At 62.5% G+C, this 56,649-nt stretch carries 49 protein-coding genes and 5 pseudogenes; 24 read left to right on the top strand and 30 right to left on the bottom strand.

Annotated elements, in window-relative coordinates; all coding sequences use genetic code 11:
* From E4Q08_RS11480 to E4Q08_RS11490, 3 genes are all read left to right on the top strand, one after another.
* A partial coding sequence (locus E4Q08_RS11480) for an IS66 family transposase (protein WP_169070493.1) occupies positions 1-318 on the top strand: 318 nt, incomplete at its 5' end.
* Positions 319-442: 124 nt separating this feature from the next.
* Entirely contained in the window at positions 443-616 is a 174-nt protein-coding gene (locus E4Q08_RS11485) for a hypothetical protein (RefSeq protein ID WP_169070494.1), read from the top strand.
* Positions 617-1,030: 414 nt separating this feature from the next.
* Positions 1,031-2,008, top strand: coding sequence for an alpha/beta hydrolase (locus E4Q08_RS11490; protein WP_169070495.1), 978 nt, complete (start codon positions 1,031-1,033; stop codon positions 2,006-2,008).
* A gap of 32 nt (positions 2,009-2,040) precedes the next feature.
* On the opposite strand, the gene E4Q08_RS24735 is transcribed toward E4Q08_RS11490, so the two are convergent.
* Positions 2,041-2,373 (bottom strand): hypothetical protein, encoded by a 333-nt coding sequence (locus E4Q08_RS24735; protein ID WP_248594857.1) that lies wholly within the window; start codon positions 2,371-2,373, stop codon positions 2,041-2,043.
* Between the two features lie 103 nt (positions 2,374-2,476).
* Here E4Q08_RS24735 and flgA point away from each other — a divergent pair, with 103 nt between their 5' ends.
* The 4 genes from flgA to E4Q08_RS11510 all read left to right on the top strand — a co-directional run bounded on the left by flgA (position 2,477) and on the right by E4Q08_RS11510 (position 4,433).
* Positions 2,477-2,884 carry a flagellar basal body P-ring formation chaperone FlgA gene (flgA, locus tag E4Q08_RS11495; protein WP_308240121.1) on the top strand — a complete coding sequence of 136 codons (408 nt, stop codon included), beginning with the start codon at positions 2,477-2,479 and terminating at the stop codon, positions 2,882-2,884.
* Positions 2,885-3,031: 147 nt separating this feature from the next.
* Entirely contained in the window at positions 3,032-3,313 is a 282-nt protein-coding gene (gene flgM / locus E4Q08_RS11500; protein ID WP_034916317.1) for a flagellar biosynthesis anti-sigma factor FlgM, read from the top strand.
* A gap of 14 nt (positions 3,314-3,327) precedes the next feature.
* Entirely contained in the window at positions 3,328-3,801 is a 474-nt protein-coding gene (locus E4Q08_RS11505; RefSeq protein ID WP_169070496.1) for a flagella synthesis protein FlgN, read from the top strand.
* A 20-nt stretch (positions 3,802-3,821) separates the two neighbouring features.
* The gene (locus E4Q08_RS11510; RefSeq protein ID WP_034916321.1) at positions 3,822-4,433 is read left to right on the top strand and encodes an NUDIX domain-containing protein; all 612 of its coding nucleotides are present in this window, start codon (positions 3,822-3,824) and stop codon (positions 4,431-4,433) included.
* Positions 4,434-4,531: 98 nt separating this feature from the next.
* Here E4Q08_RS11510 and E4Q08_RS11515 read toward each other — a convergent pair whose 3' ends face one another.
* The 7 genes from E4Q08_RS11515 to smc all read right to left on the bottom strand — a co-directional run bounded on the left by E4Q08_RS11515 (position 4,532) and on the right by smc (position 13,708).
* A complete protein-coding gene (locus E4Q08_RS11515) occupies positions 4,532-5,023 on the bottom strand; it encodes a low molecular weight protein-tyrosine-phosphatase (RefSeq protein WP_034916323.1) in 492 nt (163 codons plus the stop codon).
* Positions 5,024-5,074: 51 nt separating this feature from the next.
* Positions 5,075-5,608 (bottom strand): peptide deformylase, encoded by a 534-nt coding sequence (locus E4Q08_RS11520; RefSeq protein WP_034916325.1) that lies wholly within the window; start codon positions 5,606-5,608, stop codon positions 5,075-5,077.
* Positions 5,601-6,344, bottom strand: coding sequence for an S-methyl-5'-thioinosine phosphorylase (locus tag E4Q08_RS11525; protein ID WP_034916327.1), 744 nt, complete (start codon positions 6,342-6,344; stop codon positions 5,601-5,603). The genes E4Q08_RS11520 and E4Q08_RS11525 overlap by 8 nt, the downstream gene beginning before the upstream one ends.
* Before the next feature lies 1 nt (position 6,345).
* Positions 6,346-6,894: a hypoxanthine-guanine phosphoribosyltransferase gene (locus tag E4Q08_RS11530; protein ID WP_034916329.1), complete on the bottom strand. Its 549-nt coding sequence runs from the start codon at positions 6,892-6,894 to the stop codon at positions 6,346-6,348.
* A 76-nt stretch (positions 6,895-6,970) separates the two neighbouring features.
* Positions 6,971-8,992, bottom strand: coding sequence for an NAD-dependent DNA ligase LigA (ligA, locus tag E4Q08_RS11535; RefSeq protein ID WP_034916334.1), 2,022 nt, complete (start codon positions 8,990-8,992; stop codon positions 6,971-6,973).
* 16 nt (positions 8,993-9,008) lie between these two features.
* Positions 9,009-10,193: a cell division protein ZipA C-terminal FtsZ-binding domain-containing protein gene (locus E4Q08_RS11540; protein WP_169070497.1), complete on the bottom strand. Its 1,185-nt coding sequence runs from the start codon at positions 10,191-10,193 to the stop codon at positions 9,009-9,011.
* A gap of 8 nt (positions 10,194-10,201) precedes the next feature.
* Complete coding sequence (smc, locus tag E4Q08_RS11545; protein WP_169070530.1) at positions 10,202-13,708, bottom strand: chromosome segregation protein SMC; 3,507 nt, start codon at positions 13,706-13,708, stop codon at positions 10,202-10,204.
* Between the two features lie 189 nt (positions 13,709-13,897).
* On the opposite strand from smc, the gene queF reads away from it, so the two are divergent.
* Both queF and E4Q08_RS11555 read left to right on the top strand, forming a co-directional pair.
* Positions 13,898-14,317 (top strand): preQ(1) synthase, encoded by a 420-nt coding sequence (gene queF / locus E4Q08_RS11550; protein WP_034916797.1) that lies wholly within the window; start codon positions 13,898-13,900, stop codon positions 14,315-14,317.
* Positions 14,318-14,321: 4 nt separating this feature from the next.
* Entirely contained in the window at positions 14,322-15,032 is a 711-nt protein-coding gene (locus E4Q08_RS11555; protein ID WP_034916799.1) for a UPF0149 family protein, read from the top strand.
* Positions 15,033-15,188: 156 nt separating this feature from the next.
* Here E4Q08_RS11555 and katG read toward each other — a convergent pair whose 3' ends face one another.
* From katG to E4Q08_RS11570, 3 genes are all read right to left on the bottom strand, one after another.
* Positions 15,189-17,384 (bottom strand): catalase/peroxidase HPI, encoded by a 2,196-nt coding sequence (gene katG, locus E4Q08_RS11560; protein ID WP_034916795.1) that lies wholly within the window; start codon positions 17,382-17,384, stop codon positions 15,189-15,191.
* Between the two features lie 144 nt (positions 17,385-17,528).
* The gene (locus E4Q08_RS11565; protein ID WP_034916793.1) at positions 17,529-18,923 is read right to left on the bottom strand and encodes a heavy metal sensor histidine kinase; all 1,395 of its coding nucleotides are present in this window, start codon (positions 18,921-18,923) and stop codon (positions 17,529-17,531) included.
* Complete coding sequence (locus tag E4Q08_RS11570; protein ID WP_034916791.1) at positions 18,920-19,597, bottom strand: heavy metal response regulator transcription factor; 678 nt, start codon at positions 19,595-19,597, stop codon at positions 18,920-18,922. The genes E4Q08_RS11565 and E4Q08_RS11570 overlap by 4 nt, the downstream gene beginning before the upstream one ends.
* A 301-nt stretch (positions 19,598-19,898) precedes the next feature.
* On the opposite strand from E4Q08_RS11570, the gene E4Q08_RS11575 reads away from it, so the two are divergent.
* The 9 genes from E4Q08_RS11575 to E4Q08_RS11615 all read left to right on the top strand — a co-directional run bounded on the left by E4Q08_RS11575 (position 19,899) and on the right by E4Q08_RS11615 (position 31,591).
* Complete coding sequence (locus tag E4Q08_RS11575) at positions 19,899-21,128, top strand: TolC family protein (RefSeq protein ID WP_308240118.1); 1,230 nt, start codon at positions 19,899-19,901, stop codon at positions 21,126-21,128.
* Positions 21,125-22,561 (top strand): efflux RND transporter periplasmic adaptor subunit, encoded by a 1,437-nt coding sequence (locus E4Q08_RS11580; RefSeq protein ID WP_169070499.1) that lies wholly within the window; start codon positions 21,125-21,127, stop codon positions 22,559-22,561. Before E4Q08_RS11575 ends, E4Q08_RS11580 begins: the two co-directional genes overlap by 4 nt.
* Positions 22,562-22,585: 24 nt before the next feature.
* On the top strand, positions 22,586-25,717 hold the full coding sequence (locus E4Q08_RS11585; protein WP_169070500.1) for an efflux RND transporter permease subunit: 3,132 nt from the start codon (positions 22,586-22,588) through the stop codon (positions 25,715-25,717).
* A gap of 706 nt (positions 25,718-26,423) precedes the next feature.
* On the top strand, positions 26,424-26,666 hold the full coding sequence (locus E4Q08_RS11590; protein WP_169070501.1) for a hypothetical protein: 243 nt from the start codon (positions 26,424-26,426) through the stop codon (positions 26,664-26,666).
* A gap of 240 nt (positions 26,667-26,906) precedes the next feature.
* A complete protein-coding gene (locus E4Q08_RS11595) occupies positions 26,907-28,355 on the top strand; it encodes an ATP-dependent nuclease (protein WP_034914501.1) in 1,449 nt (482 codons plus the stop codon).
* 133 nt (positions 28,356-28,488) lie between these two features.
* Entirely contained in the window at positions 28,489-29,280 is a 792-nt protein-coding gene (locus tag E4Q08_RS11600; protein WP_169070502.1) for a hypothetical protein, read from the top strand.
* 106 nt (positions 29,281-29,386) lie between these two features.
* The gene (locus tag E4Q08_RS11605; protein ID WP_034919268.1) at positions 29,387-29,860 is read left to right on the top strand and encodes a hypothetical protein; all 474 of its coding nucleotides are present in this window, start codon (positions 29,387-29,389) and stop codon (positions 29,858-29,860) included.
* Positions 29,861-29,935: 75 nt separating this feature from the next.
* Positions 29,936-30,583, top strand: a complete 648-nt coding sequence (locus E4Q08_RS11610; RefSeq protein ID WP_034919265.1) for a hypothetical protein — start codon at positions 29,936-29,938, stop codon at positions 30,581-30,583.
* 153 nt (positions 30,584-30,736) lie between these two features.
* Positions 30,737-31,591, top strand: coding sequence for a transposase (locus tag E4Q08_RS11615; RefSeq protein WP_169070503.1), 855 nt, complete (start codon positions 30,737-30,739; stop codon positions 31,589-31,591).
* 359 nt (positions 31,592-31,950) lie between these two features.
* On the opposite strand, the pseudogene E4Q08_RS24740 reads toward E4Q08_RS11615, so the two are convergent.
* From E4Q08_RS24740 to E4Q08_RS11640, 5 genes and pseudogenes are all read right to left on the bottom strand, one after another.
* Positions 31,951-32,166, bottom strand: a pseudogene (locus E4Q08_RS24740) (type II toxin-antitoxin system VapC family toxin); the annotation flags it as partial.
* Between the two features lie 96 nt (positions 32,167-32,262).
* Positions 32,263-32,478, bottom strand: coding sequence for a type II toxin-antitoxin system VapC family toxin (locus E4Q08_RS11625; RefSeq protein ID WP_169070504.1), 216 nt, complete (start codon positions 32,476-32,478; stop codon positions 32,263-32,265).
* Positions 32,478-32,705, bottom strand: a complete 228-nt coding sequence (locus E4Q08_RS11630; RefSeq protein ID WP_034914363.1) for an AbrB/MazE/SpoVT family DNA-binding domain-containing protein — start codon at positions 32,703-32,705, stop codon at positions 32,478-32,480. The genes E4Q08_RS11625 and E4Q08_RS11630 overlap by 1 nt, the downstream gene beginning before the upstream one ends.
* A 414-nt stretch (positions 32,706-33,119) precedes the next feature.
* The gene (locus tag E4Q08_RS11635) at positions 33,120-33,290 is read right to left on the bottom strand and encodes a PIN domain-containing protein (RefSeq protein ID WP_169070505.1); all 171 of its coding nucleotides are present in this window, start codon (positions 33,288-33,290) and stop codon (positions 33,120-33,122) included.
* Complete coding sequence (locus E4Q08_RS11640; RefSeq protein ID WP_169070506.1) at positions 33,275-33,601, bottom strand: PIN domain-containing protein; 327 nt, start codon at positions 33,599-33,601, stop codon at positions 33,275-33,277. Before E4Q08_RS11640 ends, E4Q08_RS11635 begins: the two co-directional genes overlap by 16 nt.
* A gap of 62 nt (positions 33,602-33,663) precedes the next feature.
* Here E4Q08_RS11640 and E4Q08_RS11645 point away from each other — a divergent pair.
* Positions 33,664-33,993 (top strand): annotated as a pseudogene (locus E4Q08_RS11645) (efflux RND transporter permease subunit); the annotation flags it as partial.
* Positions 33,994-34,257: 264 nt separating this feature from the next.
* Positions 34,258-34,842, top strand: coding sequence for a Uma2 family endonuclease (locus tag E4Q08_RS11650; RefSeq protein WP_169070507.1), 585 nt, complete (start codon positions 34,258-34,260; stop codon positions 34,840-34,842).
* A gap of 350 nt (positions 34,843-35,192) precedes the next feature.
* On the opposite strand, the pseudogene E4Q08_RS26125 reads toward E4Q08_RS11650, so the two are convergent.
* From E4Q08_RS26125 to typA, 6 genes and pseudogenes are all read right to left on the bottom strand, one after another.
* Positions 35,193-35,827, bottom strand: a pseudogene (locus E4Q08_RS26125) (transposase); the annotation flags it as partial.
* A gap of 534 nt (positions 35,828-36,361) precedes the next feature.
* Positions 36,362-36,535, bottom strand: a pseudogene (locus E4Q08_RS26130) (transposase); the annotation flags it as partial.
* Positions 36,536-37,137: 602 nt separating this feature from the next.
* Positions 37,138-39,801 carry a bifunctional acetate--CoA ligase family protein/GNAT family N-acetyltransferase gene (locus tag E4Q08_RS11670; protein ID WP_169070510.1) on the bottom strand — a complete coding sequence of 888 codons (2,664 nt, stop codon included), beginning with the start codon at positions 39,799-39,801 and terminating at the stop codon, positions 37,138-37,140.
* 252 nt (positions 39,802-40,053) lie between these two features.
* The gene (locus E4Q08_RS11675; protein ID WP_169070511.1) at positions 40,054-40,953 is read right to left on the bottom strand and encodes a SphA family protein; all 900 of its coding nucleotides are present in this window, start codon (positions 40,951-40,953) and stop codon (positions 40,054-40,056) included.
* 100 nt (positions 40,954-41,053) lie between these two features.
* Positions 41,054-42,661 carry a 4-hydroxyphenylacetate 3-hydroxylase family protein gene (locus E4Q08_RS11680; protein ID WP_248594855.1) on the bottom strand — a complete coding sequence of 536 codons (1,608 nt, stop codon included), beginning with the start codon at positions 42,659-42,661 and terminating at the stop codon, positions 41,054-41,056.
* Positions 42,662-42,809: 148 nt separating this feature from the next.
* Positions 42,810-44,647: pseudogene (typA, locus tag E4Q08_RS11685) on the bottom strand (translational GTPase TypA).
* Between the two features lie 241 nt (positions 44,648-44,888).
* On the opposite strand from typA, the gene E4Q08_RS11690 reads away from it, so the two are divergent.
* Together E4Q08_RS11690 and E4Q08_RS11695 are read left to right on the top strand one after the other, a co-directional pair.
* On the top strand, positions 44,889-45,392 hold the full coding sequence (locus E4Q08_RS11690; protein WP_169070512.1) for a phasin family protein: 504 nt from the start codon (positions 44,889-44,891) through the stop codon (positions 45,390-45,392).
* A gap of 314 nt (positions 45,393-45,706) precedes the next feature.
* Entirely contained in the window at positions 45,707-45,982 is a 276-nt protein-coding gene (locus E4Q08_RS11695) for a hypothetical protein (protein ID WP_034915618.1), read from the top strand.
* A 214-nt stretch (positions 45,983-46,196) separates the two neighbouring features.
* Here E4Q08_RS11695 and E4Q08_RS11700 read toward each other — a convergent pair whose 3' ends face one another.
* The 7 genes from E4Q08_RS11700 to E4Q08_RS11730 form a co-directional block, all read right to left on the bottom strand.
* Complete coding sequence (locus tag E4Q08_RS11700; RefSeq protein WP_169070513.1) at positions 46,197-47,636, bottom strand: DUF294 nucleotidyltransferase-like domain-containing protein; 1,440 nt, start codon at positions 47,634-47,636, stop codon at positions 46,197-46,199.
* 155 nt (positions 47,637-47,791) lie between these two features.
* Entirely contained in the window at positions 47,792-48,136 is a 345-nt protein-coding gene (locus tag E4Q08_RS11705; RefSeq protein WP_034919533.1) for a Na+/H+ antiporter subunit G, read from the bottom strand.
* Positions 48,133-48,402, bottom strand: coding sequence for a K+/H+ antiporter subunit F (locus E4Q08_RS11710; protein WP_034919535.1), 270 nt, complete (start codon positions 48,400-48,402; stop codon positions 48,133-48,135). Before E4Q08_RS11710 ends, E4Q08_RS11705 begins: the two co-directional genes overlap by 4 nt.
* Positions 48,396-48,887 (bottom strand): Na+/H+ antiporter subunit E, encoded by a 492-nt coding sequence (locus tag E4Q08_RS11715; protein ID WP_169070514.1) that lies wholly within the window; start codon positions 48,885-48,887, stop codon positions 48,396-48,398. Before E4Q08_RS11715 ends, E4Q08_RS11710 begins: the two co-directional genes overlap by 7 nt.
* Positions 48,884-50,404: a monovalent cation/H+ antiporter subunit D gene (locus E4Q08_RS11720; RefSeq protein ID WP_169070515.1), complete on the bottom strand. Its 1,521-nt coding sequence runs from the start codon at positions 50,402-50,404 to the stop codon at positions 48,884-48,886. The genes E4Q08_RS11715 and E4Q08_RS11720 overlap by 4 nt, the downstream gene beginning before the upstream one ends.
* Positions 50,401-50,727: a Na+/H+ antiporter subunit C gene (locus E4Q08_RS11725; protein ID WP_034919543.1), complete on the bottom strand. Its 327-nt coding sequence runs from the start codon at positions 50,725-50,727 to the stop codon at positions 50,401-50,403. The genes E4Q08_RS11720 and E4Q08_RS11725 overlap by 4 nt, the downstream gene beginning before the upstream one ends.
* Positions 50,727-53,519 carry a monovalent cation/H+ antiporter subunit A gene (locus tag E4Q08_RS11730; RefSeq protein ID WP_372703642.1) on the bottom strand — a complete coding sequence of 931 codons (2,793 nt, stop codon included), beginning with the start codon at positions 53,517-53,519 and terminating at the stop codon, positions 50,727-50,729. Before E4Q08_RS11730 ends, E4Q08_RS11725 begins: the two co-directional genes overlap by 1 nt.
* A 210-nt stretch (positions 53,520-53,729) precedes the next feature.
* Between E4Q08_RS11730 and E4Q08_RS11735 the strand changes: the two genes are divergently transcribed.
* Positions 53,730-54,569, top strand: coding sequence for an alpha/beta hydrolase (locus tag E4Q08_RS11735; protein ID WP_169070516.1), 840 nt, complete (start codon positions 53,730-53,732; stop codon positions 54,567-54,569).
* Here the strand turns inward: E4Q08_RS11735 and E4Q08_RS11740 are convergent.
* Positions 54,558-56,087, bottom strand: a complete 1,530-nt coding sequence (locus E4Q08_RS11740; RefSeq protein ID WP_169070517.1) for an aminoacyl-histidine dipeptidase — start codon at positions 56,085-56,087, stop codon at positions 54,558-54,560. The genes E4Q08_RS11735 and E4Q08_RS11740 overlap by 12 nt on opposite strands.
* A gap of 248 nt (positions 56,088-56,335) precedes the next feature.
* Here E4Q08_RS11740 and rpsO point away from each other — a divergent pair, with 248 nt between their 5' ends.
* Positions 56,336-56,605, top strand: coding sequence for a 30S ribosomal protein S15 (rpsO, locus tag E4Q08_RS11745; RefSeq protein ID WP_169070518.1), 270 nt, complete (start codon positions 56,336-56,338; stop codon positions 56,603-56,605).
* Positions 56,606-56,649 lie beyond the last annotated feature (44 nt).

A 56,649-nucleotide genomic window follows, 5' to 3' on the forward strand; every position in this document is an offset into this window, starting at 1 on the left:
CCACCCTCGGGCAAACGCGGGCGTCCCCGGCAAAGCAAGGCGACGAACCTCCTCCTGCGCTTGCGCACCTACACCGACGATGTCTGGCGCTTTGCCACGGATCCCGGCGTTCCGTTCACCAACAACCTGGCCGAGCAAGCCGTGCGCATGTCCAAGGTCAAACAGAAAGTCTCCGGCGGCTTCCGGACCAAGAAGGGGGCCGATGCCTACTGCATCATTCACTCGTATCTCGCAACCATGCACAAGCAGGGCGCCAATCTCTTCCACGCCCTGATCCTCACTTTCCAGGGCCAGCCCCCTCAGCCTCGCCTCGCTTGAGCTTCGGCGTGGTCGCCCTGAGTAGTTACCATCACCGAACGTATACTCAAAAAAGGCCATTCTGCATCGGAAGAACGCGCTCTTCTATCGCACGTTGAACGGCGCGCGCGTCGGTGATCTGTTCATGACCCTGATCCATACCGCCGAACTCCACAAGATCGAGCCGTTCCACTACCTCGTTTCCCTGCTGCGCCACTCGGGCAAGGTGGCGCTCGATCCGGCGGCCTGGATGCCCTGGAACTATAGCGAAGCCCTCGCACACGCCGAGGCGGAGAGTACCGAACCTCCGCCGGACTAACCCGGCAGCGCAACGATCTCCAACGTTCCGAACGGAAGCGAACGCCGGGTTGCCGCTGGGGCTTGCCTGCGCACGGCCGCGGGGCCGCGCGCCACCCGTGGCGGTCACCGCGGATCAGCCACCGCGCGGCTGAGGCCCGCGCGACCGGGGTTTCGCAGCGTTGCCGAAAGGACACGTTGGGTCAGCCTGCGTGATCGGCGGATTGATCGGTCGGCTGGCACAACCGCCGAGCAGGAACACAACAGCCAGCAGACAGCGGGTGGGCAATGAAGTCATCGTTTGGCCAAGTAGATCATGGAAGATGTGATTCTATCCTGTCTGGCCTCAGCCGAATCTTTTGCGATCAGGGCGCCGCGATGTCTCCACAACCCCGCAATTTCGCGTAGCCTGTACCCACGACAGGACAGCCATGCCATGCACAGCGAACCGACCTACCTCCACACGATCGAAATTGGCCCCAGTTGGCGGACGCGCGCGCTGAACGGCCTGCTGCGGCTGACGATGCGCCGGCGGCTGACCCAGGAATCCGATGTCGCCGCCTTGCGGTGTGAATACGAGGAGATCGACACCCGCTATTTTCGCCTCGCGCCCGACGTGCTGCGCACGCCGGTCGACTGCAGCGGTGTTTCGGCCGAGTGGATCACAGTCCCCGGTAGCCGCGACGAGCGGGTCATCCTCTACCTGCACGGCGGGTCATTCGCGTTCCGCTTCCCCAACGCGCACGCGGCGTTGGTGTCGCGCCTGTGCCGGCGCCTCGGCGCGCGCGCCCTCCTCCCCGATTACCGGCTGGCGCCGGAGCACCCGTTTCCGGCAGCGCCGGACGATTGCCATCGCGCTTACCGAGCGCTCCTTGCACAGGGGTTGAATCCCCAAAGCATCGTGCTCGCCGGCGATTCCGCGGGCGGAAATCTGGCTCTGGTAACGATCCACCGAGCAAGAGCGGCCGGCGAACCCTTGCCGAGCTGCACCGTCCTGCTCTCACCAGCGCTCGACTGCACGCTCACCAGCCCCAGCATGGCTGATTACGACGGCGAGGACCCGATGCTCCAGCTGAGCACCCTGCTGGTCCTGCGTCGGTGTTATGTGCAATCGCCTCAGCAGTACATCGACCCCGAAGTGTCGCCACTGTTCGCAGATTTTCACGGCTTTCCGCCGCTGTTCCTGCAAGCTGGCAGCAGCGAAATGCTGCGCGATGAAGCGATTCGCGCCGCCGAAAGGGCGCACGCAGCGGGTGTGGACGTCGAGCTCGAGATCTGGCCCGGCGTGCCGCACGCATTCCAGATGGCGGATTTTCTTCCCGAGGCAACCCTGGCGATCGATCACATCGCGCACTTCGTGCAGATGCACACTGGATGGAGCGAGGCGAATGCGCGGCCCGTTCCGGCTGACTGAACCCTGATCAGGCTGCCCATAGTCCCAAGCAGTTACTTCGCAAAGTGGTCGCTCCAGCGGTGAAAGCAGGGGCTTCCAGCAAACGGCTCCGATTCGACCGGGTCATGCGTCAGGGCTGCCCAAGGACACGCATCCTTCGCCGGCCAGGCAGATTCAGGCAGAATGGCGGGATGCGTATTTCTCCCGTTTTCCAGTCCCTCGGCAGATTGCCGAAGCAACTCCTCATGCTGCTCGCCTTCGCGAGTAATGGCGTGCTTGGCCAAGCCTCCTTGTCGACTGCCCTCGATGAGTTTCTGCGTATCCAGACGCAAGGATTGCCGGGCAAAGTCAGTTATAGCGTCGGGCAACTTGATCAACACGCCCAAAAAAACGCCATGCATCGCCTTCGAGCCCTTCCTGCAACCGGGAAGTCGGTTGTGGGGCAATGCAATGGTTGGCATACGCTGCCTTGCCCCGAAAGCATGGACCGTGTATGTACCCGTACAGGTCAGGATCGCGGGTAACTATCTGGTCACGGCACGCCAGCTAACACCCGGCCAGGTCGTAAACAGCGCCGACCTGCGCGCGCAAAGTGGTGATCTCGGTGCGCTGCCGGCCAGCGTCGTGACCGACCCAGCGCAGGCCATCGGCAAAACCGTCAGGAACGGCATTGCGGCAGGTCAGCCGCTGCGCAGCGATCTGTTGAGCGCGCCATGGCTTGTTCAGCAAGGGCAAAGCGTCAAGCTGCTGTCGAGAGGGGCAGGGTTCACGGTCAGCAACGAGGGGAAGGCGCTGAACAACGCCACGGAAGGCCAGATTGCGCAGGTTCGAACAGCTTCCGGACAGGTCGTCAGTGGCGTCGCCCGTAGCCCTGGCGTCGTCGAGGTGTCGTATTGAGGTGTCGTATTGATATGCAGACTTCTTCCCGCCGGATAGTACGCGGGGACGCGGAGTGTATTTTTCTGTATTTTGAAAAAGAATGTTAAAGTTCAGCCGCTATCCGCCGATACCTGGGTTGAGTACAACCGTCTAAAAGGCACGACCGTGAAGATCGACCGCACAAGCAGCACCGCCATCACTGCCACCGAGATGCGTCCTCGCACCAGCGGCAGCCAGCCCGCAACACGCTCTGCCACGGAAGTTCACCTCAGTGAACTCGCCGGACAGCTGCAGTCCCCCGGTGAGGCATCGACCTTCGATGCTGCTCGGGTTTCTGAAATCAAGCAGGCAATCGCCGAAGGCCGCTTCACGATCAATTCCGGGGCGATTGCCGACCGGCTGATCGCGTCTGCCAGCGAACTCGTCGCTTCCTCCAGGCAGGCCTGATTCCCTGAGCCTTGATGGCGACGACGACGGGTTTCCTGCCTACGGTTGAGGCGGAAGTCGCCGCGGCAAGGCGCTTTGTCAGCCTGCTCGAACTTGAGCAGGAGATGCTCACCAAAGGTGAGGTTGATCATCTGCTGGCCCTGGTACAGCAGAAGAACGAGCTTGCCCTGACCCTGGCGACGCTCGCCGAGCAGCGCCACCAGGCGCTTGCCGCAGAGGGCCTGAAAGCGGATCGCCTTGGCGTGTCCGCCTGGTTTGCCGCTCATCCGACAGCAAGCCGTGCTCGCGCCGCCTGGTCCTCGCTGCTGTCCATTGCCAGCCAGGCCCGTGAACTGAATCGCCTGAATGGCGAATTGATCCAGATGCGCATGCAACACAACGCGCAGGCACTCGAAGCACTCCTGGGAACCCACAATGCCCTCGGCCTGTATGGCCCGGATGGGCAGAACACCCTGCCCAGCGGCCCACGCATCAGCGACAGCGCGTAGCGCGCGTTGGGGAGGCAGACATGCGCGAGCAGGATGTTGAGATTCTCGAACAGGAAATTTGCTATCAGGGCTTCTACCGGCTGGAGCGCTGGCGGCTGCGCCACCGCTTGTTCGCCGGCGGCATGAGCCCGGCGATCGTTCGCGAGACCATCGAGAAGGGAGACGTCGCGGCAGTCCTGCTCTACGACCCGCAGCGCGATGAAGTGGTGATGATCGAGCAGTTTCGCATTGGCGCCCGTGCTGACCCGCGCGGGCCCTGGCTGCTGGAGATCGTCGCCGGTCTGATCGAAGATGGCGAAACTCCGGCCGAGGTGGCACGCCGCGAGGCGATGGAAGAAACTGGCTGCATGCTGATCGATCTATTGCCAATCAGCACTTTCTATACCAGCCCGGCCAAGACCTCGCAGCGCACCCATCTCTACCTGGGACGCGTCGACAGCAGCAGTGCCGGCGGCATTCACGGTCTGCCACATGAGGGAGAGGACATCCGCGTCGTCTGCCTTGCTGCTGCGCAGGCGGTCGCCCTGTCCGAGCAGGGGTGCACCGACTCCGCCTGGCCACTGATCGCCCTGTTGTGGTTCGCCCGCCACCGCGAAGAAGTGCGTGAACGCTGGCTGGCCGGACCCGGCTAGTGTGCAGCCGTTCACAAAGAATTGGCCGCCTCGCGGTTGTCGTGCAATCGCCTGCGTGCATCCTCCTTGCCAATACGGCAGAACGAAGCAGTTCCGCCCTATCGCAAGCCCCGCCGGCGTACAAAATCAGCCAACAAACCTGACGCCGCCAACTCGCAAAGATCGAGCACCCGTTCGAATCCCGAGTCGGCACCGTAATACGGATCGGGAACTTCGTTGATTCCGAGACCTGGAGCATAATCGAGAAAAAAGCCCAGCTTCGACCGGTTTTCCTCGGAGCTCTGACGTTGCAGAGCGAACAGATTGGCCTCGTCCATCGCCAGAATCCGGTCGAAACGATCAAAATCGGCGTCGATGACCGAGCGTGCGCGCAATCGGGAGAGATCGTATCCCCGCCTGGCCGCGATCCGGCGCGCACGCACATCCGGCGCTTCGCCAGCGTGGTAATGACCGTGCGTACCTGCCGAGTCGAGCAACAGCATCGCCGCCAGGCCCTGCTGCTGCGCCATCGTTCGCGTCACCGCTTCCGCGATCGGTGAACGACAGATATTGCCCATGCAGACAAAGAGAATCCGGTATGGCTCTGCCACGGTTCGTGTCCTCCGCAAAAATGCATTCCGCGCTGCTCAGGTCAAGCCTGGCTATTCGAGCGCACCGCCGCCACCACCAGGAAAAAGCTCTTCGACGAAACCGAAGCGGCTGAAGTCCCTGATCCGCATCGGATAGAGAATGCCGTCGAGGTGGTCGCATTCGTGTTGCACCACGCGCGCATGGAAACCAGTGACGCTGCGGTCGATCGCCCGACCGAAAGCGTCGAAACCGGTATAACGTAGCTGGCTCCAGCGCGGCACCCAGCCGCGCAGACCGGGAACCGAGAGGCAGCCTTCCCAGCCCTCTTCGATCGTCGGCGCAAGCGGCGTCAGCACCGGATTGATCAACACTGTCCTCGGCACCTGCTCGGCATCCGGGTAGCGCGGATTGCCATCGACACCGAAGATCACCACCCGTAGACCGACACCGATCTGCGGCGCGGCCAGACCGGCGCCATCGAGGTGGCGCATGGTTTCCTGGAGGTCAATGATCAGCGCGTGCAGTTGCGGCGTGTTGAACTGCTCTACCAGTCTGGCCTTCTGCCACAGGCGCGGGTCGCCCATTCTGAGAACGGATCTAATCATCGCTCGTCAGCATCTTCTCGATAATCGCATGTACCTGCTGCATCGCCCCTTCCAGGACGGTGTGAATGGCGTCCATGCAGATTGCCTCGCGGCTGTCGCCGCGTCCCGCGGCGTAGTTGGCGACCACGTTGATCGCCGCATAGGGAATTGCCAGTTCGCGTGCCAGCACCGCTTCCGGCATGCCGGTCATGCCGACCACATCGGCGCCATCACGTTCGAGCCGGTTGATCTCGGCGGCCGTTTCCAGGCGCGGCCCCTGCGTTGCTGCATAGACCGCCTCGTCACTGACCCTGATCTCGAGCGCTGCGGCCGCGGCGCCAATTTGCCTGCGCAGAACAAAATCATAGGGCTCGGTGAAGTCGACGTGCGTGACTGCACTGTGCGGCCCTTCGTGGAAGGTCGAGTGGCGAGCCCAGGTGTAATCGATGATCTGGTGCGGGATCACCAGATCGCCTGGCCTGAGGTCGGAACGAATGCTGCCGACCGCCGCCACCGCGACGATCCCAACTGGCGCACACATGCGCAGAGCCCAGAGATTCGCTCGATAGTTTACCTGATGCGGTGGAATCGTATGTTCGTCGCCGTGACGCGCCAGAAAGACCAGCGGCCGGCCACAGAGATGGCCAAAGGTCAGCGCCGCCGAGGGATCGCCATAAGGCGTCGCCACCTGCCGGCGCTCCGCTACCTCCATCCTGACGAAGCGGGTCAGCCCGCTGCCACCGATGATCGCCAGCATCTCAATCCCCCCGCGTGGCGTAGATCGCTGGCAGGTTGCGCCAGGCGCCGCGAACGTCCATGCCATAACCGAAAAGGAAGCGGTCAGGAACACTCAGCGCGACGAAATCGGCCTGAATCGGTTTCTTCCTGCCAATCCGCTTGTCAGCAGCCACGGCCGTGTAGCAGGCAGCTGCACCCCGTGCCAGCAGGCGATCCCGAATCGCGGCCAGCGTCAGTCCTTCATCGAGGATGTCGTCGAGCACCAGGACGGTTCTGCCGCTCAGCTCGATCTCCGGCTCGACACGCCAGGACAACTCGCCACCGCTCTTTGCCTGGCCGTAACGGCTGACATGCAGGTAGTCGAAATCCAGCGGGAAGGTCAGTTGCGTCAGTAAATGGCCGGCAAAAGGAACGCCGCCCTTGAGCACACACAGCAATACCGGGTTGTGGTCACGCAGCCGTTCGCTGATCTCGCGCGCGACGCGGCGAACCGCAACATCGATGGTATCGGCCGAGTGGATGAGATCGGCCGAGGCCAGAATGGCCATCGCCTGGCGAGGGTCGATCATGGTTGCTCCCTATTGATCACAGGAAGTGAAGCGGCGCTGCTGCCGGGCCAGCACGCAATCAACACCACAAACGGGTTCATTGAGTCGTTTGCACCAGATTCAACAGCGCCAGCAACTGTTCTTCGTCGATGACCGTGACCCCCAGGGTGCGGGCTTTTTCGAGCTTGCTGCCTGCTTCGCCGCCGGCGACGACGAAATCGGTCTTCTTCGACACCGAGTTGCTGACCTTGCCGCCCGCTGCTTCGATCATCTGTCTGGCAGCATCGCGCGTCAGTGTGGGCAAGGTTCCGGTCAGCACGAACACCTTGCCGGCGCTGGCGCAGCCGGCCGGCGCCAGCACCTCGCCGTCAGGCCAGACGACTCCGGCAGCGCGCAACTGCTCGATGACTTCGAGGTTGTGCGGCTCGCTGCAGAACTGGCGGATGCATTGCGCGACAATCGGACCGACGTCGGGCACCTGCAGCAGATCTGCTTCATCAGCAGCGAGCAGACGATCGAGATTGCCGAAATGGCGCGCCAGATCCCGCGCTGTGGCCTCGCCGACATTGCGGATTCCCAGCGCGTAGATGAAGCGCGGCAGTGTCGTCTGCTTGCTCTGCTCGATCGCCGCCAGCAGATTGCTCGCCGACTTGTCGGCCATCCGTTCGAGATTGGCCAGCGCCAGCAATCCCAGCCGGTAGAGGTCGGCCGGGGTGCGCACGATGGCGCTGTCCACGAGCTGTTCGACGAGTTTGTCACCCAGCCCTTCGATATCCATCGCCCGCCGCGAAGCAAAGTGCAGCAGTGCCTGCTTGCGCTGCGCCGGGCAGTAGAGGCCGCCGCTGCAGCGCGCTACCGCCTCCTCTGCATTACGGACGACCTTCGAAGCGCATACCGGACAGCTCGTCGGCATGCTGAATTCGGGCGCCCCGGCAGGTCGCTTGTCCCGCTGCACGCGAACGATTTCGGGAATCACATCGCCTGCACGACGAACGACGACGGTATCGCCGATGCGAATGTCCTTGCGTCGTACCTCGTCCTCGTTGTGCAGGGTGGCGTTGGTCACCGTCACGCCACCGACGAAAACCGGCGCCAGCCGCGCCACCGGCGTCAGTGCGCCAGTACGGCCGACCTGAACCGAGATGTCGAGCAGTTCGGTGAGCACTTCCTCGGCCGGAAATTTGTGCGCAATCGCAAAACGCGGCGCTCGCGATACGAAACCGAGGCGTTCCTGCGCGGCCAGATCATCGAGTTTGTAGACCACGCCATCGATATCGTAAGGCAGTGACGCGCGCTGCCTGCCGATCTCGGCATAGTAGCCGAGCAGGCCGGCAAGGCCGCTGACCCGGCGCCGCGTTGCAGCGACCGGAAAACCCCAGTCGGCAAGCCGGTCGAGCAATTCCGAGTGCGTTGCCGGCAAGCCGGCCCCTTCGGCCAGGCCGATGCCATAGGCAACAAAGCGCAGCGGCCGCGTCGCCGTGATGCGCGGATCGAGCTGGCGCAGGCTGCCAGCCGCGGCATTGCGCGGGTTGACGAACTCCTTCTCCCCTTTTTCACGCTGCCGCGAATTCAGCCGTTCGAAGTCGCTGCGCCACAGCAGCACCTCGCCACGCACCTCGAGCAACGCCGGCCAGCCGCTGCCCTGCAGGTGCAGCGGAATGCTGCGCAAGGTACGCAGATTGGCAGTCACGTCCTCGCCGGTGGTGCCGTCGCCACGCGTCGCGCCGTGCAGCAGGATGCCGTCCTGGTAGGTCAGGCTGACGGCAAGGCCGTCGAACTTGGGTTCGGCCGAGTAATCGAGGTCGCCGTTGGCTGCCAGCCATTCGTGTACACGGCGGTCAAAAGCGGCGACCTCTTCGTCGGCAAAGGCATTGTTGAGCGACAACATCGGCGTCGCATGCACCAGCGCAGCAAACTCGGGCAGCGGCGCCGCGCCGACCCTTTGCGTCGGCGAATCGGGGCTCAGCAGTTCAGGGTGTTCGGCCTCCAGCGCCTGTAACTCGCGGAACAGCCGGTCGTACTCGGCATCGCTGAGCAATGGTGCATCGAGCACATAGTAGCGGTGGTTGTGCTCCTCGATCTCGACCCGCAAGGCCAGAACGCGCTCGTGGGCAGGCATGTACGGTGCTTCCAAGTCAGGAAAACAGGCGCAACGCCAGGGCACCGCCAGCCGGCAACTGGCGTGTCGCCATCGCCGTCTGGTACTGCACCACCTGCCGGCGGATCGGCTCGATGCCACCCTCCGACAGCGGCCGCCGGTTATCGTCAACCAGCGCACCGTGCAGGGAGTCGGCAAAGCGCCGTGCCAGTTCGACCATCTGGATCAAGACGCGATCGCCGTTCGCCACCCGCGGCACATCGAGCAGGAAGGTCACGCCATGCGTCGTCATGGTGCGCATCGATTCGGCCGAAAAGCCTTGCGTCTCCTGGTTGATGAGCACGAACAACAGTTTTCCTTCGTCATCAAAACGAGCAAAACGGCCTTCCGGGTCGATGGTCATTCCCGCCGATTCGGCGAGCGCACGTAACTTCGTTCCCGGAAAAACCTGCCCCTGGCTGATCACATTGACGCCGATCTGGATGTCAACGCCGGCACAGAACTCGTCGAGCTGCGCCGCCGCCTGCAAGGCCGGTTCGCGCAGCGGCAGCTCGGCAAAGCCCATCAATTCGGTCGCCAGATCCTGCATGGCGAGGTGAAAAATCGACAGGTCACCGTCGCGCACCGGACCCTGGCGATCGACCAGCTGCAACCCGATACGGATGTGCTGGTAAGCGCTGTCGGTGTCTTCGAGAATCGCTTCCCACGCGTGTTCCTGTTCGTTGAAACCGATCCAGTGCAAGGGTTTTCCCAGCCGCGCCAGAGCAGCACGCTGCGCTTCACGGATCTGGTAGGCCGCGGCCGGTTCGGAGACCTCGATTGCAGCGATGTAATCGATCGCTGGCGACAACAGGTACAAGGGCACCGTGCCCGCCTTGACCGCGGGCCTCTCCTCATCTGCACGTGTCGGTCGCGCAGTTCGCTCGCCGGCCGGCAGTGCCTCGGCATCATCGGCCGCCGCCGGCCTCATCGCGGGCCCCGCTTTCGACCCGCCTTGCGGGTGCAGCAGCGGTTCGACCCGCTCCAGACCCGGGCGCTCGGCCACGCCGGCGGCATCGTCGACCAGCGCCGCCGACTCGTCGAGCAGAACATCTGCCTGGCGAGCGCTCAACAAGGCCTCGGCGAGTTTGCGGTGCTTGTGCTCCTGCCATTTGTTGTAGGCCAGGACGCCAAGGACTGCGGCGACACCAAGGGCGATCAAACCCATCTGCAAGTCGGTCATATTCATTCCTAAACGAGTTGCTCGCGCATGCGCAGCGCTTCTTCCATATCGACTTCAACGATGCGCGAGACGCCGGATTCCTGCATGGTCACCCCGACGAGCTGTTGCGCCATCTCCATCGTGATCTTGTTGTGGCTGATGAACAGAAACTGCGTGTGTGTGGACATGCGTCGCACCATCGAGCAGAAACGTTCGGTGTTGGTATCGTCCAGCGGCGCATCGACCTCGTCAAGCAGGCAGAAAGGCGCGGGATTGAGCTGAAACATCGAGAATACCAGCGCAATCGCCGTTAATGCCTTTTCGCCGCCAGAAAGGAGATGAATGGTCGAATTCTTTTTGCCGGGTGGCTGCGCCAAGACCTGCAGGCCGGAGTCGAGAATCTCCTCGCCGGTCATGAGCAGGCGCGCCTCGCCACCGCCAAAGAGTATCGGGAACATCTCGCCGAAGCTGCGGTTGACCGAGTCATAGGTGCTCTGCAGCAAATCCCGCGTTTCCCGGTCGATGCGGCGAATCGCATTTTCCAGTGTCCCCATGGCCTGCGTCAGATCGTCCGACTGGTCATCGAGATAGCCCTTGCGTTCGCGGGCCGCTTCGAGTTCGTCGAGTGCGGCCAGGTTGACTGCGCCCAGCGCATCGATCGAGCGCTGTAACGCGGCCAGCGCACTCTGCAGGGCCGCCGGACGTGCTGCCGCGAGTTCGGGCAGCAGCGAGGATTCGTCGGCGCTGGCAGCGGCCAGTTGTGCCGCGAACTGCTCGAAATTGAGGCTGGCCGCCTGTTCCTTGAGTTTCAATTCGCCGATCCGGTTGCGCAGCGGGTCGAGGCTCTGCTCGACCTTCAGGCGCTCCTCGTCGAGTGCGCGCAGGCCATTTGCCGCGGCTTCGAGGGCATCGCGGGCGTTCGCCAGCGCGTGCTCGCGAGCGACGCGATGATCCAGTGCGACCTGCAGGCGGGGCTCCAGCTCTTCTGCCTGCAGGGCGCTGGCATTTTCCGCGCAGCGCGCCAGATCGGTGTCGATCCGCTCGATCTGCTGGCGCGCCAGCTCCCGGTTGCCGGCCAGCTCCTGCAGCTTGTTGCGGCACTCGCGTTGCGAGAACTCGGCTTCACGCAGCTCCCGTTCCGTTCCCTTGAGCTGCTCGCGCTGGTCCTGCAACGCCTGCTCGGTCTGTTCGAACCGCCCCTGCGCCGCATCGATCAGCGTCTGCAGTTCCTGCATCTGCTGGCGCTGCCGATCGATGGCTGCGTCGGCGATGTTCAGGCGTTCGCTCTCGCTCTCTTCCTCGGCGGCCATTTCGGCCAGGCTGGCGTCGATCTGCGCCTGCCGCTCATGGAATCGTTCGCTGGCCTGCGCAAGCTTCAGTGTGCTGACCTGCAGCGCGTGTGCCCGGCTCTGCAGAGCAGTCACTTGCTGGCGAGATTCGTGCAGGCTGTGCTGCACGTCGGCGAGGCGCCCCTCGATTTCGCCAAGGCCCGCCTGCGCCTGCACGACGTTTTCCTCACGCTCGGCAATCACCGTCGCCAGTGCGTCGATCTCGCGCTGGCGTTCGAGCAGGCCATGCCCATCGTTGTCCGGCGCAAACAGCGTCACACTCTGCCGGCTGACGATGTCGCCGCCGGGGGTGACGCAACAGGCGCTCGCCGCCAGGCCGTTGCGGCACGCCAGTGCAGCCGCCAGATCGGGAGCGCTGTGCACCTCGCCAAGCCAGTCGGCAAGAATCGCCGTCAATGCCGCATCGGCGCAACGAATTCGCGCCAGCAACAGTTCGTCGGCAGGCAGCGCCGGCGGTCTTACTCCGTCCAGCGGCAGCAGCAAGGTCAATTTGCCTCCCGGCCGATCCTTGCTCCACGCCGCATCGGCGGCAGCGGCGGGCAAGGCGGCCAGGCGTTCGCGCAGGACGGCTTCGACGGCATCCTCCCAGCCGGCTTCGACCTGCAGTGCTTTCCACAGCGGTTCGCCGTGCTGCAAGCCATGCCGGCGCAGCCAGTCGTCGAGCTTGCCGTTGGCCTGCAGCCGTTGCTGCAGTTGCTGCAGTGCCATCCGGCGGGCTTGCGCCTCGGCACGTTCCCTCTGCGCGTGCTGCACCTCAGCCAGAATCGTACGCCGCTGCTGCTCGAGACTCGGCAATTCATCCTGTTGTCCCTGCTGAATCTGCAGTGCCTCGGCAATACGCTCGCGCAAGTCGGTAAGCTCCTCCTGCTTGGCGGCAAGATCGACAGTCTCGGGAACCAGCAGCGCCGCGCGTTCGACTGCCAGACGTTCGCGGCGGCCGGTGACCCTCTGCAGCGAACGCAGCGCATGCCCACGATTCGCCTGTTCGACGTGCAGGCGCTGTTCGGCCTGGGTCATCTCGGCACGCTGGCGATTGACCGCCGCCAGCGCAGCAGCGTGCCTTTCCTCGGCCAGCGGCAAGCGCTCCTGGCACGCATCCAGGCGAAATTGGCCGTGTTCGACACGTTCGTCGGCAAGCGCCAGCAAATCCTGCCAGCGTTCCTCTTCGTTCGTCAGCTTGCCGGCCTGTGCCTGCCAATGCGCCCGGTCTTCGGTCAGCTGCGCCAGCCGTGTTTCATACTCGCGCCGTGATTCGCGGCGGTGACGGATCTCGGTTTCGAGACCTGCGACTTCCGCATTGGCGGCAAAAAGTTCACTCTGCGCCGCATGCACGCCGTCGCTGGCAGCAAAATGGGCTTCCCGCGCCTCCTCGAGACGCGCTTCCAGATCACGCAGGGCAGCGTTTCTGGCTTCGAGATCGATACTCGCCAAATCGATTTCACGCGCCAGTCGCTCGCGCTCGAGCTGCGCTTCATTGCGTCGCAGCAGCCACAGCAATTGCTGCTTGCGCGTCAGATCGTCGTTGTACTCGCGATACTGGCGAGCAACGCTGGCCTGACCTTCGAGCCGCTCCATCTGCGAAGCGAGCTCAAGACGAATGTCTTCGACCCGCGCCAGGTTCTCGCGCGTGTCGGCCAGCCGGTTCTCGGTTTCCCTGCGCCTTTCCTTGTAGCGGGTCACGCCGGCAGCCTCTTCGAGAAATACCCGCAGCTCGTCCGGCTTGGCCTCGATGATTCGCGAGATGGTACCCTGGCCGATGATCGCGTAGGCACGCGGTCCCAGGCCGGTGCCGAGAAAGAGGTCGGTGACATCCTTGCGACGGACATGCAGATTGTTGATGTAGTACTCGGACTGGCCATTACGCGTCAGCAGCCGCTTGACCGACAGCTCCGCATACTGTGACCACTGCCCGGAGAGACGGCCGAGCGAGTTGTCGAAGACCAGTTCGACCGCCGCTCGCGACACCGGCTTGCGGCTCCCCGAACCGTTGAAAATCACGTCCTGCATCGACTCGCCACGTAGCTCCGAAGCTTTCGATTCGCCGAGCACCCAGCGTACCGAATCCATCACATTGGACTTGCCACAACCATTCGGGCCGACCACGCCGACGAGTTGACCGGGCAGCGCAATGGTCGTCGGATCGACGAAGGATTTGAAGCCGGCAAGTTTCAGTTTGGTCAGGCGCATGAACCAGAACGCGGCCGCGGCAGCCGCCGCGCCAGAAGAGATCGGAAAAAGCATGGTTCCCAGCGAGTGTCACCCCGCACCCGGGAGGTGGACGACCCGCGAATATTCCTGCGGAATGCCATTATAAACGCTTATAATAGCATCCTGCCTGCCCGATTCGTTTCTCGCTGGATACCACTCGGAAAGACAATGAACCCAGTCTCCGCCAACACCCTCGAAACCTTCCCCAATCCGGCGCCGCAGCGGGATTTCCATATTCATATGGAAATCCCCGAATTCACCTGCCTGTGCCCGAAAACCGGCCAGCCAGATTTCGCGACCCTGCTTCTCGATTACATTCCGGACCAGACCTGTGTCGAACTCAAGAGCCTGAAACTCTACATCTGGTCTTTCCGCAACACCGGCTGCTTTCACGAGGATGTCACCAACCGCATCCTGGACGACCTGGCAAACGCCACGCAACCGCGCTACATGCGACTGACGGCACGCTTCTACGTGCGCGGCGGCGTGTTTACCACGGTGGTCGCCGATCGCCGTCAGGCGGGCTGGACGCCAGCGCCGACGGTGCAACTCGCCGACTTCTCCAGCCAATCCAACACCCGTGGCTGAGATCATGACCATCCAGACAGCACTCACCGACCAGCAACTCCTGCGCCTCGAGCAACTGCTCGAAGAGCCTGCGCTCGCCCAGTCGATGCGCCTCGACGAGGTACAGGGCTATCTCTGCGCGGCGCTATCGGGCCCCCAGGCGACCCCCGAGGCGCTGTGGCTGAGCGAAGCGCTGGGCAATGCGGAGGCGATCGCCAGCGCCGCCGGAGGCGAAGCTGCCGACTTGCTGCGCCTGCTCGCCACCCAGTTGCAGGCCGAACTGGCCAGTGGCGAACCACCCATGCTGCTGCTGTATGCCCAGGACGAAGACGAAAATTCTCCCAGCGACTACGTACCCTGGTGCCAGGCCTATCTGCACGGCATCGATTCGGCGCCTGCAGGCTGGTTCGAAGCGCTTGGTGCAAACGACGACAAGGAAGACAGCGATGAGATCGCCTACCTTGACGAGCAACTCTTCCCGCTGTTCATGCTCACAGGCGACGCCGCTGCGGCCGCCGCTGCGGCCGGCGAGGAATGGCTGTCGGGCAGGGATCTCGATCATATGCGAAACGAATGTGAAGAAAAGCTGCCGCAGGCGGTGACCAACATCTATCGTTTCTGGGTCGCGCAGCGCAGTGTCAGAACCTTTCGCCACGAGCAGGCCAGAATCGGTCGCAATGAGCCCTGCCCTTGTGGCAGTGGCATGAAATACAAGAGATGTTGCGGAACGGCGTAATGCGGTAGGGCGCAAGCCCCGGCGGGGCGTTCCGCCGCAATCTCCCAGCCGTACCTCTTGGCCACGCAAGATTCGCGTAGCCCCTGCCTGCTTCGGGACCACCTGAAACCAGGTCGAGGCTGCGCTGTCGAGGATTTTCAGGATCTGTCTTCCAGATCACTTCAGGTCGAAGCGATCCAGGTTCATCACCTTGTTCCAGGCCGCCACGAAAGCATGCACGAATGCCGTCTGCGCGTCACTGCACGCATAGACTTCCGCGAGGGCGCGGAGCTGGGAGTTCGAGCCGAAGACGAGATCGACGACGCTGCCTGTCCACTTGAGATCACCTGTCGTCCGGTCCTGCCCATTCAGTACGCCTTCAGAGGTGCCGGACTTCTGCCACTGCGTGTTCATGTCGAGCAGGTTCACGAAGAAGTCATTGGTCAGTGTCTCCGGACGCTTGGTGAACACGCCATGCCTGGCCTGCCCGACATTCGCATTGAGAACGCGCATGCCACCGATCAGCACGGTCATCTCGGGGGCGGTCAGCGTCAGCAATTGCGCCTTGTCCACCAGCAGTTCGGCCTGTGATGCCTCAAGCCCCTGACGACAGTAGTTGCGGAAACCGTCTGCCATCGGCTCCAGCACGGCGAAGGAGTCCACATCGGTCTGTGCCTGCGACGCGTCCATGCGTCCTGGCGAGAAGGGAACCTGTACGTCATGGCCGGCCTTCCTGGCAGCCGCCTCGACGGCTGCGCAGCCGCCCAGAACGATCAGGTCGGCCAGCGAGATTTTCTTGCTGCCGGACTGCAAGGCGTTGAACTCCTGCTGAATTGCTTCCAGCTTTGTCAGTACTTTCGCCAGTTCGGCTGGCTGGTTGACTTCCCAATCCTTCTGCGGCGCGAGGCGGATACGCGCCCCATTGGCGCCACCGCGCTTGTCGCTGCCGCGGAAGGTGGCTGCCGAAGCCCAGGCAGTGGTGACCAGCTGGGAAATCGAAAGACCGGACGCGAGAACCCTGGCCTTCAGGGCAGCGATGTCCTGCTCATCAATCAGGGCATGATCAAGCGCAGGGATCGGATCCTGCCAGATCAGCGCCTCCTGCGGCACGAGCGGGCCCAGGTAACGGGCGAACGGGCCCATGTCGCGGTGCGTCAGCTTGAACCAGGCGCGGGCAAACGCGTCGGCCAGGGCCTGCGGGTTGTCCTTGAAGTGCCGTGCGATTTTCTCATAGGCCGGGTCCATGCGCAGGGCCATATCGGCCGTGGACATCATCGGTGCGTGGCGCCTGCTCGGGTCATGGGCGTCGGGCACGGTACCCTGCGCGGCAGCCTCCTTCGGCGTCCACTGCTGGGCACCGGCGGGGCTCTTCGTCAGCGCCCACTCATAGCCGAACAGGTTCTCGAAGTAGCCGTTGTCCCACTGGATGGGGTTGTTGGTCCAGGCACCTTCCAGGCCGCTGGTGATGGTGTGGACACCCTGGCCGCTGCCAAAGCTGTTCTTCCAGCCGAGGCCCTGCTCCTCGATGGGGGCACCCTCGGGCTCGGGACCGACGTGGCTCGGATCGCCGGCGCCGTGGCACTTGCCGAAGGTGTGGCCGCCGGCGACGAGCGCCACGGTCTCCTCGTCGTTCATGGCCATGCGGGCGAAGGTTTCGCGAATGTCCCGCGCCGATGCGATCGGGTCCGGATTTCCATTCGGGCCTTCCGGATTCACATAGATCAGACCCATCTGCACGGCGCCGAGCGGATTGTCGAGTTCACGGTCGCCGCTGTAGCGCTCGTCCGCCAGCCACTTGCCTTCCGGCCCCCAGTAGATGTCTTCCTGCGGTTCCCAAATGTCCGCGCGGCCACCGGCGAATCCAAAGGTCTTGAAGCCCATCGACTCCAGCGCGACGTTGCCGGCCAGGATCATCAGGTCTGCCCAGGAGATTTTGCGGCCGTATTTCTGCTTGATCGGCCACAGCAGGCGGCGCGCCTTGTCGAGGTTGCAGTTGTCCGGCCAACTGTTGATGGGCGCAAATCGCTGTGCGCCGGCGCCGGCGCCACCGCGACCATCAGCAATCCGGTACGTGCCCGCGGAATGCCAGGCCATGCGGATGAAGAGGGGTCCGTAATGGCCATAGTCCGCAGGCCACCAATCCTGCGAATCGGTCATCAGGGTATGGAGATCCTGGATCACGGCATCCAGGTCAAGGCTCTTGAACTCCTTGGCGTAGTTGAACACCTCGCCCATGGGGTCGGACTTGGCGGAATGCTGGTGCAGGATCTTCAGGTTCAACTGCTTGGGCCACCAGTCGGCGTTCGTTGGCGCCCCGGCCACGGTGTGTTTGTGGGCTGCGCCCGAGAACGGGCACTTTGCTTCGTTGGACATGCTTCTCTCCTTGGGCTGTTGGTAAAACTACCATCACCAGACTACAGTTTGGGCCTCCCTCAATCAACGAAATTCTGGCAATCGGATCCATAGCGAAATTCAATGGCATCCAGGCAACCTTTGCGTCAAGTCTTCGAATGATGTTCAAGCGGGGATGTTCAGCTGAAACACCGTCACGCCGCTGCTGGAGCGTGTGTCGACACTGCCCCCGTGGGCACGCAGGATGGAACGGGTAATCGCCAGGCCCAGCCCGGCGCCGTCGCTGAAGCGTTGCCGGGAGGAATCCGCACGGTAGAAAGGTTCGAACAGTCGCGGCAAGTGCTCGGCAGCAATCGTCTCGCCGGTATTCTCGACAGACAGCCGTACCCAGTTTTCGCCAGTTTGCTCCAGACGCACGGCCATCCCTCCTCCGGTCGGCGTATGCCGCATCGCGTTCGAGAGAAGATTGTTGATGGCCCGGCGCAACATCAGCCGATCGCCAGAAACGACGGCGCTGCCCGAGCAGGATAGGGAAACCTTCTTCTCCTCGGCGAACGCCTCGTAGAATTCGAACAGCCCGTTCACTTCCGCGCGCAGATCGACGCGTTCCCGGTGCGGAATGATCAGCTGGTTTTCGGCCTTGGCCAGAAAGAGCATGTCCGAAATCATTCGCGACAGGCGTTCGAGTTCCTCGGCATTAGAAGCCAGAACCTCCTGGTATTGTTCGGGGGTCCGGGTTCTGGAAAGCATGACCTGGGTCTGGGTCAACAGATTGCTGACCGGTGTCCGCAGTTCGTGCGCCAGGTAGGAAGAAAAATCCGAGAGGCGCCGGAAGGACTCCTCCAGGCGTGCCAGCATTTCGTTCAATGTCTGGGCCAGTGCAACCAGTTCGACCGGAACGGAATCGACCGGCAAGCGGGCATTCAGCCGCTGCGCGGTGATCGCCGCCGCCTCGCGCTTGATCGCCTGCAAGGGCGCCAGCCCTCTGCGCACCGCGACCCAGCCGAGGAGCCCGATCGACAAGGCGGCCAGCACCATGAACGACCACAGGGTGGTCCTGAAGTCGCTCATGAAGTGCTCATGGTGCGAGATCTCTGTCGCCACGGCCACGAGTGCCGGCGGCGCGCCCTCGATGCTCGTCCGGGCAAGACCGGAGATGCCGCGAAAAGACTGCTGGTCGCGAGTCTTCCAATGAACCGGATGCCGGGAAGCGGGCTCGACGCCCCGCTCCAGAAGAGTACCCGGGAACTCGGCGCCAGCCATGGCGAACAGCGTTTGGCCGTCTGGCGCGACGACCACCATGGCGAGCCCAGGGTGGCCGACCAGGGAATCCTCGAGGTGCTGCGGCATGACTTCGAGATCGGCCGTGGAGCGAACTTTCTCGAGGGCGTGCCGAGCCAGTTGCAACTTCCCGGTCAGTATCTCCATGTCCAGTTCTTCGAAATGTCGTTCGACCGAGTTGGTGATGAGAACGCCGAGTAGCAGCAAGACCAGGGTGGACGCCGACGCGAACAGCAGGGTCAGCCGAAAGCTGATCGATTGCCGCCGGACTGGCTTCACTCGCCGCTCTCCAGTACGTAGCCCATGCCGCGCACCGTGCGGATCAGTTTGTCATCGAATCCCTCGTCCACCTTGAGCCGCAGGCGCTTGATCGCCACCTCGATCACATTGGTGTCGCTGTCGAAGTTCATGTCCCAGACTTGCGAGGCGATCAGCGAACGGGGCAAGACTTCGCCCTGCCGCCGCAGAAGCAATTCCAGCAAGGCAAACTCCTTGGCGGTCAGATCGATTCGCCGGCCCGATCGGGTGACGCGTCGTCGCCGCAGATCGAGTTCCAGATCCGCCGCGCGCAAGAACCCGGATTCCCGGACCTTGCTGCCTCGGCGCAACAGCGTGCGGACGCGGGCGAGCAGCTCGGAAAAGGCAAACGGCTTGACCAGATAGTCGTCTGCGCCAAGTTCCAGTCCCTTGACCCGATCATCCACCGCGTCGCGGGCGCTCAGGAATAGGACCGGCATGTCCTTGCCCGCCCTGCGGATGCCCTGCAGGATTTGCCAGCCGTCGATTCCCGGCAGCATGACATCGAGAATCACCAGGTCGTAGGCTTCGGTCAAAGCGAAGTGCAGGCCGTCCAGCCCGTTGCTCACCAGATCAGCCACGAAACCCGCCTCGAGCAATCCCTGTTTGAGGTAAGTCCCTGTTTTCGGTTCGTCTTCCACGACCAGGATTTTCATCGCCGTTCTCCATTGCCCATTCCTGCCAATGGCGCATTTTGTGCCGTATGATCAGACTTTCGCCGGACATTACCGAAATGTAATCTTCGCGTCAGCGTCCCGTTGGGAAGGCTTCCCCATACTGCGCCACGCGCCTCGCAAGCGGGGTATTTGCCAAGAGCCCACTGGAGGGACAAGCTGCGACCGGTGCAATGACGATCGTGATCATCCGATGGACACGGCATCATCGACAGGAACCATTCAAGCATTGGGAGGCGGTATGCGAGGAGGCAAGCCCACGAAGACATTCGCCTGCTGCTTGATGCTGAGTCTGGCAACACCTGCCCTGTCGCAGGAGGTCGCCATCGGCGGAACGGTCGAGAGCCTGCTCGAATTCGCCAAAGTTCGCAATCCCGAATACGCTGCCATGCAGGCGGAAGCGGACGCGGCGGCGGAACGGGTGACACCGGCAGGCGCCCTGCCCGACCCGAAGTTCAGGATGGAATTGCGGGACATCACCCACTCCGGTGAGCAGAACCCGACGCTCTCCCCGAGCCGTGTCGGCAGCACGAAGTACCTGCTGTCGCAGGATCTTCCCTGGTTCGGCAAACGCGATCTGAAACGCGAGGTGGCGGAATTCGAAGCAGCGAGTGCCAGAGGACGCGCCTTCGGAACCTGGTCGGAAATCGCCGCCAGAATCAAGACGACCTACGCCCAATGGTACTACGTCCAGCGCAATGAGCGCCTGACGCAGGAAATCCTCGACCTGATGCGGCGCCTCGAAAAAATCCTCCAGACACGCTACACAAACGGTCTGGCGACCCTGCAGGACCTCATTCGTGCGCAGGTCGAGCAGACGAGGCTGCGCAGCGAACTGGTGGCCCTGGAAACCGAGCAGCACCACCTGCGCACGCGCCTGAACGCCTTGCTCGCCCGGCCCGCAACGGCACCGCTGGCAGCACCGGAAAAGCTGCGCCCGCTGCCGCCACCGGCGCGGCTCGATTACGCCACACTCGAAGAACGTGTCCGCCTCCGTAACCCGCTGCTGGCGGCCGAAGCCGGCAAACTCCAGGCAGCGGAAAAAAACCGGGAACTCACCTACAAAAACCGTTACCCGGATTTCACCATCAGCGCCGGGCCGATCCAGTATCAGAGTGCGATCCGGGAATGGGATGTGATGGTCGAAATGAACATTCCGCTGCAGCAATCCTCGCGACGCGCACAGGAACGCGAATCGGAGGCGATGCTGTCGGCGGCGCGCGCGCGCCGGGAAGCGAGCACCAACCAGGTGCTTGCCGATCTGGCGGAGAATCTGGCCGCCATCGACGGTGCGCGCCGCAGCGAAGCCCTGGCCAGCAATGACCTGCTGCCCGAGGCCGAGCTGACCTTCAGGGCCGCGCTCGCCGGCTACGAGAACGGCAAGCTCGATTTCGCGATGCTGCTCGATGCGCAGCGGCAGATTCGGCAGGCCAGACAGGACCAGATCAGGGCGCAGGCCGAAGGACAGGCCCGCCTGGCGGAAATTGAACGTCTCCTGGGAGAAGATCTATGAAGCAGGGCGCGCGCATTGCAGCCGGAGCTTTGGCGGTCGCCGCGCTGGCAGCCGCCGCGGGCTATTGGGCCGGCAAGCGGAATACCCCCGGCCATCCGGAAGCAACTCACCAGACTGCCGCCACTGCCGGCGGGCCGGCGGCGAAAGAGCGCAGGGTTCTCTATTACCGCAACCCCATGGGCCTGCCCGACACCTCGCCGACACCGAAGAAAGACTCCATGGGAATGGACTACGTTCCGGTCTATGCGGACGAAGCCGACGAGGGGGCGGGCGCAGCGAAGCAGCTCAGGATCAGCACCGAAAAGGTTCAGAAGCTCGGCGTCAGAACCGAGACCGTCCGCCTGCGCTCGCTCGACCGGATCGTTCGTGCGGTCGGTCGCATCGAGCCCGACGAACGCCGCCAGTATGCGATCGCCCCCAAGTTCGAGGGCTACGTCGAGCGCCTGCAGGTCAATGTGACCGGTCAGATGGTCGGCAAGGGCCAGGTGCTGTTTGAAGTCTACAGCCCGGAACTGGTCTCTGCCCAACGCGAATACGTGCTCGCCACGCATGCGGCGGAATCGCTGCACCCGGCCGGCAGCGAAGCCCGCAGCAGCATGCAGCAACTGGCTGCGGCGAGCCTCACGCGCCTGAAAAACTGGGACATCTCCGACGAGCAGCTCAAGGCCCTGGCCAGTTCCGGAGACTCCCGGCGCACGCTCAGCTTCCGCTCGCCGGTTGCCGGCGTCGTGACCGAGAAGAAGGCCGTGCAGGGCATGCGTTTCATGCCGGGTGAAACGCTCTATCAGGTGGCCGATCTGTCTACGGTCTGGGTGATCGCCGACGTCTTCGAGCAGGACATCGGGATGGTAAAAGCCGGTGCGCCGGCCAGGATCAAGGTCAACGCCTACCCGGAGCAGGTTTTCGAGGGGACCATCCGCTACATCTATCCGACGCTCAAGGCGGAAACCCGCAGCGTTCCGGTCCGCGTCGAACTGAGCAATCCGGGAATGCTGCTCAAACCCGGCATGTTCGCCCAGGTCGAGCTGGCGATGGCCGCCAGGGGCCAGGTGCTGACCGTGCCGGTCTCGGCGGTGATCGACAGCGGCACGCGCCAGATCGTTCTGGTGCAGCTCGCTGAGGGTCGCTTCGAGCCGCGCGAAGTGAAGCTCGGGGCCCGCAGCGATGACCAGGTCGAGGTACGCGAAGGGGTGCGCGCTGGCGAGCAGGTGGTGGTCGCCGCCAACTTCCTGATCGACGCCGAAAGCAACCTCAAGGCGGCTGTCGGCGGTTTCGCCCAGGCGCAGCCCCCGGCCGGCGAAACCACCGCCAGGACGGCCCCGGCAAGCACGGGACACCGGGCGGAAGGCCAGGTCGATTCGGCAAGCAGGCCCGAGGCCAGCACCGGAACCGCGGCGCAGGCCAATCCGCACGCGGCGCACGCCGGCCACTGACGGCAACCCACGGAGCCCTTCGCCATGCTGGCCAAACTCATCGACTGGTCGAGCAGGAACCGTTTCCTGGTCCTGCTGGCCACCCTGTTCGTCATCGTCGGCGGCATCGTCGCCATCCTCAGGACGCCGCTCGACGCACTGCCCGACCTCTCGGACGTGCAGGTCATCGTATACACCGAATACCCCGGCCAGGCGCCACAGGTGGTCGAAGACCAGGTCACCTATCCGCTGACCACGGCGATGCTGTCGGTGCCGAAAGCGAAGGTCGTGCGCGGCTTCTCGTTCTTCGGCGCGTCCTTCGTGTACCTCATCTTCGAGGACGGTACCGACATCTACTGGGCGCGCTCACGCGTGCTCGAATATCTCAACTTCGCGTCCAGCCGCATGCCCAGGGGGGTGACGCCGCAGATCGGCCCGGACGCGACCGGCGTCGGCTGGGTCTATCAGTACGCGCTGCTCGGCAAAGACAGGAGCCTCGCCGAGTTGCGCAGCATCCAGGACTGGTATCTGCGCTACCAGCTCAGCAAGGCGCATGGCGTCGCCGAAGTCGCATCGATCGGCGGTTTCGTTCAGACCTACCAGGTGACGGTCGATCCGGTCAAGCTGCGCGCTTACGGTGTGCCGCTGCGGAAGGTCGTGCAGGTCATCCGCGATTCCAACCGCGACGTCGGCGGCCGCGTCGTCGAAATGGCCGAAACCGAGTACATGGTGCGCGGCAAGGGCTACCTGCGCGGCATCGGCGACCTCGAAGCGCTGGTGGTCAAGAGCGACCAGGGGACGCCGGTACTGATCCGCGACATCGCGCGTGTCGAACTGGCGCCCGACGAGCGGCGCGGCCTGACCGAACTCAATGGCGAAGGCGAGGTGGTCTCCGGCATCGCCATGGCGCGCTACGGCCAGAATGCCCTCGAAGTGATCCACAACCTGAAAACCAGGATCGCCGAACTCGGCTCCGGCCTGCCCGAAGGGGTGACGGTACAAACCGTCTACGACCGCTCCGAACTCATCCACCGCGCCATCGCCACCCTCAAGAGAACGCTGATCGAGGAATCGCTGATCGTTGCGCTGGTCTGCATCGTTTTCCTGCTGCATGTGCGCAGCGCGCTGGTGGCGATCCTGATGCTGCCGGTCGGCGTGCTCATCGCCTTCATCGCCATGCGCCTGCTCGGCATGAACTCCCATCTGATGAGCCTCGGCGGCATCGCCATCGCCATCGGGGCGATGATCGATGCCGCCATCGTCATGATCGAGAACGCCCACAAGCACCTGGAGCGGCTGCCAGCGCAGCATTCCCGACAGGATCGCGCTGCCGCCATGCTGCTGGCGTGCCAGGAAGTGGGACCGGCGCTGTTCTTCTCGCTGCTGATCATCACCGTTTCCTTCCTGCCGGTCTTCAGCCTGGAGGGCCAGGAGGGGCGGCTGTTCTCGCCGCTCGCCTTCACCAAGACCTTTGCCATGGCCGGCGCGGCGATCCTGTCGGTGACGCTGGTGCCGGTGCTGATGCTGGGGCTGATCCGCGGCCGCATCCTGCCGGAAGCGAGAAATCCGGTGAACCGCGCGCTGATCTGGGGCTACCGGCCGATCATCGCCGGCGTCATGCGCTGGAAGAAGCTGACCATCCTGGCCGCGCTGCTGGTCCTCGGCATTTCGATCTACCCGGCTTCCAGGCTCGGTTCCGAGTTCATGCCGACGCTCAACGAAGGCACGCTGTTCTACATGCCGACTTCGCTGCCGGGAATGTCGATCACCAAGGCGGCCGAGCTGCTGCAGACCCAGAACAAGATCATCCAGAGCTTCCCCGAGGTCGAGTCGGTCTTCGGCAAGGCCGGGCGCGCCAACACGGCAACCGACCCGGCGCCGACCGAGATGTTCGAGACGGTGATCAACCTCAAGCCGGAATCCGAATGGCGCGCCGGCATGACCACCGACCAGCTGATCGCCGAACTCGACCGGGCCCTGCAGTTCCCCGGCGTCGCCAACGCCTGGACGATGCCGATCAAGGCGCGCATCGACATGCTCTCCACCGGCATTCGCACGCCGATCGGCATCAAGGTCTTCGGCAAGGATCTCGACGAGATGGAAAAGCTCGCCAAGGCCATCGAGACGGTCGTCAAAGCCGTGCCCGGTACGACCAGCGCCTTTGCCGAGCGCATCACCGGCGGCTTCTACCTCAACATCGAACCCGACCGGCAGCAACTGGCGCGCTATGGTCTGGCGATCGGCGACCTGCAGGAGGTCATCGGCACGGCGCTCGGCGGCGAGATGGTGACCACCACCGTCGAGGGGCGCGAACGCTTCGGCGTCAGCGTTCGCTACCCGCGCGAACTGCGTTCCGATCCGCAGCAGATCGCGCGTGCCGTGCTGGTGCCGACGATGGACGGCGCCATGGTGCCGCTCGGCCAGGTAGCCCGCGTCGAGGTGACGAAAGGCGCCCCGGCCATCCGCACCGAGAACGCCCTCCTCTCGGCGTATATCTTCGTCGACATCCGCGACCGCGACATCGGCGGTTACGTCGCCGACGCCAAGAAAGCGGTGGCGGAACAGGTCAAGTTCCCGCCCGGCACCTACATTACCTGGAGCGGCCAGTTCGAGTACATGGAGCGCGCCATCGAGAAGATGAAGATCGTCATCCCGCTGACGCTGCTGCTGATCTTCCTGTTGCTCTACCTCAACTTCAGGCGCCTGACCGAAACGCTGATCGTCCTGCTGTCGGTGCCGTTCGCGCTGGTCGGCGGCGTCTGGCTGATGTGGGGGCTAGATTATCACCTGTCGGTCGCGGTTGCCGTCGGCTTCATCGCGCTGGCCGGCGTCGCGGCGGAGACAGGCGTGGTGATGCTGATCTATCTCGACCATGCCTGGCAAGCGGTCAAGGAGAGCTGCCGCGCCGCCGGGCGGGAACCGGGGGTCGCCGACCTCTACGCAGCGGTGATGGAAGGCGCCGTCGAGCGGGTGCGGCCGAAGATGATGACCGTCGTCGCGATCATGGCCGGCCTGCTGCCGATCCTGTGGGGCACCGGCACCGGTTCCGAGGTGATGAGCCGCATCGCCGCGCCGATGGTCGGGGGGATGATTTCGTCGACCGTGCTGACGCTGGCGGTGATTCCGGCGATCTATGCGCTGGTCCAGGAATGGCGGCTGCGGCGCGAGATCGAGTAGTTCGGCTTCCTGGCACGGCAATGCCGCGCCACCCCTGGCGTTCACCAGACCGGCCATGCCGGTGGCTACCGTGGCTGACGCCGACAGGCAGCAGGCAGGCATTTCTCGTCGACCGATTTGCCGAGTGTCTCGGCAGCGGCCCTTCCGCCGGTTATATGGTGCGGGGGCAGAACCCCATCGTCCTTGACGAACGGAGCGAACCTCAAACTGGCGGTCTATCGCGAACCCATCGACGGGCAATACCGCCGAATGCACAAGCCCACGATCTCCGAAAAAGTAGCACCGCTGTGGGTGCCGGGGGTCCGGGTTGCGTTGACGGACGTTCTGGCGTGAAGGAAATTACGAGGCGTTGGGGGAGCGACTGCGAATAAGACAAGGGCGGTGGAGTGCCTACACCAGCGCGCAGCGCTTTAGTTCAACGTCAACGCTCAGGCGACGGCCGCGGCTTCTTGCGGCCGCTCGCCTGGAACGAATGGTTGGGCATGGATGCATGATTTCAAGACATGACCCCGCGGCTTGTGCGTGACCCCGCGGCTTTGTGACCCCGCGGCTTTGGGCGGATGGCCCATGGCACTGAGTGGGGCGGGATTCGGATAACTTTTAAAGGGCCACTGGGGCGAAATTCGAGATTGACACCCCTTGATGGAGGCTCATACACTCTTGAGGGTGCCGTTGGATTTTCTATCCTTTGCAAGGAGGCTTGACCATGAGCGACAACGTTGACAATCTGGTTCTTGAGCACTTGCGCGCCTTGCGGGGTGGACAGGACCGCATCGAAAGCGAGTTGCGGGAGGTCGCCGCCCGGCTTACCAGCCTGGAAGCGAGCACTGCCGCTGGCCGACGCGATAGCGCGCACAACTACGAGGAAATCATCCGGCAACAGTCAAGTATCGATCAGATCAAGGCGCGAATTGACCGGATTGAAAGACGGCTGGAAATCGCGGGTTGAGAAATCACCGGCCGGGCAAAAGAAAAGACTTGACCCTGGTTACGCGGCTGGCGAGGCGGCTGTGGTACTTGAAGGAGCCAAGCTTGGCTCATTTTTTGTTGGAATGTTAGACCTGACCCCGCCTTTCCGCGCCTTTCCGCTGTTCATGAGTACAGTATAATGACGCAAAGTAAATCGTCAAGTAGGATGTCCACTTCACGTTAGCCCGCACCAAGACATCATCACAGGACGGTTTCCACTATGGACTATGCAGAAGTAAATGCGATCCGAACCCAGTATCAAGCGGGTTTGTGGCCTCAATTTCTACAGATGTTGCAGATCGAAGGATTGCGGGGCTGGTCAGGGCAGTCCGTTGAGTTTAACTTTCCAGTCGTTGCGATCGTTGGCGAAAATGGGAGCGGCAAGAGCACGTTGATGAAGACTGCTGCTTGCGTATATGACAATAAGGACAGAGATAAGCGCTTCTACCCTTCCGCGTTCTTCGTCGAAACTCATTGGGACAAGATACAAGGCGTAAAAATTGACTTTCGGGTAAGGCGCGGGCCAAACGTCGATAGCTTCCGGACTACGAAGCCAACACAACGATGGCGAGTTCCAGAGAACGGTCCGAAGCGTGATGTTTTCTTGTTAGATATTGCTAGGACGCTTCCTCTTGACGCATCAGTCGGCTACGCCAAGATTGCTCGCTTGGCTGCGGCCGAGATTGAAAGCGCGGAAATCAATGACGCCTTTCGGGAGAGGTTATCGCACGTACTAGGCCGTAATTACAAGAAGGCCCGGTTCGCGACCTCCGACGTGGATAAGAACCGACAGATAGGGCTTCTCGAGCGTGAGTGGGGCGAACTGTCACAGTTTCATCAAGGCGCGGGAGAAGACGCAACATTGGATCTTTTTCGTACGCTGCAAGGGATACCTGAAAACTCGCTACTACTCATCGACGAAGTTGAAGCTTCGCTGCATCCGAGAGCCCAAAGGCGGCTTGTTCGGTTTCTTCTATGGCTCGCCCGTCAGCGCCGCATCCAGGTTGTGCTATCCACGCATAGCCCATACGTCCTGCAGGAGTTGCCGCAGGAAGCTCGAATACTGCTTCTGCCAGGCCCGCAGGGGCTAAGCGTTGTGTATGGTGTGTCGGCTGAGTTTGCAATGAGCCGCCTTGACGATGAGGTTCACCCAGAAGTTCATCTCTTCGTTGAAGATCGCGAGGCTGAAGTTCTACTACGCGAAATACTTGCCTCTACCGAAGAAACGGGAAAGCTATTACACCGCGTCGCAATTAATCCCGTTGGCCCAGCTAATGTTGTGGCTATGCTTGGTGCCTTAGGGAAGACCGGAAAGCTACCGTATCGCTCGGCGGCCATAGTCGATGGCGATCATGTCGACGCAAATTGTTTATCGTTGCCAGGTACGCTCGCACCGGAGCGCATGGTTTATGCCGAACTGAAAGCGAAGGGTTGGCCAAACCTATCGCAGCGCTTCGGCATAGGTGCTGGGACACTGCTTACAGCGTTAGAAGATGCGATGCTTGAGCCGGACCACCATAAGTGGAATGCGAAGGTAGGGGACCAGATTCTGAAAAGTTCGGTCAGCGTATGGGAAGTGCTTGCCAATGAATGGTGCAGGTCGTGTCTCGACCCCGAGAAACGCAAGAACCTCGCCGAAGCAATTACCGCAACCGCAGATGCCGGCTAACCCATCAATCCACCGGACGCTGCGCAATGAAGCCGCGCAGCGCCGGTGATTTCAAACGTTACGCGTCGATACATGCGCACCTCGAACGCATGCCGAAAGAGATCTATTTCCACATTAGTTGGTATGGGTAATCATGAAATCACCTATTGTGTTCCACCTAACGCGTTGGGGCTCAGCCTTTCTAGCTGCAATAGTCCCGCAGCTCGCCAATGCGCAGATAAGTATCGAAGCGCAAACGAAAGGCCTTGACGCCATTGCGGATTTCGCTGAGCGTATGTGCGCGAAGATTCCACTTACAGGCAGTAGCGCAACTGTCGAGCTTTCTGGCCAGGCCAAGGCGGAGCTAAGCAAGCTATTGAAGAAGCTGGCCGATGCAGGCATTGGAGGCGCAGCAAAGTATCAGACTTTTGAGTATGAAAATGTACTGCAGAAGGATCTATTGCATGCCGTCAGAATGAGTCAGGATTGCCGAATCACAATATTCAAGGACTTGAACAGCAAGCTGATTCCTTCACCGAGAGCAGAACCTCCGGGTCCCTTGCCGCAGCCGAGAGTACCTTCGAGGAGCAGATCGTGCGCACCGCAATGGCAGACGTGTGTCGGTTTTGAAAACCTTGCTGGGTTATGGCGAGGCAAGATCCCGCACGGGCCAATCCTCTCGGTTGTCGTCGAACCACAAGAAGGTGCCGACGTATACGCGTCACTCGCCATTGAGAAGCAAAAATGCCAGGCGACGCTAAAGCTAAGTTATGTCAATGACAACATGCTTACCACGTCAGAGTTTTTCTTCAAGCCAGTTCGGGTCACATCTGCATGCCCGAGCATAGAGTCCATCGTCCTTACGCCTTCGCCAACAACGTCCTGGTTCAATCTGAACAAGCCGGATGGAAACCAACTTACTTTTGTCATCAACAAGAAGATTTAAGGTTCAGCGCCTAACCCGCGCTTGCAGGGGACCGACGCCCAGCGGCGCTTCGCTGGGCGTCGGTCCCTGAAGCTACACGTTAGACGCGCAATACAAGGAACCAACCATGCCCGACGTCCAAAGCCAAAAATCACCTGAAGAAGCGGAGCGCGACGCGCAGGCAATGGCGCGGTTCAGCGCTGCGCTGACGGCCCGTGCCAAGAGCCTGGAAATGCTCTATGACTATACGAAGTTCCACATTGGTGTGTATCTAACGCTCACCGCTTCGTACATCACAGTTGCCTCCGTGAAGGTGGTAGACCACAGAGGCCAGCCCTTCGAGTTCCTCAAGACCGAGCACCACTTGGTCGGCTTGGCTGTACTCTGCTTCTTGCTCGCCGGCTTTGCAGGTGGTGTCATCGTCAGCAGCATTACCCAATTTGCAGGAGGAAGCAGCAAGGACTTCCTCGAAACGCAGATCGGACCCTGGAACGCCAAAGCAATACATTTCTCTGGAACGACCTGGGCTTACATTGAACACACTTCCTTTTGGGCTGGTCTCCTGTTGGCCATCGCCTCTATCCTTGTGCCGCGCGTCTAACTCTTCGTTCAAGCGGACGCCTGACGGCGCCACTTAACTCAAACGTTATGCATCTGAGCCGTGGAGCATCGACCGATGAATGAGCTCAACGTTTTCGTCAGCGTCGGCGGTACTGCGACAGAACAGCAGGAGGCGTTCGTCCGCGCTGTGGAGGATCGACTCCGGAGCGAGGGCCTCATCCCGCACACGGTTGGCCGAAATGCCTTTAGTGCCGACGCCCCGTTGAAGACGGTGACCGAGTTGCTGGACCGGTGCTCAGGCACCATCGTGATCGCCCTGGAACGCTCATACTTTGCTTCCGGGACGGAGAAGCGTGGTGGCCCCAAGGAGATCGCTCTGGCCGACGTCAAGCTGCCCACTCCGTGGAATCAGGTTGAGGCAGCCATGACCTACGCCCGCGGTCTCCCATTGATGGTTGTTGTCGAAGCAGGCCTCAAGAGCGAGGGTCTACTCGAGCGTGGTTATGACTGGTACGTGCAATGGGTGAAGCCAGAAGCCGCCGCTCTAAGTACCAACGAATTCAACGGTGTGTTGGCGAGTTGGAAGAAGAAGATGATCGAGGCGCCCAAGAAGACTTCCACTTCAAAGATGCCCGCGGATCTCACAGTTGCCGAGCTAGTCGGCGGTCTAAAGCCAGTCCAGTTGTGGAGCGTCCTTGTGGCTCTATCGGCGATCGTTGCGGGCGCATTCGCGCTCGGCGGAAAGCTCTTCGGTGGTCCGTAGATGCATAATTCACGTTAGCCGTCAAGGAAACCAGATGCTGCAACGCCTAATCACGCAGTGGGTATATGGGGGCGGGTCACCAAGGCCGGGGTCACAAGGCCGGGGTCAGGTCTAACATTACAACACAAGACGAAAAGATGCTACGCTTGGCGTATGGCTAGACCGCTAAGGCTCGAATTCTCTGGGGCCGTTTATCATGTCACGTCGCGCGGGGATCGAAGGGAAGAGATTTTCCTAAACGATGCGGACCGCATCGACTGGCTGGATGTGCTGGGCGTTGTTTGCGCGCGCTTCAACTGGGTCGTGCACGCCTTCTGTCAGATGACCAATCACTATCACCTGCTGCTGGAGACGCCGGATGGCAATTTGTCGCTCGGGATGCGGCATTTGAACGGCCTCTACACGCAGCGTTTCAACCGCCGCCACGGCCTGGTTGGGCACCTCTTTCAGGGGCGCTACAAGGCGATCCTGGTGCAGAAGGAAGTCTACCTGCTGGAACTGACTCGTTATGTGGTCCTGAATCCGTTGCGCGCCGGGATGATCGTTTCGCTTGATGATTGGCCCTGGAGCAGCTTTCCGTTCGTTGTCGGCCGGGAAACTCCGCCACCATGGCTGGATGTGGACTGGCTGCTACGGCAGTTTGCTCCGGAGCGCGACGAGGCTCGCCGCTCTTATGTGGAGTTTCTGCTGGCTGGCAGGGGTTTGCCGAGTCCCGTTCTCGAAGCCTGCCAGCAGTTGGTGCTGGGCGATCGCGCTTTCGTGGAACGGCATTGCCAGAAAGGTATTCCGGAGCAATTGCGCGAGGTCTCGAAGGCTCATAGGCGCGCAGTGGCTTTACCGCTCGATGAGTACGCGATGCGCTACCCCGAGCGAGATCTCGCCATGGCTCTGGCCTACCAGTCCGGTGCCTATACGATGGCGGAAATCGGCCGACATTTCGCGGTGCACTACATGACCGTCAGCCGCGCCGTGCGCAAATACGAACTGCAACAAAGAGTGACAGGGTAGGGCTCGACCGGCTTCTCCGTTGGTGTTCGCACGGAAAGCGTCAAACCGTCGTCCCGCCGAACCGCCCACAGGCGATCGCCAGCCGACGCCGGCTTCAGATCAGGTGTATGCCAAGGCGCAGCGCCAGGTCGACGAATCGATCCCGCTGCGGCGGACTCGCCAGCGGCATCTCGTGCAGAAGGCGCCGGATCGGCGATCCGCGAGGTTAAAGGGGCCAGGCTCGAATAGGGTGCCGTAGCAAGAAATAAGGGGCCACGTTCGCTTTATCCAGCGAAAATCAGGTAAAGAAGTGGGCCTCTTGTTGTCTTTCGGCGCCAAAGGGATCAGCAGACAAAACACGCCTGCCCCTTTGATTTCCACTACGGCATCGAGTCGGGGGCGATCAAGCGTAGCTCGGGAAAGTAGCTGCGATAACGGCGGGCATCCCGGGTGAGCAAGGTCAGCCCGGCAACTTGGGCGTGGGCGCCAATGTAAAAGTCAGGCATCGGGGCGGTTTTGGTCCCGCCTGCACGGCGGTAGGCGACAAAAGCTCGCCCAGCGCGGAATGCCGCCTCCCAGGGAAGGTCAGCGCGCTCCAGCAGCATATCGGACGGATCTTCCCCCCTCGCTCTAATAATTTCAAGCACTTAGCTCATTTGTAGGCATGTAACGGTACTAATGTTTTCAAGCACTTAAACAGCTACGGGGGAAGACCCGTCGGAGAGGATCGAGGCCATCTGCGACTCCGAATCGGCATAGCCGGCCAACTCCGCGTAGATGATGGGGTTGATGAACACCGCGCCATCGTTCGAGGCGGAGATGAGCTGGGCAGCCGACCAGGCGTACCATTGGGAGTCCGGGTCCGCGGCATCGATGATGACGTTGGTGTCGATGAGATAACTTCGCATCAGTCCTCACCCCGGGTTTCGCGCATGATTTCATCGGTGGTCATGCCGCAGCCCTTGAAAGCGCCACGCAGGCGCTCAACGAGTTGCTGGCCGCGTGTTCCTCCCTTGGGCATGAGCCGGACAACACCGTCCTTGAACTCGAACTCCACATCCGTATTCGGCATCAGCCCGGCCTGTTTGCGAATTTCAACGGGAATGGTCACCTGACCCTTGCTGGTGATGCGCATAGTTTTCCCCTTCTTGCTGTAAGCAGTAAGAATAGCACGGCATTACGTCGGCGACCGCGTCGTGGAACGTCTACCGCCGGAGCATTCGCAGCCCGATCGCGCCGGCCACTGGGATTCGCTCATCGTCGCGGCGGCGCTGGCCGCAGGCTGCGCAATCCTTCACTGTGAGGACATGCAGTACGGGCAGGTATTCGAGTTAAGGGGGCCAGGCTCGAATAGGGTGCCGTAGCCTTTGATCGGATGGCTCCAACGGGTCAATGGCGACGTCCAACATCCGCGGCGGGAGACTGACGACCGTATGGCCACAAGTCGCCTCGATCTTCTGAATGTCGGCGCAGATGGCACGGAGGTCGAAATTGAACCTCCGCGCATGTTCAGCGCGATACTTCCGAACTTCGTCAACAATAGGGTCGATCATTCCAGATCTCCAAAGACCTCTTCCGGCGAACACAGTTCGGGGCACTGGTAGCCGTCCCGCTCGATGACCGACCGTATCTTGTGCCGGGTGACCGCGTTGTTGATGTGGGTGAGGTTCCAGGTCACCACGAAGTCCATTCCGTTCAGTGCCGCTATGGCAACGGGCATGGCGTCTTCCGCGACTCCGCTGGGATTGCCCTCCTCTCCAGAACCAGCAGCTCGGTCATTCGTCCCGCGTCGTCTCCGACGTGCAACACCGGCAGCCCGTGTATGGCGTCCAGCCGCTGTGCGGCGGCCACCTCGTCACCCTTGCTGGCCTCCAGTACCACCAGCGCCGACACGAAGCACTCGCACTCGGTCAGTAGTCGATCCCATACCTCACGGGTAAGCTCCTGCCGCGCCGCAATAATCAGATCGCGGCTCGGTCTCGCCGTCAGATAGCTGATTACCGTCGTTTCGATGTAGACCCGCGGCTTCATGGGGTTCTTTGCGGTAGGGAGCAAGCATGCCGGGATGAGCAGTTGGCCGGAGTTTACTCCGCGTCGTGATGCTGATCTATCTCGACCATGCCTGGCAAGTGGTCAAGGAAAGCTGCCGCGCCGATAGGCGGGAACCGGGGGTCGCCGACCTCTACGCGGCGGTCATGGAAGGCGCCGTCGAGCGGGTGCGGCCGAAGATGATGACCGTCGTCGCGATCATGGCCGGCCTGCTGCCGATTCTATGGGGCACCGGCACCGGTTCCGAGGTGATGAGCCGCATCGCCGCGCCGATGGTCGGGGGGATGATTTCGTCGACCGTCCTTACCCTGGCGGTGATTCCGGCGATTTATGCGCTGGTCCAGGAGTGGCGGCTGCGGCGCGGGATCGAGTAGTTCGGGTTCCTGGCACGGCAATGCTGCGCCACCCCCGGCGTTCATCAGACTGGCCATGCCGGTGGCTACCGTGGTTCGCACCGACAGGCAGCAGGCAGGCATTTCTCGTCGACCGATTTGCCGAGTGTCTCGGCAGCGGCCCTTCCGCCGGTTAGTCAGAGCCCGCATCACTTGCGGAGGTGGCATTGGATCTCCTATCCTCCTTCCTATCCTTGCTATCCTTTCGCCAATCTGGCGCAAACTACTTCGCAGGAGAAACCAGGCATGGGCTCCATGAGCGAACTGATGGACCGAGCACGACACCGCATCAGCGTCGACGAATATCACAAGATGGCCGACGCGGGTGTACTCAGCCACGAAGAGAGGGTGGAACTGATCGAGGGAGAGATCGTCGACATGGCCCCCATCGGTAGCCAACACGCCTACGTCGTCAACCAATTGGCACGCCTGTTCACGCTCGCCGCCGGCGAAGACGGTTTGGTCAGCACGCAAAACCCGATCCGCCTCAACGATCGCTGCGAACCGCAGCCCGATCTTGCCCTGCTCAAGCCCGGAGACTATATGGCGCACCTCCCCGGCCCAGCGGATGTCCTGTTGATCGTCGAGGTTGCCAGTTCATCTGTCGACTACGATCGCGGCGTGAAACTTGATCTGTACGCGCGCCACGGCATCCCGGAAGTCTGGCTACTCGATCTGACAGGCAATGAATTGCTTGTTTGCCGCGATCCGGAGGGTGGAAAGTATCTATCGATCGCCGGACCGTCGGCGGGAGAGTGTGTCAGGCCGGTGCTGTTGCCCAGGATTGCATGGAGGCTGGCAGAGAGGAAAACGTGGGCTGTCCCCTTTTAATCCTCCTGATCTCGTCCGCCCCGAGTTCGCACCCTTCGCTGCGCGGTGGTGAATCGAGCGACAAGACCTGGTAGAGCGGGTGCTGATAGGCGATGAGGCCGATGCGCATCAGATCGCTGCGCGCCTGGCTCAGACGCGCGGGCGTTAGTCCGGACAAAGAACGCGTTTGATGGTCATTTTTGATCCTCCCCGCCATGATGTCAGTCCCCAGTTGTACCAGCAGCCGTGTGCTTCCAGCAGCCTGTCGGACTTAGGCGGGAAAAGCCAGAATCTTTGGCAGATCGCCTAATTTTTTTGTGCAATGAATCTCATTTTTTTGGCTAAAGGCGCACCTTTCCTGGGTGTTTTGCTTACTGCAGACGCAATACGGCCATACGCTTCAAATTCCAGGACAGGCAGACGAGGTTCCATTCGCTCTGGGCAGCAGCCAAGCCGCGCATCGAGAACTGACGAAAGCCCATGACCGACTTGATGATGCCGAATACCGGTTCGACGGTTTGTTTGCGCAGGGCATAGAGTTTTCGACGGGCAACCGTCTTCAGGCGATGGGCCATCCTTTGTACCGGCGTGGCGCCATCGGGCAAGGGTGGTGCAAGGGTGGTGGTTGGGTGAACCGCGCCATGGGGTCCGGATGATGGTGCTCCCGCGCTGCCGCAATCATCGGCGTAATCCCTTTGTCTTCACAGGCATTCGCGTTCGTCGTGCGGTGATAGCCGGTATCTGCCGTCAGATCCTTCACTGAACCCAGGCATGCGGGCATCTGGGATAAAGCTTCCAGCATGGGAACGATCTGCTGTTTGTCGTTGGTCGCTTGCGTGACGGTGGTCGCCAAAACCAGCAGGGTGCCTGTCGCCACGGCCGCTTGGGCGTTGTAGCACTGTTCATAGCCACCCCCCGAAACCGGCATGATGCGAGACTCCTCGTCGGCCCAGTTCACTTGGTCGCACGGTCGCGGCCCCGGAACCGGTTCCTTGGGCACACGGGATGTTTTTGCTGGCGCAACTGTTTCAGTGGCCTCTGTCGTCAAAGCTTGCCGCTCGGCCTTTGCCTTCTTCCTGGCCTCGGTAGCTGCGCACTTGGCGGCCTTCTCCGGATAGGCCGCCTCCCAGGCCTTGCGCTTGGCCTCCTTCAGAGCTTCCCTGGCCAGATGCCTGGCCATTTTCTCCTCGTACTCAGCGCGTTCGTGCGCATCGCGCCCCTTCGCACGGAGTTCAATTTTGGCTTTGGCCTCGGCAATGTCGGTGAGTAGATCCTTCCGGCGGCCGATTTCCTTCTGAAAATTCAGCCCCACAGGGAGTTCTTCGTGATCGCTTTCCGCCTTCTTGGCGTCAGCGAGCAACTGCTCTATCTCCTTCTCGATCCGCGCTTCCATTTTCAAGGCGTGGCCGTACGACAACGCCGAATGCTTGCTGCCGTCCACCGCTGCGTCGGGATTCTCCTTGGCCAGGCCCATTTCGTAGGCAAGAACGAGGACTTGCTTGAAAATATCCTTGAACTGCCCCTGGAATCGCTTCCTGAACTCGGCCAGGGAACTGTGATCGGGGTGCGTATTGCCGGCCAGGAAGCGAAAGGGAATTGAATCGTAAGTGGCCGCTTCGATCTTGCGACTGGTAAACGTCCGGCTGACGTAGCCGTAGAGAAGAGCGCCAGGAGCGTTGCCGGGGGGATAGGCCTGGCTCCCTTTCCCGGCATACGCTCCCTCGAGTCTGACAGGCTGCTAGCGATGTCATCTTGTAACATACTGCCCATGAAATGAGCGATAAAGCCAATGACAACAGCGGGTTGGCCAAGCCAGACATCTGGTAACGCAGGTGGCAAGATGTCTTGAGACTCTGTAGTGATTTCAACGGGTTGCGCGGGGCAGACCTCTTGTAACGCAATCAGATCTGCCGGCCCTGTCGCCGCTTCCCCTCTCTGGCCTTTCGTCCGTCGCCAATATCCGGGGTGGGCCTCTCGCCATGCCTTCACCCGCGCGACATGCTCGGCACCGCGGAAATAGTTCTGGTTATTGGTTTTGGCCAGCCAGGCGCGATGACTGGCGGCCTGGCTCTCTTTCCGGCAAGCCGGTTCGGAACAGTATTTCTGGTGCCTCGCGTTTCGCGCATCCGCCACGGCAGTTTCGCGCTTACTGCCATGCAGACAGGGCCTCTTGACCGCCAACTTTACGCGGTTTTTCACCGCCAGCAACATGAACTCCAGTTTTCCGATGGGACCGTACGAAAGCGCGCCAGGACGGGGGCGTCGGCGTGCATCGCAGCAATGCGATTTTCCCATTCCTTCCTCTCTCACGACTCGTCACCCTTTCTCGTGCGGGTTCAACGAAAGACACAGATTCAGCGTACCACGATCCGCTCCTGTGGTCATGGTGAAGCCGAGGCTCCGTGCGAGACGCTGCATGCGCAGGTTTCCGTCCAGTGTTTCGCCACGCAATTCGGCGATGCCGCGGTTTCGGCAGTAGCTGACCAGGCATTGCAGCAACAGCCTCCCAAGTCCCCTGCCCTTGATTTCCGAAGCGACAACGATGGCAAAGTCCGCGAACGTACTGCCGGGATCGGCAACGGCCCGCACCTCGCCCAGCGAACGCTCGCTGCCATCACCCCCTCGCTCGATGGCCACCAGGGCCATTTCACGATCGTAGTCGATCTGGGAAAAACGGGCGAGACGGGCACGTGGCAGGCTCTTGATCGAGTCGAAAAAGCGCATCCGGGAATCCTCGGGATCCAGCGAATTGAGCAGTTCGCCGAGCATGCTTTCATCCTCCGGTCGGATCGGCCGGATCAGGAGCCGGCGATCCTGCCAATCCACTTGCTGTTCGAGTTCCTTCGGATAGGGGCCAATCGCGAAGCGGCGATGGCCGAGCCTGCCGGCCGTCTGCTCGAAGCCGATGCGTGCGCCCAGCACGACCACCCCCGAAGCCTCGGCGTGCAGCGGGTCGAGGTCGACGCCAGTCACCTCATCGAGGTCCGTCAGCAGTTGCGAAAGACGAACCAGTGCGTTGCTCACGGCTGCCTGCAGCGCCGGCCGATCCTCTTCCGGGAGTCCCTCGGCAAAACCGCTGCGGGCAACCAGATCGCCGGCCAGCATCAGGTTGAGCGGCGGCAAGGCGACCACCAGGCGGCCTCCGCGAAAGCCCGTGACCGATGCCGGGCCGAGGAAGATCACCGGACCGAACACCGGATCGTCGGCAACACCCAGACGCAGTGCGGGTGCGCCACTACGGGCCGCACTCGGTCGCAGCCGGTAAGCATTGACGCGGCTGCCAGACTGCTGGATGCGCAAACGGCGGCGAAGGTCGCGCGCCGCGATGCGGATCTCTGCCGGCGACCGCAGACCCGACGCGCCCTCCGAAAACTCCACCCCACTGGCAAGCAGCAGAGCGAGATCGATCGGATAGCCGATCGCATCGGCGCAGGCAATCGCCTCGTCGATACTGCCAGCCAGGGGATACTCGCCAACGCTCAGACCGTAGGCCTGCAACAGTCGCTGTGCCTGACGTGCCGATAGCTGGCTTGCGCCGGCCGCCCTCGCTTCGCCGAGGGCGCTGCGGGCGGCCTGCACGTCCGCTGAGAAACCCTCCGCGAGCGATGGCGGCATCTGCATCAGCAAGCGGCGATTGCGCCTGTAGCTGACGACGCCGAGAAAGACCGAAATCGCCATTTCCGGCGACTCATGGCTCAACACGCCTTGCGCCGCCACGATCTGTTGCGCCTCCAGCATTGCGGCTCCGCCAACCCAACAGGTGAAGACGTTGCACTCGCTTTTCCGGGACACCTCGCAGATCGCCGCAGCGACTTCGGCACTGGGTGCAAACGGAGAAGGTGAAAAGACGGTCAGGACATTTTCGGTATGCTCGTCGGCCAGTACGGTCGCCAGCGCGGCTCCCCAGTTCGTCGCCGTGATGTCCGCCGGCAGCGCCAATGGATTGGAGAGCCTCGAACGCGTCTGCAGCAGTTCTTCGAGACGCTTGATGGTAGCAGGCGACAGCTTGCCGAGCTGGCCGCCGGAACGTGTCAGCCTGTCGCCGGCAATCCGCCCCAGGCCATGACCGTTGGCCAGGATGGTCAGACTCTCGCCGCGTAAGCGACGCACCCGCGCCATCGCCTCGACGGCGGCGAACAGGTTCCCGAGCGTATCGATGCGCACCCAGCCTGCGCGACGCAGGGCCGCTTCGTAAACGTCGTCGGCGGCGAATGGTCCGCTCCCCTGCGGTCTGCCCTGCACCGGGCCGCCACGGATGGTCACCACCGGCTTGTTGCGTGCGGCGGCACGCGCCGCCGACATGAACTTGCGCCCGGCCGTCACCTCATCGAACTGCACCAGGATCGACTGCGTGGCGGGGTCTGCCGCCAGCCAGTCGAGCACGTCGGCGAGATCGACATCGAGGCTGGCGCCCAAGTGCAGTACCGTCGAGAAGCCGATTCCCTTGCTATAGGCGCGATCGAGCACGGCCGCCGTCACGGCGGTCGACTGTGCGACCAGAGCAATCTTCCCCGGCTTGATCGAGACGGGGGTCGCGCTGGCGTTCAGCCCTCTGGCCGGCACCACAAGACCGCCGCTGCCAGGCCCGAGAACGCGCATCAGGTACGGCTGGGCTGCTTCGAGAATGGCCTTGCGCGCCGTCGCTATCGCCCCATTGCTCATCTTGTGCCACATCCACGGACCGACGATCACCGCGCGAGTACCGCGCGCGCCGAGTTGAGCGATGATCGAAGGCACCTGTTCCAGTGAGGCGCAAATGATCGCCAGATCGGGGACCACGTCGATTTCGCCGAGGCGGACATCGTCACCCATGAAGAACAGGAAGCGTTTCCTTGCGCTGACCGACATGATCGGACCGCTGAATCCGCCGGCCGCGAGATTGGCCAGCACCACTTCGGCATAGCGACTCGGCTCGTCGGGCTCGGCGACCACCGCCACCGAGGTGGGACGAAAGAGCAATTCAAGGTTTCGGACAGTCATGATTACCTGCGATGGGTGGTCTCGATGTTCGCCAAACACCTCTTCTACGAGAGCGTCAAGCCCGGCATGGTCCAAGACGACGCCAAAGTGATGGCCTACCCTGATGTTCGGCATCCTGGCGCTGTCCGCCGATCAGCTGATGCGATTACGACAATGACCCCCTGCGTCCCCTCTCCGGCCACTGTGCATTCGAGGAATGCAGGAGGGCGTTCGCACCGAACGACAAGAATCGTGCGGGCACTGGATCGCTTTCTAGAAGGCGGATACGAACTTGAAGAAGAACTTGTTGCCCTGAAAGCGGTTGTCGACACTGGTTTCGTGATTCCAGCTACCGACAAAGCTCATCCCCTTGTAGTCGTACTTGACTGCCGGGCCGTAGGCGAAGACCTTGCCGCGGTTGCCGTTCGGGATGACGGTCCGGCCGTTGCGCTCGTCGTCGCTGGTCTGGGTCAGATAATAACCGGCCAGGCCGACGGCCCATGGCCCGAAGTGCTGACCAAGCAGGTAATCCATGTGGAAATCGTTGCCTGACTGGTAGTGGGTATCGAGGTTCCTGGTCTTGAGGTTGTACATCAGCTTGGCGGACGCTTCGAAACCGCCCTGATTGAGGTAGGTGAAGGCAAAGATCGGCTCGAAGCTGTAGTAGTTGGCGCCGATGCTGTCGGTGGGATTGGTCTTGCTGTACTTGCCGGTGGGCAGATAGATGTCGATGCCGACGGTCAGATGCCAGTCCGGCGGAAAATGCCAGCCGATGATCAGCGGGTCGATGACGACGTCGCCGAGACCGAAGACGCTGCCGTTACCGATGCCCGGAATCGGGGTGTGCAGTCGCTGGTAAACCAGTGGCACGATCGCATGCACTGCCCAGTCACCCCCCAGGATCTTCTGCTGGGTGACATGGATGAAGCGCAGGGCGTCGAAAGTGGCGCTGACATTGAGTCCCGGCACCTTTTGCCCGTCCTTGGCGCGATAGTCGCCCTCGTAATAGCCGAGATAGTTGATGAAATAGTTGCCCGGTGGCGGCAGGGCGCCGACCATGAAGTTTTCCGAGCCGTTCGGGTATTGGTCGGGACCCTCCTTGGCCAGGATGGACGGGCTGGCCAGCAGTGCCGGCATGGCCAGGAGCAGAAGTTTTTTCGCGGTATTATTCATGGTATTCCCCCTTGTTCCTGTGCTCCGCCCTTGGGTATGGCGACCGGTTACGGGCCTGGCGCAGCGAGATCGCCTATTCTAGCAGCGCTCGCCTCCGCTCTCAGGAAAGCTTGCCGGAACGCGGTAGCGGCACCATGATCGTCTGTCCCGGTGGCGAACAGCCGGCATCGCAACAGCGCCCTGGTTGACGGTTACGCGTGATCGCACGCGATTCATCATGCAGCACGCCGCGGTCAAGCAAGCTTTCAACCAGCTCGACCTTGCTGCCAAGCGGGTAGTGACGCCAGATCTCCTGCTTCATGGCGGCCGGCGAACCGCCGCCGTGCAGGCTGATCACCGAGTACCAGCCGCCCTGATACGACGCGGTCAGATCCTCGATGAAGCGTGCGACTTCGATGCGCTTGTCGTAAGGAACGTCCGGGTTGGCGCGCAGCACCTCGGCAAGGGTCGCCCCGGTCGCCGGGTTGTGGTCTTCGTCGGGGCCGGGCAGCGCGACGATCAAACCGCCCGACACTTCGTGCGCCAGGCGATGCATGTCGTAGATCTGGGTGGCCAGCAGGAGCTTGCCGATGTTGGCAAACACCGCTTCGGGCATGAAGCTGCCGCTATATGGGTCTGGCGTGCCATAGACGCTGGCGGCGACGCCGCAGGCGAAAAAGCCCTCGGTGATCTTGATCAGTTCGACCATCGGTTCGCGCAGGCTGGCCTTGCGGCCCGGATCGAAGCCGTTGGCTTCGCACATCAGGGCGCCAGCACCGATCAGTAGGTCGCCAAAACCGGCACGCGCGGCGATGCAGCTATGGCGGTGGTGGGTCGCGTAGTGGTAGGTCAGCGACCCGGAATGCTCCCACTCGCCGGCGAAGAATACCCGCTCCCAGGGGACGAAGACGCGATCGAAAACGAGCACCGCGGTCGATTGTCCGTAGCGGCGTGAAAACAGTGCCGCGCCGTGTTCCAGTTTATCGCCGGGGCGGCCGGCCGGGCGGGCGATGATGGTCAGCCCCGGTGCATCGACCGGCAGCGCGCAGCAAACGGCGAAATCGGCATCGGCTGGCCCCATGTTGCGGCTGGGCATGACCAGGAACTCGTGCATGTACGGCGCGCCGGTAACGATCGCCTTGGTGCCGGAGATGACGATCCCCCTGGGGTTGCGCTCGACGATGTGTACGTAAGTGTCCGGGTTTGCCTGTTGATGCGGCCGCTTCGAGCGGTCACCCTTGGCGTCGGTCATGGCGATTCCCAGCGACCAGTCGCTCGCCTGCACCTCTTCGAGATAGGCCGCGAAGCGCGCCCGATGTTCGCTGCTGCCGCGCGCGTCATCGATTCTGGCGCTGACCTGATGGATTGCATTGAGTGCATCGTGGGCCAGATAGCGTTGTGCGCAACCGGTCTCCTGACAGAGGATGCGCACCGCTTCGAGCTTGTTCAACAGGTCGCCTGCAGATTCGTTGATGTGCAGCATGCGATTGACAGTCGCGCCGCTGCTGGTTTGCACGGCGGTCATCAGCGGGGTTTTGTCCGAATCGAGAGCGAAATCGTAGCTGACGGCGAGCGCGTTGATTCCCGGCTGCAGCGTCGGCGCGTCGGCGACCGACGCGATCAGTTCACCATCGACGTAGACCTTCGGTGTGTAGCGCCGCAGCGATTCGCGGTAGCCGGCGCCGCTGATCAATCGGCCGGATGTGAGCAGCATGCGATCTCTAGTCATTGTCATTGCTCCCTACGTTCGGGGAAGGCTGCGGTCCCGCCAGGTCATGCGACAGAATCCGCTGCTTGACGGTGCAGCAGTTCCGGATCTGAAGTCAGTCCGATGGTAACCCGCTGAGGCCAGAGAAACCCTATTCGCCCTATTCGCCCTATTCGCGCGCGGCCCGGCGGCGTTCGTTGTCGGTGAGCAGGCGCTTGCGGATGCGAATGCTTTTCGGCGTGATTTCGACCAGTTCATCGTCGTCGATGAACTCGACAGCCGACTCCAGCGTCAGCGCCACTGGCGGCACCAGACGAACCGCTTCGTCGGTTCCCGAGGCACGGATGTTGGTCAGTTGCTTGCCCTTGATCGGATTGACGACCAGGTCGTTTTCGCGGCTGTGGATGCCGATCACCATGCCTTCGTAGAGCTTGTCACCGGGAACACTGAACATCCGTCCGCGCTCCTGCAGCTTCCATAAGGCATAGGCGACGGCTTCGCCTTTCTCGCCCGAGATCAGGACGCCGTTGCGGCGGCCCGGGATTTCGCCCTTGACCACAGCATATTCGTCGAAAACATGGCTCATCAGGCCGGTGCCGCGGGTGAGGTTGAGGAACTCACCCTGGAAACCGATCAGGCCGCGCGCCGGGATGCGATATTCGAGACGGACGCGGCCACGCCCATCGGAAGACATGTCCTGCAGTTCGCCACGGCGATAGCCGAGCGCTTCCATGACGCCGCCCTGATGCGTTTCCTCGACGTCGAGGGTGAGCAGTTCATAGGGCTCGCAGGCTTCGCCATCGATCTCCTTGACGATCACTTTCGGGCGCCGACCGCGAGTTCGTAACCCTCACGACGCATGGTTTCGAGGAGAATCGTCAGATGCAGTTCGCCACGCCCGGAGACCAGGAAGCTGTCGGTGTCGGTGGTTTCCTCGACACGTAGCGCCATGTTGGTCAGCAGTTCCTTGCGCAGGCGCTCGCCGATCTGGCGACTGGTGACGAACTTGCCTTCGGTGCCGGCGTAAGGCGAGTTGTTGACCATGAAGGTCATGTTCAGTGTTGGCTCGTCGATGCGCAGCATCGGCAATGCTTGGGGCTTCTCGGTATCGGTGATCGTGCAGCCGATCGAGAGATCGTCGATTCCCGTCACCAGCACGATGTCGCCGGCGACCGCTTCGTCCAGCGGCACCCGTTCGAGGCCGCGGAAACCGAACACCTGGCCGACCTTGGCGGTCTTTGGCGGGCCATGTTCGAATTTGCCCTGGGCATCGGCCTGTCCGTACATCACGATCACCTGCTGCGCCGGTTTCAGGCGCCCGCGTTGCAGACGGCCGATGCCGATGCGCCCGACATAGCTCGAGTAATCGAGGGCGGAAATCTGCAGTTGCAGCGGCCCGTCGATGTCGTCGATATGTGGCGGTGAGACATGCTTGAGAATGGTCTCGAACATCGGCCGCATGTCGGGCGATGGCTTCGACAGATCCAGCGTCGCGTAGCCGTTGATCGCGGACGCGTAGATCACCGGGAAATCGAGCTGATCGTCGTTGGCGCCGAGTTTGTCGAAGAGGTCGAAAGTGTGGTCAACCACCCAGTCCGGCCGCGCGCCGTCGCGGTCGATCTTGTTGACCACCACGATCGGCTTCAAACCCAGGGCCAGCGCTTTCTTGGTGACGAAACGGGTCTGCGGCATCGGTCCCTCGACGGCATCGACCAGCAGCAGAACCCCGTCGACCATCGACAGCACCCGTTCGACTTCGCCGCCGAAGTCGGCGTGCCCAGGGGTATCGATGATGTTGATGTGCACCCCAGCGTAATCGACGGCCAGATTCTTGGCCAGGATGGTGATGCCCCGTTCTTTTTCAAGGTCGTTCGAGTCCATCATCCGCTCGGTGATGTGCTGGTGAGCCGAGAAGCTGCCGGCCTGGACCAGCAGCTTGTCCACCAGGGTGGTCTTGCCATGGTCTACATGGGCGATGATGGCGATATTGCGGACGGCGCGGGACATGTGGGGTCAAGCCTTTGAACAAGGGGCGCCATTCTAGCACGGGCGGGCGCTGCCTGTTGCGCCGCAAAAACGCCGCCGCCCTTTTGCCGCCAACACCGGCTGCCCGGGCGCCATGCTGCGCTGCAACAAAATGTTGACAACCGCCAATTAAGCGCTAGAATCAAACCTTCGCTGCACTGCAGCAATTGACCTCGGGAAATGCGAAGCCGGGGCAACATCTCGCAACCTGAAGGAGAACAGTATGTACAACCCCATAGAGAAATTCACCAGCGTTGCCGGTCTCGAAGCGCTCAGGACGGTGGTCAACACTTCGCTGGACTGCGTCGGCCAGTTGGCGGCCTTGAACCTGCAGACGGCACGGGCCGTCGCCGAGCGTACCAGCGAAAACCTCAGAGCCCTCACGGCGGTCAGGGATCTGCCAGACCTGCTGGCCTTGCGACAACCGATGGCCATGGCCGCCGTCGATCAATCGATGAGCTATTCGAGGCGTGCGTACGAGATCTGCAGCGAGTCGTCGAATGCCCTGCTGCAGGTTTTCGATAGTCAGGTCAACGGCCTCAGCGGCGGCCTGATGGCGGCGCTCGACAAGGGCTGGAAGACGGTATCACCGGTTTTCGATTCCACGCTGGCGACTGCAAAATCGCTACTGTCGATGACCGGCCAGAATGATGGCCACAACGTTCGGCAGTTGACGGCAAGCCCGGACGCAGCCGGCCAGGCGGCAATCAAACGGATCGCCGCCTGAAACGGTTTCGGCAGCGCTGCGGGCGCGCCCTTCCGTCAAACCCGGTGCCACGGCACCGGGTTTTTTACGCCTGACGGTGGCTTGCCCGTGCGCTGGCAGAGAGCGATAGCGAAGTGCTTGCCAGCCGGATCGCTGTGCTGCGAAGATGGGCAGAAACTCTGGAAGGAGTTCTGGAAGGAATTCTGGAAGGAATTCTGGAAGGAATTCTGGAAGGAATTCTGGAAGGAATTCTGGAAGGAATTGCCAGAACTCGATCTGCGGCGCACACTGCGATACCTTTCCAGTTCGCGAAGGCATTTTTTGGGGATAGTCAGATGACCGAAACGATAGTTGCTTACCTGAGAGCCAATGCGGAGCAACTCGATGTGGACATGGCCGAGGCGCTCAACATCCCGCTCGTCGAGTTACGCGAGCAAATCGCGCGGCTCGCTGCATCGGGAGACGTAATCTGTTGCCGGGTAACCCGCTTCATCGAGGGCCGGAAGATCGAGGGCATCAGTTGCCGCCTCTCGTGCGATCCACCGACGCCGGCACGCGGGCGCAAACCGGGCGTGAAAAAGGACGACGACTCGGAAGCAAACCTGTTTTGAGCGGGCGCGCGCAGCGGCCTAACGGTCATGGCTTTGTGAGACACCCCGGAAATGAAAGCCCTGACCGTTTCCCTCTCCCTCGACCCCTCTTCCGCGAGTGGAGAGGGGAGATTCGTGAGTCGCTGACGCGACTTTCACGGTAAGCGCTGCTGCGCCAGAAGTTCACAACAGTTCGGACGGGCTCACGCGACTCCCAATGGACGCGGTCGCCGAATCATCTGAGCAGATGCAGGTTGAAGTGACCCTTGATGAACTCCTGGAATTTCTCGACACCCTTCAAGGCGATTTGCAGCCGGCCAAATTCCATCATGTTCAGACGATCCAGCGTGATGTAGTTGTCCGGCTTGCGCCCTTCGCGCAGCGCTTCCACCTGCCCGCGCAGGCGCATCAGGACCAGGAAGTCGAAGCTCTCGGCAATCGTGGCCACCATTTTCTTGTTGACCACCTTCTCCCTGAGCAGCGCTTCCAGGCGTTGGTGGGTACTGCCTTCGAGCTTGCCGGCCTGGATCGCGAGCGCCTTGACGCCCTCGGACAGCGCAAAGATGCCTGCCTTCTTGATTTCCAGCATGCCCGAGTGTTCCCCTTCCTTCTCGCCCTTGATCTTGCCAAACCAGCCGAGCGGGGGGGCGAAGCGCAGCGTGTTCTCGACCATGCGCATCAGGAACAGCTTGTCTCGCTGCACGTACTCGTAGACCCGCGTCTTGAGTTGCTGCTCGAAGGAGGGGTCGCCGTAGATGGTGCGAATGTCGACAAAGGTACCGCAACTGAGGACGTGGTTCGGGCTGGGCGCCTGCAACCAGCGGTCGAGTTGATCGCTCCACTTGCCGAGGCTGCGCCGCCACTCCTTGTTGTTGGCCATGATCCCGCCCGTGCAGGGAGGAATGCCGATGGCAATCAGCGAATCGATCAGTACCTGCGAGAACTCTTCGATTTTCCGGATCTCGTCGGCGCCCAGTTCGTCGCCATAGATGATCGCATTGTCCTGGTCGGTGAGCAGCGTCTGTTCGCCACGCCCCTCGCTGCCGAGCACGACAAAGGCAAAGCGCTCGGGCAGATCGGAGAAGCGGTCCTGGCGCATCAGAGCGATCAGGCGCAGGAGAATCTGATCGTTGAGATGGGCAATCATGCGCACCACGTCTCGCGTCTTGGTGCCGCTGCCGCTGAGGTGCAGAACCAGGCTCTGAATTCTCGCGTAGACGGTTTTCAGTTCTTCGAAGTCCCTGGCCTTCTCGATGTCGAGTACCAGTTGATGCGGCGAGTGCGACTGCAGGCGGATGATGTCGCTGTCGGTGATGATTCCCGAGAGCTTGCCCTGGTCGTCGACCACCACCAGACGATGGATCCGCTGGCGCGACATCCGGTACAAGGCTTCGTAGAGCAGGTCGTTTTCGCCAATCACTGACAGCGGACTGTTCATGATCGCCCGGACGGAGAGCGTAGACGGGTCGGTGCCAGCGGCGACGACCTTGTTGCGCAGGTCACGGTCGGTCATGATGCCGCTCGGCAGTTTGTTTTCACAGACCACGACGCTGGAGATGTTCTTCTCGCGCATGGTTCTGACCGCATCGACCAGCGCATCATCGGGTCCGCAGGTGACCACCGCGCGCTGGCAGAAATCCTTCACCGGGCGAAAAAACTGACCCTCTTCTGCCATATCGCTTGCGACTCCTGATGAGATTGATTGGTTGGCCGGCGAGTGCCTTGCGTGGTCCGCTGGCGCGCAAATCAGTAAACTGAAACGTGTCATTCTAACATTGGCAGGACGGCCGCCCCTGCAAAACCTGCCATTTCTGCCATTTCACCCGATGCTCATGATTTCTTGTTCGTTTCGCGACGCATCCTTGTTCGCTGTTCGGTACTGGACTGGCGATGCAGCGCCGCCTTGGCCAGCAGATGCGCAGTCACCGGCGCGGTGATGAACAGGAAAAGCAGGATCGCCAGTTCGTGCAGGCTGATGCCGGTGCTTTCCCGGGTCGAAAAGAAGATCGCCGAAGCGAGCAGCAGCGCGCCGACGCCGAGGGTCGTCGCCTTGGTCGGGCCATGCAGACGGGTCAGGAAGTCCGGCAGGCGCGCCAGACCGATCGATCCGAGCAGGACGAACAGTGCTCCGAGAATGATCAGTCCGGCAAGCAGCCCTTCGGTCGCCGCATTCATTCGATGAGGTCTCCCCGCAGCAGGAATTTGCACAGTGCGACGGTGCCGACGAAGCCCAGCAGCGCGAGCAGCAGTGCCACCTCGAAATACGCGGTCGTCGCCGTGTGAATCCCGAACAGCACGATCAGTGCGATGGCGTTGATTCCCACGGTATCGAGCGCCAGGATGCGGTCGGTGGTGTCCGGCCCGCGCACGAGTCGATAGAGGTTGAGCACCTGTGCGGCGCCGATCAGGACGAAGGCAATCTCGATGGCAGCGGTCAACATGCAAAAATCTCCCGCAGTGGTCGCTCGTAACGCTTCTTGATCGCGCGCGCCAGCGCCTGCGGATCGGGTGCATCGAGGGCATGTACGAGCAGAATCCAGCGCTGCTGATCCAGGTCGATGGCAACCGTTCCCGGCGTCAGCGAGACGACGCTGGCGAGCAGCGTGGCGACAAACGGGTCGCGCAGATCCAGCGGCACTTCAATGAAGGCTGGCGACAGCCGCTGCAGCGGACCGATCACCTGACGCGCCACACGCCAGTTGGCAGTGACGATGTCGGCGGCAAAGATACCGAGAAAACGCAGCGCCTGCCAGGGCCGGACGAGACGTGGCGGGTTCGGCCAGAAGGATCGCGTCAGTAGCGGCACGGCGACGGCCAGCACACTGCCGAGCAACAGCAGGCCAGGCGTGACGGAACTGCTGATCACCACCCACAGCAGCAAGACCGTCAACGACAGCAGCGGCCGCGGCAGGATCCTGCCGATCATGGCATGGCCTCAGCAGGGGTTTTCGCCGGCCTGGGCCCGAGAACGCCAGCGACGTAGGCGCCGGGCGCATGCAGTTGTGCGGCTGCGCGCTCGCCGTAGTCGGCGAGCGGGCGTGCCAGCACGGCCAGCAGCGGACCCGCGGCGACGAGTAGCAGGGTGGCGCTCACTTTCTGCCAGGCGATGGCCTCGGTTGCTGCCTGCCCGGCTGCTGCTGCCCGGTTTTTCCAGATCAGATGGCAGCCGTCGCGCGCCAGGGCGATCATGACCACGAAGCCGGCACACAGCAGGACGACCCAGATAGCCGGGCCGGCGGCGACTGCGCGTAGCGTCGTCAGCAGCATCAGCTTGCCGACGAAGCCGGAGAAAGGCGGCAAACCGGCAGCCGTCGTCGCCGCGACCAGGAAAGCCACTTTCAGCCAACTGGCTGGCGATGCTCCTCGGGTCGTGAAGTGGTCGGCGGCACTGCCGCGCTGCTCGGCAATGACGCCGGCGAGCAGGAAGAAAGCGGCGCCGGCCAGGGTCGATTGCACCAGGTAGTAGATGGCTGCCGCGCTGACCTCTGCACTCGCCTGTGCCGGCGTGACCAGCAGAGCGCCGGCCGAGAGCAGGACCAGCCAGGCGGCGAGCGCCCGCAGACGCACCGCCACCAGTGTGCCGAGGGCCGCAAAGACGACCGTGGCAAGCGCCAGCGCCGTCAGCCAGTGATCGAGCAGGTCGGGCATCGTCGGCGCCAGGGCGATCACCTGTACGCGCAGGATGGCGACGATGCCGACCTTGGTCATGATCGCAAAGAGTGCGGCGACCGGCGCGCCGGCGGCGCTATAGGCGTGCGGCAGCCAGAACGACAGCGGCAACAGCCCGGCTTTCAGCAAGAAAACGGCGATCAGCAGGGCAAACGCCAGCCGGGCCAGCGCCTGATCGTGCCCTGGCAGCGTCAGTCGATATGCCAGATCGGCCAGGTTGAGCGTACCCAGCGTGCCGTAGAGCAGTCCCAGGGCAATCAGAAAAAGCGCCGAGCCAAGCAGGTTGAGTACGACATAGGTGATCCCTGCGCGCGTTCGCTCGAGTCCGCCAGCGTGCGCCAGCAGCGTGTAGGAGGCGAGCAGCATGACTTCGAAAAAAACGAAGAGATTGAACAGGTCGCCGGTCAGGAAGGCGCCGAGCAGGCCCAGCAACTGTAGCTGAAACAGGGGATGAAAATGCCTGCCGCGCTGGTCGAATCCGGCACTGGCGTAGAGCAGCGAAACGAAACCCAGCACGGCGGTCAGCAGCGTCATCGCCGCTGCCAGTCGATCGACGACCAGCACGATGCCGAAGGGTGCCGGCCAGTCACCGAGCGCGTACACCCGCAATTGCCCGTCGTCGGCGAGCAGCGCCAGCCAGGCCGTGAGCAGCACCAGCAGGGCCGTCGCCAACCCCCCGACTACGCGCTGGAACGGCAGTCGATCGCCAAGCAACTGCAACAGGGCGGCGGCAAATGGGATCAGGATCGGCAGGATCGGCGCGTGCGTGATCACTGCTCTTTTCCTGCGTCGACATGATCGGACCCCGACTCGGCCAGGCCGCGCAGGGCGAGCATCGCCAGATAGGCGGTCATGCCGAAACCGATGACGATGGCGGTGAGCACCAGCGCCTGCGGCAGGGGGTCGGTGTAGCTGGCGCCGGCCCGGAGCAGCGGCGGTGCGTCGAGTCGCAGGCGGCCGCTGGCAAAAAGAAACAGGTTGACCGCGTAGGAGAGCAGCGTCAGGCCGAGCAACACCGGGAAAGTGCGTGCGCGCAGGATGAGGAAGACACCGCAGGCGGTCAGCACCCCGACGGCAATCGCCAGCAGCGCTTCCATCAGCTCTTCTCCCGTGAACTGCGGGCGCGTAGCGAGAGTCCGCCAATTCCCGAGAGTACGGTCAGGACGACGGTGACCACGACGATATACACGCCGAGGTCGAAAACCATCGCCGAAGCCAGCTCGACGTCGCCGAGCAGCGGTAGCTGCAAGTGGCCGTGCGCGCTGGTCAGGAAGGGTCGCGCAAAAGGCCAGCTCGCCACCCCGATGCCGGCCGCCAGCAGCAGGCCCAGCGCCAGCAGCCTGGCGGGATGGTGTGGCAGGCGCGGCTGCGCAAAAGCGATGCCGTTGCCGAGATACTGCATGATCAAGGCGACACTGCTGACCAGCCCGGCGACGAAACCACCACCGGGCTGATGGTGTCCGCGCAGCAAGAGGTAGACCGATACGGTCAGCGCCAGAGGAAGCAGCGGGCGCATCAACATCGCCAGAAAGAGTGGATGCGCTTCCTCGCTCCAGCGTCGTCCATCGCCGTCCTGTGCCGGCGCGATCAGGACCAGACGGTCGAGCAGCGCATGCGAGGCGAGCGCGACCATCGCCAGCACGGTGATTTCGCCCAAGGTATCAAAACCACGAAAATCGACCAGGATGACATTGACGACGTTGGCGCCGCCCCCGCCGGGAAGCGATTGCTGCAGATAGAAGCCCGAGATGGTCTCGAACGGGGCCGCGAGCATCTGCAGGGTGATCAGCCCGAGACCACCGCCGGCGAGCAGCGCCAGCAGGAGGTCGCGGGACAGCCGGCGGGCACTGCTCTTCGGCGCGCTCTGCGGCGGCAGATAGTAGAGCACCAGCAGCATCAGGATGATCGTCCCGGTTTCGACGGCGAACTGGGTCAGGGCCAGGTCAGGCGCCGAAAAGCGCAGGAAAGTCAGCGCCACCACCAGTCCGACGACGCTGACCAGGAGCAGCGCCAGCAGCCGCTGTCGATACAGCAGCGTCGCCCCCAGTGTCCCGAGCAGCAGCGTCAGCAAGGCAGCGACGGCGGCTTCGTCGGCCGGCTGACCGGGTAGCCGGATCCCGGAGGCCGGCCCCGAGAAATAGGCCCAGCCGCCGAGCAGCACGACGAAGCTCAAGAGCAGCGCGTTGTAGCGCTGCAATGAAGCATTGTCGAGCATCGCCAGAATCTGTCGTGCGCTGCTCGCGAGCTGGCGATAGCAGCGCTCGAAAGCGGTGCGCGCGTGCATCGGCGGCAACTGTGCCTGCCAGGCGAATAGCGGCGCGCGCAACGCATAGACGATGACCCCGCCGGCCAGCGCCAGCAGGCTCATCAACACAGGTTGATTGAAGCCGTGCCACAGTGCCAGTTCAAATTCGGGAAGCGGTCCCTGCAGCGTGGACAGTGCCGCGGCAGCGAGCCAGGGACCGACCGTCCAGCCCGGAAACAGGCCGACCAGCAGACACAGCAGCACCAGCAGCTCGATCGGTGCGCGCATCCAGCGCGGTGGTTCGTGCGGCTGGCGCGGCAGATCGATCGCTTCGCCATTGAAGAAAACGTCGTGCACAAAGCGCGACGAGTAGGCGACGGCGAGCATGCCGGCGAGCGTGGCAAACAGCGGCAGCGCCCAGCCGAGCGTGGCAAACTGCGGGGCACTGACGGTTTCGGCGAAAAACATCTCCTTGCTCAGGAAACCGTTCAGCAGCGGTACGCCGGCCATCGATCCGGCGGCGAGGATCGCCAGGGTGGCGGTGATCGGCATCACCCGGAACATGCCATTGACGCGGCGCATGTCGCGCGTCCCGCACTCGTGGTCGATGACGCCGGCGGCCATGAACAGCGAAGCCTTGAAGATTGCGTGGTTGATGATATGGAAGAGAGCGGCGACCACCGACAGCGGCGTGTCGAGACCGAACAGCAGCGTGATCAGACCGAGCTGGCTGATCGTCGAGTACGCCAGCAGTCCCTTGATGTCGTTGCGAAACAGCGCCATGGCTGCGGCGTAGACGAGGGTCAGCGCACCGCTGCCGCCGACCAGCCAGAACCACAGTTCGCTGCCGCCGAGCGCCGGATACAGGCGGGCGAGCAGGAAAACCCCGGCCTTGACCATCGTCGCCGAATGCAGATAGGCCGAGACCGGCGTCGGCGCCGTCATCGCGTTCGGCAGCCAGAAATGGAAGGGAAACTGTGCCGACTTGGTAAACGCCCCGAGCAGGATCAGGATCAGCGTCGGGGCGTAGAGCGCGTGTGCGCGGATGCGTTCGCCGGCGGCGAGGATCACCGACAGATCAAAACTGCCGGCGATCCCGCCGAGCAGCAGAATGCCGGCAAGCAGCGCCAGACCGCCAGCGCCGGTGACCGCCAGGGCCATGCGCGCGCCGATACGCGCCTCGTACTGGTCGCTGTGATAGGCGACGAGCAGGAACGACGACAGGCTGGTGATCTCCCAGAAGATCAGCAGCAGGAGCAGGTTTTCCGAAAGAACGACGCCGAGCATCGCCGCCATGAACAGCAGCAGGATCGAGTAGAAACGCCCGAGACGATCGCTCTTTGGCAGGTACCAGGCCGCGTAGAGCACCACCAGCAGGCCGATGCCAAGAATCAGCAGGCAGAACAGCAGCCCGAGACCGTCGAGACGCAGGTGGAGATCGAGTCCATAGGCGGGCAGCCACGCCAGGTGGGCGAGTTGCGTGTGACCGGCCAGCGCCGCCGGCAGCAGCGGCAGCAGCAAGGCCAGACACGCCGCCATCACCGCCGCGGCAGCCAGAGCCGCGCTGGCTCGCCCGTAGCGCTGCAACAGCAGCGGCAGGGAAAAAGCGGCAAAGGCGGTAGCAGGGATGGCCGCAAGCAGCAGGCTCGAGTTCACAGGCGCCTTGACAGGGAGTGGATGGTCGGGTTCGTGAGGCCGGTGTGCCGGAGGCACGATTATAACGGCCCTGATCGCTTGCGCCCGGCCGCTGCCCGAGGGATGCGGGCGTCGGCGATCCGTCCGCTTGCATCACACCCGGTGGTACGGCGATGCCGTTGGATTTCCATTCCGGTCTCTCTGCGCTATGCTGCACAGATGACCAACAGGCAACCCGTCAAATTGCTGAACATTCTCGTCGCGCTCGTGGTGGCCTATGCGATCTTCTGCGGGCTCGTCTTCGCCTTTCAGGAGCGGCTGCTCTATTTTCCCTTGACCCTGGCTCCGGATGAGCTTGCCATGCTCGTTCGTGACGGCAATCTTCGGCCGTGGCGCCCCGAGTCACTGCACGCTTACCTGCGACAGCCCGAGGGCCGGTCTGCACGCGCAACCGTCGTCGTGTTCCATGGCAATGCCGGCACCGCGCTGCACCGTGACATGTTCACGGAGGCCCTGGTGCCGCTGGGTTTTCGGGTGATTCTCGCCGAATACCCCGGCTACGCGGGCAAGCCCGGAAGCCTCGGCGAGGCCAGTCTGGTGGCTGACGCCGTGGCGACGCTGCGAGCGGCTCGCGAGGACTTTCCCGGTCCGCTCATCGGATGGGGAGAATCGCTGGGTGCCGGCGTTCTCGGTGCAGCACTGGCGGGAAATCCCGGCCTGGTCGACGGGATCGTGTTGATGACCCCGTGGGATTCGCTCGCTGACGTCGCAAGTCACCACTATCCCTACCTGCCGGTTCGCTGGATGCTGCGTGATCGTTACGATACGGTCGCGAATCTGCAGGATTTTCCCGGTCCTGCCGCCGTTCTTCTGGCCACAGAAGACCAGGTGATTCCGGCACGCTTCGGACACCGGCTGTTCGATGCCTTGTCCGGTCGCAAGATCCTGCACATCTTTCCTGGCGCTGACCACAATTCGTGGCCATTCGATCCATCGCAGCGGTGGTGGGACGAGGTGATGCGCGCAGTGTCTCCCGGAGCCGGCCGGTCAGGCGATTGAAGCGCCCGTAACCGTCATGACCGTTGGCAAGCACAGTCCTTGGCTATCTGCCGAAGCGATGGCGGCCAGAATTGCCGTCAACAGATGCCAGGCATGCCCCACCGAAACGATCTCGACACGCTCTCCCGGTGCGTGCGCGCCGCGTATCGTGGGCCCGAACGAGACGATGTCCAGGTCCGGGTAGCTGGCGGCGAGGATGCCGCACTCGAGGCCGGCGTGGATGACCTGCAGCGTCGATTCGCTGGCGAACTCCCGCCGGTACACCGACTGGCAGAGCGCCAGCAGCGGCGAAGCAGGATTCGGCGCCCAGCCCGGATAGTGGCCAGACTTCTCGGCGGCGATGCCGGACAAGGCAAAAAGACTGGCAATCTCGTCGGCCAGCGCGGCGCTGCCGCTCTCGATGAGTGAGCGGACCAGGAAATTGCACGCGCCGCCGTCGGGGCTGAGCGCTGCCATGCCGAGGTTGTTCGATGTCTCGACCACGCCGGGAATTCTCCGGCTCATGCGCCGTACGCCATGCGGCGCGGCATGCAGCGACGCCAGCCAGACTGCCTGATCGTCAGCGGACATGACTCGTTCGGCGGCGGTGGCAGCGAAACGGATGCGCACGCCCGGATCGACGTCGAGCAGTTCCTGGCGCAGCACTGACTCCCACGAAGCCAGACTGGCGGCAAGGGCATCGGCCTGTTGAACGGGCAAGGCCACGATGGCCGAAGCCTCCCTGGGCAGGGCATTGCGGGCAGTGCCGCCGGTCAGCGCCGCGACGCAGAGCGGCAAACGACTCTCCAGATCACGCAGGACGCGCACCAGGAGCTTGATGGCGTTTCCCCGCTCGGCGTGGATATCGACGCCGGAATGACCACCGCGCAGCCCGTGCAGATTGATTCGCCAGCACGTGCATTCGGGCGGCAGCGGTTCTGCCTGCCCATCCCTGCGAACGTTGACGTCGAGTCCTCCCGCGCAGCCAAGGTAAAACTCGCCCCATTCTTCGGTATCGAGGTTGAGCATCAGGCGGCCCTGCAGTACGCCGCCGGCCAGACCGCGCGCGCCGCTCATGCCGGCTTCCTCGTCGACGGTCAGCAAGGCTTCGAGTGGCCCATGGACCAGATCCCTGGCCTCCAGAACAGCAAGGATCAGCGCCACCCCGATCCCGTTGTCGGCGCCAAGGGTAGTGTCCTCAGCGATCAGCCAGCCATCGCGAGCAACCGCCCGGATCGGATCACGGCAAAAGTCGTGCTCTGACCCGGTGTTCTTCTCGCAGACCATGTCCAGATGCGCCTGCAGAACCACGCCGGGTGCCCCTTCCCTGCCCTGGCTGGCCGCCTTGCGAATCAGGAGATTGCCGGCAGCGTCGACGTGCGCGGCCAGTCCTCGGGCGACCGCCCATTGCCGGATCTCGTCGCGCAATGGCCCCTCCTCTTTCGAGCGGCGAGGAATACGGCAAAGCATGGCGAAATGACCCCAGACGGCTGTGGGTTGCAGGTTGGCAAAGACGGGGGCGACGGCGGCTGATTTCATGGTCTGAGCGGCAGGGTGCGGGTTCCGGAGAGATTCGACGAGGGATTCCGAAACAGGATACGCAATCGTCGGTCACTCTGCCAGCAGGCTGCTGGTGGTAATCCTGTAATCCTGCTTGTTCCTTGCCGCCTCCCCTTCCCAGCGGTTACAATCCCGGCCTCGCTTCGCCAAGCGAATAAGACCTTCATCCATCAGGCGTTGGCTCTATCAAACCGGGGCTGCGCCGTTTTCCAGAAAGAGAGTTTGACATGGCGATCCATGTGGCACAAAAAGCGCAAATCATGACCGATTACCAGCGTACCGCCGGCGACACCGGGTCTTCCGAAGTCCAGGTGGCGCTGCTGACCGCACGCATCAATGACCTGACCGGCCATTTCAAGGAGCACAAGAAGGACAATCACTCGCGGCGCGGTCTATTGCGCATGGTCAGCCGTCGCCGCAAGTTGCTGGACTATCTGAAGCGCACCAACGTCGATTCGTACCGCAGCCTGATCCAGCGTCTCGGCCTGCGCAAATAAACCTGCTCGCCGACTCGCACTGCGGTCGGAGCTGCAGGCAACTC

Origin of the sequence: Candidatus Accumulibacter contiguus (assembly GCF_012940005.1) — a bacterium.
Classification (GTDB): domain Bacteria; phylum Pseudomonadota; class Gammaproteobacteria; order Burkholderiales; family Rhodocyclaceae; genus Accumulibacter; species Accumulibacter contiguus.

Excerpts from the sequence above, each read along its gene's own strand:
- E4Q08_RS11485 (WP_169070494.1), top strand. The coding sequence starts at position 443 with ATGACCCTGATCCATACCGCCGAACTCCACAAGATCGAGCCGTTCCAC.
- E4Q08_RS11490 (WP_169070495.1), top strand. The coding sequence starts at position 1,031 with ATGCACAGCGAACCGACCTACCTCCACACGATCGAAATTGGCCCCAGT.
- E4Q08_RS11505 (WP_169070496.1), top strand. The coding sequence starts at position 3,328 with ATGGCGACGACGACGGGTTTCCTGCCTACGGTTGAGGCGGAAGTCGCC.
- E4Q08_RS11510 (WP_034916321.1), top strand. The coding sequence starts at position 3,822 with ATGCGCGAGCAGGATGTTGAGATTCTCGAACAGGAAATTTGCTATCAG.
- E4Q08_RS11520 (WP_034916325.1), bottom strand. The coding sequence starts at position 5,608 with ATGATTAGATCCGTTCTCAGAATGGGCGACCCGCGCCTGTGGCAGAAG.
- E4Q08_RS11525 (WP_034916327.1), bottom strand. The coding sequence starts at position 6,344 with ATGCTGGCGATCATCGGTGGCAGCGGGCTGACCCGCTTCGTCAGGATG.
- E4Q08_RS11530 (WP_034916329.1), bottom strand. The coding sequence starts at position 6,894 with ATGATCGACCCTCGCCAGGCGATGGCCATTCTGGCCTCGGCCGATCTC.
- ligA (WP_034916334.1), bottom strand. The coding sequence starts at position 8,992 with ATGCCTGCCCACGAGCGCGTTCTGGCCTTGCGGGTCGAGATCGAGGAG.
- E4Q08_RS11540 (WP_169070497.1), bottom strand. The coding sequence starts at position 10,193 with ATGACCGACTTGCAGATGGGTTTGATCGCCCTTGGTGTCGCCGCAGTC.
- smc (WP_169070530.1), bottom strand. The coding sequence starts at position 13,708 with ATGCGCCTGACCAAACTGAAACTTGCCGGCTTCAAATCCTTCGTCGAT.
- queF (WP_034916797.1), top strand. The coding sequence starts at position 13,898 with ATGAACCCAGTCTCCGCCAACACCCTCGAAACCTTCCCCAATCCGGCG.
- E4Q08_RS11555 (WP_034916799.1), top strand. The coding sequence starts at position 14,322 with ATGACCATCCAGACAGCACTCACCGACCAGCAACTCCTGCGCCTCGAG.
- katG (WP_034916795.1), bottom strand. The coding sequence starts at position 17,384 with ATGTCCAACGAAGCAAAGTGCCCGTTCTCGGGCGCAGCCCACAAACAC.
- E4Q08_RS11570 (WP_034916791.1), bottom strand. The coding sequence starts at position 19,597 with ATGAAAATCCTGGTCGTGGAAGACGAACCGAAAACAGGGACTTACCTC.
- E4Q08_RS11575 (WP_308240118.1), top strand. The coding sequence starts at position 19,899 with ATGCTGAGTCTGGCAACACCTGCCCTGTCGCAGGAGGTCGCCATCGGC.
- E4Q08_RS11580 (WP_169070499.1), top strand. The coding sequence starts at position 21,125 with ATGAAGCAGGGCGCGCGCATTGCAGCCGGAGCTTTGGCGGTCGCCGCG.
- E4Q08_RS11585 (WP_169070500.1), top strand. The coding sequence starts at position 22,586 with ATGCTGGCCAAACTCATCGACTGGTCGAGCAGGAACCGTTTCCTGGTC.
- E4Q08_RS11590 (WP_169070501.1), top strand. The coding sequence starts at position 26,424 with ATGAGCGACAACGTTGACAATCTGGTTCTTGAGCACTTGCGCGCCTTG.
- E4Q08_RS11595 (WP_034914501.1), top strand. The coding sequence starts at position 26,907 with ATGGACTATGCAGAAGTAAATGCGATCCGAACCCAGTATCAAGCGGGT.
- E4Q08_RS11600 (WP_169070502.1), top strand. The coding sequence starts at position 28,489 with ATGAAATCACCTATTGTGTTCCACCTAACGCGTTGGGGCTCAGCCTTT.
- E4Q08_RS11605 (WP_034919268.1), top strand. The coding sequence starts at position 29,387 with ATGCCCGACGTCCAAAGCCAAAAATCACCTGAAGAAGCGGAGCGCGAC.
- E4Q08_RS11610 (WP_034919265.1), top strand. The coding sequence starts at position 29,936 with ATGAATGAGCTCAACGTTTTCGTCAGCGTCGGCGGTACTGCGACAGAA.
- E4Q08_RS11615 (WP_169070503.1), top strand. The coding sequence starts at position 30,737 with ATGGCTAGACCGCTAAGGCTCGAATTCTCTGGGGCCGTTTATCATGTC.
- E4Q08_RS11625 (WP_169070504.1), bottom strand. The coding sequence starts at position 32,478 with ATGCGAAGTTATCTCATCGACACCAACGTCATCATCGATGCCGCGGAC.
- E4Q08_RS11630 (WP_034914363.1), bottom strand. The coding sequence starts at position 32,705 with ATGCGCATCACCAGCAAGGGTCAGGTGACCATTCCCGTTGAAATTCGC.
- E4Q08_RS11635 (WP_169070505.1), bottom strand. The coding sequence starts at position 33,290 with ATGCCCGTTGCCATAGCGGCACTGAACGGAATGGACTTCGTGGTGACC.
- E4Q08_RS11640 (WP_169070506.1), bottom strand. The coding sequence starts at position 33,601 with ATGAAGCCGCGGGTCTACATCGAAACGACGGTAATCAGCTATCTGACG.
- E4Q08_RS11650 (WP_169070507.1), top strand. The coding sequence starts at position 34,258 with ATGGGCTCCATGAGCGAACTGATGGACCGAGCACGACACCGCATCAGC.
- E4Q08_RS11670 (WP_169070510.1), bottom strand. The coding sequence starts at position 39,801 with ATGACTGTCCGAAACCTTGAATTGCTCTTTCGTCCCACCTCGGTGGCG.
- E4Q08_RS11675 (WP_169070511.1), bottom strand. The coding sequence starts at position 40,953 with ATGAATAATACCGCGAAAAAACTTCTGCTCCTGGCCATGCCGGCACTG.
- E4Q08_RS11680 (WP_248594855.1), bottom strand. The coding sequence starts at position 42,661 with ATGACTAGAGATCGCATGCTGCTCACATCCGGCCGATTGATCAGCGGC.
- E4Q08_RS11690 (WP_169070512.1), top strand. The coding sequence starts at position 44,889 with ATGTACAACCCCATAGAGAAATTCACCAGCGTTGCCGGTCTCGAAGCG.
- E4Q08_RS11695 (WP_034915618.1), top strand. The coding sequence starts at position 45,707 with ATGACCGAAACGATAGTTGCTTACCTGAGAGCCAATGCGGAGCAACTC.
- E4Q08_RS11700 (WP_169070513.1), bottom strand. The coding sequence starts at position 47,636 with ATGGCAGAAGAGGGTCAGTTTTTTCGCCCGGTGAAGGATTTCTGCCAG.
- E4Q08_RS11705 (WP_034919533.1), bottom strand. The coding sequence starts at position 48,136 with ATGAATGCGGCGACCGAAGGGCTGCTTGCCGGACTGATCATTCTCGGA.
- E4Q08_RS11710 (WP_034919535.1), bottom strand. The coding sequence starts at position 48,402 with ATGTTGACCGCTGCCATCGAGATTGCCTTCGTCCTGATCGGCGCCGCA.
- E4Q08_RS11715 (WP_169070514.1), bottom strand. The coding sequence starts at position 48,887 with ATGATCGGCAGGATCCTGCCGCGGCCGCTGCTGTCGTTGACGGTCTTG.
- E4Q08_RS11725 (WP_034919543.1), bottom strand. The coding sequence starts at position 50,727 with ATGGAAGCGCTGCTGGCGATTGCCGTCGGGGTGCTGACCGCCTGCGGT.
- E4Q08_RS11735 (WP_169070516.1), top strand. The coding sequence starts at position 53,730 with ATGACCAACAGGCAACCCGTCAAATTGCTGAACATTCTCGTCGCGCTC.
- E4Q08_RS11740 (WP_169070517.1), bottom strand. The coding sequence starts at position 56,087 with ATGAAATCAGCCGCCGTCGCCCCCGTCTTTGCCAACCTGCAACCCACA.
- rpsO (WP_169070518.1), top strand. The coding sequence starts at position 56,336 with ATGGCGATCCATGTGGCACAAAAAGCGCAAATCATGACCGATTACCAG.